Annotated in this window: 45 protein-coding genes and 2 tRNA genes (1 of these 47 running past the window's edge); 36 read left to right on the forward strand and 11 right to left on the reverse strand. The window is 68.7% G+C overall.

What is annotated here, in order from left to right:
- The first annotated feature begins 286 nt into the window (after positions 1-286).
- From dnaA to gnd, 3 genes are all read left to right on the forward strand, one after another.
- A complete protein-coding gene (gene dnaA / locus ACUP6Y_RS00005) occupies positions 287-1,786 on the forward strand; it encodes a chromosomal replication initiator protein DnaA (RefSeq protein ID WP_462556823.1) in 1,500 nt (499 codons plus the stop codon).
- A gap of 364 nt (positions 1,787-2,150) precedes the next feature.
- The gene (dnaN, locus tag ACUP6Y_RS00010) at positions 2,151-3,296 is read left to right on the forward strand and encodes a DNA polymerase III subunit beta (RefSeq protein WP_462553533.1); all 1,146 of its coding nucleotides are present in this window, start codon (positions 2,151-2,153) and stop codon (positions 3,294-3,296) included.
- 34 nt (positions 3,297-3,330) lie between these two features.
- Positions 3,331-4,239, forward strand: a complete 909-nt coding sequence (gene gnd / locus ACUP6Y_RS00015) for a phosphogluconate dehydrogenase (NAD(+)-dependent, decarboxylating) (protein WP_462553534.1) — start codon at positions 3,331-3,333, stop codon at positions 4,237-4,239.
- Positions 4,240-4,248: 9 nt separating this feature from the next.
- Here gnd and ACUP6Y_RS00020 read toward each other — a convergent pair whose 3' ends face one another.
- A complete protein-coding gene (locus ACUP6Y_RS00020) occupies positions 4,249-4,659 on the reverse strand; it encodes a DUF2752 domain-containing protein (protein ID WP_462553535.1) in 411 nt (136 codons plus the stop codon).
- On the reverse strand, positions 4,659-5,171 hold the full coding sequence (locus tag ACUP6Y_RS00025; RefSeq protein WP_462553536.1) for an NINE protein: 513 nt from the start codon (positions 5,169-5,171) through the stop codon (positions 4,659-4,661). Before ACUP6Y_RS00025 ends, ACUP6Y_RS00020 begins: the two co-directional genes overlap by 1 nt.
- 97 nt (positions 5,172-5,268) lie before the next feature.
- Between ACUP6Y_RS00025 and recF the strand changes: the two genes are divergently transcribed.
- From recF to ACUP6Y_RS00120, 19 genes are all read left to right on the forward strand, one after another.
- Positions 5,269-6,390 carry a DNA replication/repair protein RecF gene (gene recF, locus ACUP6Y_RS00030; RefSeq protein ID WP_462553537.1) on the forward strand — a complete coding sequence of 374 codons (1,122 nt, stop codon included), beginning with the start codon at positions 5,269-5,271 and terminating at the stop codon, positions 6,388-6,390.
- Complete coding sequence (locus ACUP6Y_RS00035) at positions 6,383-6,943, forward strand: DciA family protein (protein WP_462553538.1); 561 nt, start codon at positions 6,383-6,385, stop codon at positions 6,941-6,943. The genes recF and ACUP6Y_RS00035 overlap by 8 nt, the downstream gene beginning before the upstream one ends.
- A gap of 214 nt (positions 6,944-7,157) precedes the next feature.
- Positions 7,158-7,793, forward strand: coding sequence for a hypothetical protein (locus ACUP6Y_RS00040; protein WP_462553539.1), 636 nt, complete (start codon positions 7,158-7,160; stop codon positions 7,791-7,793).
- 143 nt (positions 7,794-7,936) lie between these two features.
- The gene (locus ACUP6Y_RS00045) at positions 7,937-13,498 is read left to right on the forward strand and encodes an SdrD B-like domain-containing protein (protein ID WP_462553540.1); all 5,562 of its coding nucleotides are present in this window, start codon (positions 7,937-7,939) and stop codon (positions 13,496-13,498) included.
- Positions 13,499-13,609: 111 nt separating this feature from the next.
- A complete protein-coding gene (locus tag ACUP6Y_RS00050) occupies positions 13,610-14,356 on the forward strand; it encodes a hypothetical protein (protein WP_462553541.1) in 747 nt (248 codons plus the stop codon).
- Between the two features lie 233 nt (positions 14,357-14,589).
- Complete coding sequence (gyrB, locus tag ACUP6Y_RS00055; RefSeq protein WP_462553542.1) at positions 14,590-16,704, forward strand: DNA topoisomerase (ATP-hydrolyzing) subunit B; 2,115 nt, start codon at positions 14,590-14,592, stop codon at positions 16,702-16,704.
- Between the two features lie 109 nt (positions 16,705-16,813).
- Entirely contained in the window at positions 16,814-19,513 is a 2,700-nt protein-coding gene (gene gyrA, locus ACUP6Y_RS00060; protein WP_462553543.1) for a DNA gyrase subunit A, read from the forward strand.
- On the forward strand, positions 19,513-20,034 hold the full coding sequence (locus ACUP6Y_RS00065) for a DUF3566 domain-containing protein (protein ID WP_462553545.1): 522 nt from the start codon (positions 19,513-19,515) through the stop codon (positions 20,032-20,034). The genes gyrA and ACUP6Y_RS00065 overlap by 1 nt, the downstream gene beginning before the upstream one ends.
- 142 nt (positions 20,035-20,176) lie before the next feature.
- Positions 20,177-20,250: transfer RNA gene (locus ACUP6Y_RS00070), tRNA-Ile, on the forward strand.
- Positions 20,251-20,308: 58 nt separating this feature from the next.
- A complete protein-coding gene (locus ACUP6Y_RS00075; protein WP_462553546.1) occupies positions 20,309-20,434 on the forward strand; it encodes a DLW-39 family protein in 126 nt (41 codons plus the stop codon).
- Between the two features lie 56 nt (positions 20,435-20,490).
- Positions 20,491-20,566 (forward strand) — tRNA-Ala (locus ACUP6Y_RS00080).
- Positions 20,567-20,743: 177 nt separating this feature from the next.
- Positions 20,744-23,521 carry a type I restriction endonuclease subunit R gene (locus tag ACUP6Y_RS00085; protein ID WP_462553547.1) on the forward strand — a complete coding sequence of 926 codons (2,778 nt, stop codon included), beginning with the start codon at positions 20,744-20,746 and terminating at the stop codon, positions 23,519-23,521.
- Positions 23,518-24,765 (forward strand): restriction endonuclease subunit S, encoded by a 1,248-nt coding sequence (locus ACUP6Y_RS00090; RefSeq protein ID WP_462553548.1) that lies wholly within the window; start codon positions 23,518-23,520, stop codon positions 24,763-24,765. The genes ACUP6Y_RS00085 and ACUP6Y_RS00090 overlap by 4 nt, the downstream gene beginning before the upstream one ends.
- Positions 24,762-25,796, forward strand: a complete 1,035-nt coding sequence (locus ACUP6Y_RS00095) for a restriction endonuclease (RefSeq protein ID WP_462553550.1) — start codon at positions 24,762-24,764, stop codon at positions 25,794-25,796. The genes ACUP6Y_RS00090 and ACUP6Y_RS00095 overlap by 4 nt, the downstream gene beginning before the upstream one ends.
- Positions 25,793-27,301 (forward strand): class I SAM-dependent DNA methyltransferase, encoded by a 1,509-nt coding sequence (locus ACUP6Y_RS00100; protein WP_462553552.1) that lies wholly within the window; start codon positions 25,793-25,795, stop codon positions 27,299-27,301. The genes ACUP6Y_RS00095 and ACUP6Y_RS00100 overlap by 4 nt, the downstream gene beginning before the upstream one ends.
- A complete protein-coding gene (locus tag ACUP6Y_RS00105; RefSeq protein ID WP_462553553.1) occupies positions 27,298-27,945 on the forward strand; it encodes a DUF7255 family protein in 648 nt (215 codons plus the stop codon). The genes ACUP6Y_RS00100 and ACUP6Y_RS00105 overlap by 4 nt, the downstream gene beginning before the upstream one ends.
- 201 nt (positions 27,946-28,146) lie before the next feature.
- Positions 28,147-30,810, forward strand: coding sequence for a MobF family relaxase (gene mobF / locus ACUP6Y_RS00110; protein WP_462553554.1), 2,664 nt, complete (start codon positions 28,147-28,149; stop codon positions 30,808-30,810).
- A gap of 96 nt (positions 30,811-30,906) precedes the next feature.
- Positions 30,907-31,119, forward strand: coding sequence for a hypothetical protein (locus tag ACUP6Y_RS00115; protein ID WP_462553556.1), 213 nt, complete (start codon positions 30,907-30,909; stop codon positions 31,117-31,119).
- Between the two features lies 1 nt (position 31,120).
- On the forward strand, positions 31,121-31,330 hold the full coding sequence (locus ACUP6Y_RS00120) for an excisionase family DNA-binding protein (protein WP_462553557.1): 210 nt from the start codon (positions 31,121-31,123) through the stop codon (positions 31,328-31,330).
- Positions 31,331-31,498: 168 nt separating this feature from the next.
- Here ACUP6Y_RS00120 and ACUP6Y_RS00125 read toward each other — a convergent pair whose 3' ends face one another.
- Positions 31,499-32,077 carry a hypothetical protein gene (locus ACUP6Y_RS00125; protein ID WP_462553558.1) on the reverse strand — a complete coding sequence of 193 codons (579 nt, stop codon included), beginning with the start codon at positions 32,075-32,077 and terminating at the stop codon, positions 31,499-31,501.
- 60 nt (positions 32,078-32,137) lie between these two features.
- Positions 32,138-32,506 carry a hypothetical protein gene (locus tag ACUP6Y_RS00130; protein ID WP_462553559.1) on the reverse strand — a complete coding sequence of 123 codons (369 nt, stop codon included), beginning with the start codon at positions 32,504-32,506 and terminating at the stop codon, positions 32,138-32,140.
- A 615-nt stretch (positions 32,507-33,121) separates the two neighbouring features.
- On the opposite strand from ACUP6Y_RS00130, the gene ACUP6Y_RS00135 reads away from it, so the two are divergent.
- Positions 33,122-33,520 carry a hypothetical protein gene (locus ACUP6Y_RS00135; protein WP_462553561.1) on the forward strand — a complete coding sequence of 133 codons (399 nt, stop codon included), beginning with the start codon at positions 33,122-33,124 and terminating at the stop codon, positions 33,518-33,520.
- Complete coding sequence (locus tag ACUP6Y_RS00140; RefSeq protein WP_462553562.1) at positions 33,517-34,185, forward strand: hypothetical protein; 669 nt, start codon at positions 33,517-33,519, stop codon at positions 34,183-34,185. Before ACUP6Y_RS00135 ends, ACUP6Y_RS00140 begins: the two co-directional genes overlap by 4 nt.
- Positions 34,186-34,476: 291 nt before the next feature.
- Here the strand turns inward: ACUP6Y_RS00140 and ACUP6Y_RS00145 are convergent, their stop codons facing one another.
- From ACUP6Y_RS00145 to ACUP6Y_RS00160, 4 genes are all read right to left on the reverse strand, one after another.
- The gene (locus ACUP6Y_RS00145; RefSeq protein WP_462553563.1) at positions 34,477-36,873 is read right to left on the reverse strand and encodes an AAA family ATPase; all 2,397 of its coding nucleotides are present in this window, start codon (positions 36,871-36,873) and stop codon (positions 34,477-34,479) included.
- Complete coding sequence (locus ACUP6Y_RS00150; RefSeq protein WP_462553564.1) at positions 36,866-37,414, reverse strand: hypothetical protein; 549 nt, start codon at positions 37,412-37,414, stop codon at positions 36,866-36,868. Before ACUP6Y_RS00150 ends, ACUP6Y_RS00145 begins: the two co-directional genes overlap by 8 nt.
- A gap of 5 nt (positions 37,415-37,419) precedes the next feature.
- Positions 37,420-39,123: an SIR2 family protein gene (locus ACUP6Y_RS00155; protein WP_462553565.1), complete on the reverse strand. Its 1,704-nt coding sequence runs from the start codon at positions 39,121-39,123 to the stop codon at positions 37,420-37,422.
- Positions 39,124-39,344: 221 nt separating this feature from the next.
- Positions 39,345-40,520 carry a tyrosine-type recombinase/integrase gene (locus tag ACUP6Y_RS00160; protein ID WP_462553567.1) on the reverse strand — a complete coding sequence of 392 codons (1,176 nt, stop codon included), beginning with the start codon at positions 40,518-40,520 and terminating at the stop codon, positions 39,345-39,347.
- Between the two features lie 91 nt (positions 40,521-40,611).
- Between ACUP6Y_RS00160 and ACUP6Y_RS00165 the strand changes: the two genes are divergently transcribed.
- The 6 genes from ACUP6Y_RS00165 (at position 40,612) to ACUP6Y_RS00190 (ending at position 45,951) form a co-directional block, all read left to right on the forward strand.
- A complete protein-coding gene (locus tag ACUP6Y_RS00165) occupies positions 40,612-40,941 on the forward strand; it encodes a hypothetical protein (RefSeq protein WP_462553568.1) in 330 nt (109 codons plus the stop codon).
- Between the two features lie 61 nt (positions 40,942-41,002).
- Positions 41,003-41,215 carry a hypothetical protein gene (locus ACUP6Y_RS00170; RefSeq protein ID WP_462553569.1) on the forward strand — a complete coding sequence of 71 codons (213 nt, stop codon included), beginning with the start codon at positions 41,003-41,005 and terminating at the stop codon, positions 41,213-41,215.
- A gap of 142 nt (positions 41,216-41,357) precedes the next feature.
- Positions 41,358-41,891, forward strand: a complete 534-nt coding sequence (locus ACUP6Y_RS00175; RefSeq protein ID WP_462553571.1) for a hypothetical protein — start codon at positions 41,358-41,360, stop codon at positions 41,889-41,891.
- A gap of 82 nt (positions 41,892-41,973) precedes the next feature.
- Positions 41,974-43,254 carry an ergothioneine biosynthesis protein EgtB gene (egtB, locus tag ACUP6Y_RS00180; RefSeq protein ID WP_462553572.1) on the forward strand — a complete coding sequence of 427 codons (1,281 nt, stop codon included), beginning with the start codon at positions 41,974-41,976 and terminating at the stop codon, positions 43,252-43,254.
- Complete coding sequence (egtD, locus tag ACUP6Y_RS00185; protein ID WP_462553574.1) at positions 43,251-44,219, forward strand: L-histidine N(alpha)-methyltransferase; 969 nt, start codon at positions 43,251-43,253, stop codon at positions 44,217-44,219. Before egtB ends, egtD begins: the two co-directional genes overlap by 4 nt.
- Before the next feature lie 109 nt (positions 44,220-44,328).
- Positions 44,329-45,951 carry an alpha/beta hydrolase gene (locus ACUP6Y_RS00190; protein WP_462553575.1) on the forward strand — a complete coding sequence of 541 codons (1,623 nt, stop codon included), beginning with the start codon at positions 44,329-44,331 and terminating at the stop codon, positions 45,949-45,951.
- Positions 45,952-46,002: 51 nt separating this feature from the next.
- Here the strand turns inward: ACUP6Y_RS00190 and ACUP6Y_RS00195 are convergent, their stop codons facing one another.
- Positions 46,003-48,006, reverse strand: coding sequence for an MFS transporter (locus ACUP6Y_RS00195; protein WP_462553577.1), 2,004 nt, complete (start codon positions 48,004-48,006; stop codon positions 46,003-46,005).
- A 177-nt stretch (positions 48,007-48,183) separates the two neighbouring features.
- Here ACUP6Y_RS00195 and ACUP6Y_RS00200 point away from each other — a divergent pair, with 177 nt between their 5' ends.
- From ACUP6Y_RS00200 to ACUP6Y_RS00215, 4 genes are read left to right on the forward strand one after another with little or no spacing between them, the layout of a single operon-like run.
- Complete coding sequence (locus ACUP6Y_RS00200; protein ID WP_462553579.1) at positions 48,184-49,824, forward strand: ABC transporter substrate-binding protein; 1,641 nt, start codon at positions 48,184-48,186, stop codon at positions 49,822-49,824.
- Positions 49,825-49,856: 32 nt separating this feature from the next.
- A complete protein-coding gene (locus ACUP6Y_RS00205; protein ID WP_462553581.1) occupies positions 49,857-50,903 on the forward strand; it encodes an ABC transporter permease in 1,047 nt (348 codons plus the stop codon).
- On the forward strand, positions 50,900-51,784 hold the full coding sequence (locus ACUP6Y_RS00210; protein ID WP_462553582.1) for an ABC transporter permease: 885 nt from the start codon (positions 50,900-50,902) through the stop codon (positions 51,782-51,784). The genes ACUP6Y_RS00205 and ACUP6Y_RS00210 overlap by 4 nt, the downstream gene beginning before the upstream one ends.
- A complete protein-coding gene (locus ACUP6Y_RS00215) occupies positions 51,781-53,397 on the forward strand; it encodes a dipeptide ABC transporter ATP-binding protein (RefSeq protein ID WP_462553584.1) in 1,617 nt (538 codons plus the stop codon). The genes ACUP6Y_RS00210 and ACUP6Y_RS00215 overlap by 4 nt, the downstream gene beginning before the upstream one ends.
- An 82-nt stretch (positions 53,398-53,479) precedes the next feature.
- Here the strand turns inward: ACUP6Y_RS00215 and ACUP6Y_RS00220 are convergent, their stop codons facing one another.
- The gene (locus ACUP6Y_RS00220; protein ID WP_462553586.1) at positions 53,480-54,571 is read right to left on the reverse strand and encodes a rhodanese-like domain-containing protein; all 1,092 of its coding nucleotides are present in this window, start codon (positions 54,569-54,571) and stop codon (positions 53,480-53,482) included.
- Positions 54,572-54,668: 97 nt separating this feature from the next.
- Between ACUP6Y_RS00220 and ACUP6Y_RS00225 the strand changes: the two genes are divergently transcribed.
- Together ACUP6Y_RS00225 and ACUP6Y_RS00230 are read left to right on the forward strand one after the other, a co-directional pair.
- Positions 54,669-56,060 (forward strand): NtaA/DmoA family FMN-dependent monooxygenase, encoded by a 1,392-nt coding sequence (locus ACUP6Y_RS00225; protein WP_462553588.1) that lies wholly within the window; start codon positions 54,669-54,671, stop codon positions 56,058-56,060.
- Positions 56,041-57,276 carry an acyl-CoA dehydrogenase family protein gene (locus tag ACUP6Y_RS00230; RefSeq protein WP_462553589.1) on the forward strand — a complete coding sequence of 412 codons (1,236 nt, stop codon included), beginning with the start codon at positions 56,041-56,043 and terminating at the stop codon, positions 57,274-57,276. Before ACUP6Y_RS00225 ends, ACUP6Y_RS00230 begins: the two co-directional genes overlap by 20 nt.
- 25 nt (positions 57,277-57,301) lie before the next feature.
- Here the strand turns inward: ACUP6Y_RS00230 and ACUP6Y_RS00235 are convergent, their stop codons facing one another.
- On the reverse strand, positions 57,302-57,671 hold the end of the coding sequence (locus tag ACUP6Y_RS00235) for an MFS transporter (RefSeq protein WP_462553590.1). 851 nt of this gene lie beyond the right edge of the window; the window shows 370 of its 1,221 coding nt (coding positions 852-1,221); its start codon lies beyond the right edge, outside the window; its stop codon occupies positions 57,302-57,304.

Raw genomic sequence — 57,671 nt, forward strand, 5'->3', positions numbered from 1 at the left:
CCTTCCATCTCGGGAAAGCGCCGCTGACCTGCGCAAACTGTCGTCAGAGGAGGGTCCGGACCGGCCTCGGTTCGGCATTGTCACCCCGATGATGCAAGAGTTCACAACCTGTGGACAAACCTGTGGAGCCAGCGTCGACAGCGACCCTTCCTGCTCCGCGGCAGACAGACGAGCGAGAGGGAGTGGCGTGACCGGCAGCCCGGATCAGCCCCAGGACGAGACCAGCACCCCCGCACCCGACGTCCCGCCCGTCGATCCGGCCACGGCCCGTCTCGTCCAGGAGTGGGTGACGGTCGTCAGCGAGCTGCAGACCCACCAGCGCGCCTGGCTCCAGGCCAGCCGCCCGGTCACCCTGCACGGCACCACCGCGATCGTCGCGGTTCCCGACGACTTCACCCGCAAGCGGCTCGAGGGCCGGCTGCGCGGCGAGCTCGAGGATGCGCTGACCGAGCGGTTCGGTCACGACGTCCAGCTCGCGGTCACCGTCGACGGCTCGCTGCGCCGTGAGCTCGGCGCGGAGCCGGCCGGCTCCGCGCCGTACGACGACGGCCCGGCGTACGACGCCCCCTCCTACGGCTCCTTCGAGCCGGCGCCCGCCTTCGAGCGGCCCCGCGAGGACGTCGCGCCCGTCGAGCCGCAGGATCGACAAGTCGCCATGTCGACAAATCGATCCATCGATTCATCTACTCAGCCTCCTGACCTCGGCACGATGCCCGGGCTCAGCGCCCCGCCCGCGACGCCGAGCGGCGAGTCCCGGCTCAACCCCAAGTACACCTTCGAGACCTTCGTCATCGGCTCGTCCAACCGCTTCCCCCACGCCGCCGCGGTCGCGGTGAGCGAGGCGCCGGGGCGCAGCTACAACCCGCTGCTGGTCTACGGCGAGTCCGGCCTCGGCAAGACCCATCTGCTGCACGCGATCGGCCACTACGTCCGCACGATCTACGCCGGCTCGAAGGTGCGCTACGTGTCGAGCGAGGAGTTCACCAACGAGTTCATCAACGCGATCCGCGACGACCGGCAGGACCGGTTCAAGCGCAAGTACCGCGACATCGACGTGCTCCTCATCGACGACATCCAGTTCCTGGAGGGCAAGACCCAGACCCAGGAGGAGTTCTTCCACACGTTCAACACGCTCCACAACGCCAACAAGCAGATCGTGCTCACCTCCGACCGCCCGCCCAAGCGGCTCGAGGCGCTCGAGGACCGGCTGCGCAACCGGTTCGAGTGGGGCCTGATCACCGACGTCCAGCCGCCCGACCTCGAGACCCGGATCGCGATCCTGCGCAAGAAGGCCGCGATGGACCGGCTCACCGCACCCTCCGACGTGCTCGAGTTCATCGCGAGCAAGATCCAGACCAACATCCGCGAGCTCGAGGGCGCGCTGATCCGGGTGACGGCCTTCGCCAACCTCAACCGGCAAGACGTCGACATGACGCTGGCCGAGATCGTCCTCAAGGACCTGATCCCCGAGGGCGGCGAGCCGGAGATCACCGCCTCGCTGATCATCGCGCAGACCGCGGCGTACTTCGGGCTCTCCATCGACGAGCTCACCGGCCCCAGCCGCGGCCGGCACCTGGTGATGGCCCGGCAGATCGCGATGTACCTGTGCCGCGAGCTCACCGGACTGTCCCTGCCGAAGATCGGCGCCCAGTTCGGCAACCGCGACCACACGACCGTGATGTACGCCGAGCGCAAGATCAACCAGCTCCTCGGCGAGCGGCGCGCCGTCTTCAACCAGGTCAGCGAGCTGACCAACCGGGTCAAGATGCAGGCCCGCCAGGGCTGAGAGCCCCGGAGGTCGAGACCACGCGCCTGTGGACAAGACCCGCGAAATTGTGAGAACTACACGGGGAGGATTCCGTGGAGGCACCTGCGCGGTCCTCCACACCGGCCGCCCGGTGCACATCGGCCCTGGTGATTCCCGATCTCCTCCACAGCCGTCATCCACCGGCCAGATGGCCGCTCATCTGCGGAAACGTCGGTTCTCCACAGTTTCCACCACCGCTATGACCACTCCCTGACTACATGCGGACCTCGATCGCCGGAACTCCTCCGGACCCCCGAGCTGTGGATCATTCCCTCGCCGTGCAGCGCTCAGGGGCCACGTGGCAGGATGCAACTCCCGACAACCATGTGAGAGGTACGACGACGTGAAGTTCCGTGTCGACCGCGACGTCCTCGCCGACGCCGTCGCCTGGGCTGCGCGCAGCCTGCCCGTCCGGCCCAGCGCGCCTGTGCTCGCGGGACTCCTCATCGAGGCCGGCAACGACGGGCTGGTGCTCTCGACGTTCGACTACGAGACCTCCGCTCGGGCCACCCTCGCGGCCGAGGTGAGCGACGAGGGCAAGGCGCTGGTCAGCGGCCGGCTGCTCGCCGACATCTGTCGCAGCCTCCCCAACAAGCCGGTCGACCTGGTCCTCGACGGCACCCGGGTCTCGTTGACCTGCGGCTCGTCCCGGTTCTCGCTGCAGACGCTGCCGGTCGAGGACTACCCGACGATCCCCGACATGCCGGCCGCGACCGGAACCGTCCCCAGCGAGGTCTTCGCGCACGCCGTCGCCCAGGCGGTCACCGCCGCGGGCCGCGACGACATGCTCCCGGTGCTGACCGGCGTTCGCCTCGAGATCGAGGGCGCGACCATCGCGCTGCTGGCGACCGACCGGTTCCGCCTCTCCCAGCGTGAGCTCACCTGGAACCCCGGCACCCCCGACGCCACGCTCGCCGCGCTGGTCCCGGCGAAGGTGCTCGGCGACACCGCGAAGTCGCTGACCGCCGGGCCCGAGGTGACCATCGCGCTGTCCGCATCCGGCTCGGGTGAGGGCATCATCGGCTTCGAGGGCACCGGCCCGGGCGGCGTACGGCGCACGACCACGCGTCTGCTCGACGGTGAGTTCCCCAAGGTCCGCAGCCTGTTCCCCAACGAGAAGCTGACCGTCGCGAAGATCGACCGGCAGGAGCTGATCGAGTCGGTCAAGCGGGTCTCGCTCGTCGCCGACCGCAACACCGCGGTCCAGCTCAGCTTCCGCGACGGCGCCCTCGTCCTCGACGCCGGCTCCGGCGACGACGCGCAGGCCTCGGAGTCGGTCGCCGCGCAGATCCAGGGCGAGGACCTGGTCACCGGCTTCAACCCGACCTTCCTGCTCGACGGCCTCACCGCCATCGACCAGCCCGTCGTCGAGCTGGCCTTCACCCAGCCCTCGAAGCCGGTCGTGATCAGCGGCACCGGCGACCAGGGCGAGGCCGAGGACGGCGGGTCGTTCCGCTACCTGCTGATGCCGCGCCGCCTGCTCAGCTGATCCAGCCGCACCGCCAATCGGAGGGAGAACCGCCGTGCAGATCGGACTCGTCGGACTCGGAAAGATGGGCGGCAACATGCGCACCCGGTTGCGCGACGCCGGCCACACCGTGGTCGGCTACGACCGCAACCCGGATCTCGCCGACGCGAGCAGTCTGGCCGCCATGGTCGAGGCGCTGCCCTCACCGAAGGTGGTCTGGGTGATGGTGCCGGCCGGAGAGCCGACCCGCTCGACCATCGCGGAGCTCAAGGAGCTGCTCGGCGCGGGCGACCTGGTCGTCGACGGCGGCAACTCCAAGTACACCGACGACGCGCTCAACGCCGCCTCCCTCGCCGAGAAGGGCATCGGCTTCGTCGACTGCGGCGTCTCCGGTGGCGTCTGGGGCCTGGCGAACGGCTACGCCCTGATGTACGGCGGCTCCGCCGAGGACATCGCGAAGGTCCAGCCCGCCTTCGACGCGCTCAAGCCCGAGGAGGGCGGGGCGGTCCACGCGGGGCCGACGCCGGGTGCGGGGCACTTCGCGAAGATGGTCCACAACGGCATCGAGTACGCCATGATGCAGGCCTACGCCGAGGGCTGGGAGCTGCTCGAGAAGGTCGACGTCGTCGAGAACGTGCCGGCGGTCTTCGAGTCCTGGCGACACGGGACGGTCATCCGGTCCTGGCTGCTCGACCTGCTCACCGAGGCGATCGAGGCCGACGAGCACCTCGAGGAGCTGCGCGGGTACGCCGACGACTCGGGCGAGGGACGCTGGACCGTCCAGGCCGCGATCGACAACGCCGTACCGATGCACGTCATCGCCTCCTCGCTGTTCGCCCGGTTCACCTCGCGGCAGGAGGACAGCCCGGCGATGAAGGCGATCGCGGCGATGCGCAACCAGTTCGGCGGGCACGCGGTCCACACCGAGCCGCCTCCGGGCGGCGAGGCCAACCCGACCTCCTGAGCGAACGGCTCACAGCGCCAGGACCAGCCGGACCGCGGCCCAGCCGAGCCAGGCGACGATCACCACGACCGACACCGGGTGCCTGACCAGCCGGTCCAGGGAAGGTGGAGGCGTACGACGCAGCCGTGCCCGGAGCACGACGACCGCCAACCCGAGCACGACCAGCGCCAGCAGCGGCCCGAACGGGTGGGCGTGCAGGGAGTCGTGCCACCAGCCGTGGGTGAGATAGGTCCACGAGCGGGTGAGGCCGCAGCCGGGGCAGGGCAGGCCGGTGAGCCGGCGGAACGGGCAGATCACCGGCCCGTCCTCGACGTGGTCGACCGGGAGCAGGGCGCTGACACCGAGCGCGACGACGCCGGCGGCCGCGACGAGCTCGGAGCCCGCCGGCCGCCGGGTCGCCGGCGCGTCGGTGGTGGACATCAGCGCAGCGGCCGGCCCTGGGCGTCGGGGACCTTGCGGAGCGTGATCAAGATGGCGTCGATGAGCGACCAGATGCCGAGGCCGCCGCAGGTGAGCAGCTTGGCGACGCCGAGGCCGGTGTAGCCGAGGTAGAACCGGTCGATGCCGAGGCCGCCGAGGAGCCAGGTGAAGATCAGCGTCATCACCCACTCCTTGTCGGAGAACAGCCCGGGCAGGTCCTTGGCGAGGATGTACTGCTGGCTGTCGACCGGGCGCACCGCCGTGTCGGCCTTGAGCTGGCCCGAGACCGCCATCTGCGCGAGCTGGCCGAACTCGATCGGGCCCTGCTCCTGGCCTAGGTAGTTGATGAAGAACGGGCCGGCCGACGGGGCGCCGTACCCGGGCTGGCCGCCGGGGCCGCCGGGGGCGCCGTACCCGTAGGCCGGGGGCTGCTGCGGAGGCTGCTGACCGTAGGGATCCGGGGCACCGTAGGGGTCGGGTGCGCCGTAGGGAGGGTTGGGTGGTTGCGTCATGCGGGTCAGCCTAGGGTTTGCGGACGCTGTCGGAACCCCCTCACGGGCCGGGTTCGGGGGAGAATCGTCACGTGAGCGGACGGAGGGAGGTGGCGGAGTGCATGTCGCGCGGCTGAGCCTGCACGACTTCCGGTCCTACGCCGACGTCGACGTCGAGCTGGAGCCGGGGGTCACGGCCTTCGTCGGAAGCAACGGCCAGGGCAAGACCAACCTGGTGGAGGCGGTCGACTATCTCTCCCGGCTCTCCTCGCACCGGGTCGCCACCGACGCCCCGCTGATCCGGGCCGGCACGGACCAGGCGGTCATCCGCGCCGCCGTGGTCCGCGAGGGCCGCACCGCCGTGCTCGAGGTCGAGCTCAACCCCGGCAAGGCCAACCGCGCGCGGATCAACCGCTCGCCGCTGCCGCGGGTGCGCGAGCTGGCCGGGATCGTGCGCACCGTGGTGTTCAGCCCCGAGGATCTCGCGCTCGTGAAGGGCGACCCGGGCGGCCGGCGCCGGTTCCTCGACGACCTGCTGGTGCTGCGCACCCCCCGCTACGCCGGCCTGATCTCCGACCACGAGCGGGTGCTCAAGCAGCGCAACACCCTCCTCAAGACGCTCTACGCCGCCCGCGGCTCCAGTCGCGACGCCGCACTGGCCACCCTCGCCGTCTGGGACGACCACCTGGTCGCGACCGGAACCGAGCTGCTCGGCGCCCGGCTCGCGCTCAGCGCCGACCTGGCGCCGTACGTCGGCAAGGCCTACGAGGCCGTGGCCCGCGGCGCCTCGCGCGACGACGCCCGGATCAGCTATGAGCCGACCGTCCCCGAGCCGACCCCCGAGGCGTTCCGGGCCGAGCTGGAGCGGCGCCAGGCCGACGAGATCGGCCGCGGCGTGACCCTCGTCGGACCGCACCGTGACGACCTGCTGCTCACCCTCGGCCCGGGCGACGACCAGCGGCTGCCGGTGCGCGGCTACGCCAGTCACGGCGAGTCGTGGTCGTTCGCGCTGGCGTTGCGGCTGGCGTCGTACGACCTGCTGCGAGCCGACGGCGACGACCCGATCCTGGTGCTCGACGACGTCTTCGCCGAGCTCGACGCCGAGCGTCGGGTGCAGCTGGCCGGGTTGGTGGCCGGGGCCGAGCAGGTGCTGGTCACCGCGGCGGTGCCGGCCGACGTGCCTCCCGAGCTGGCGGGCGTGACCTTCCACGTCGCGGCGGGGAAGGTGACCCGTGTCTGAGGAGCCCGAGGAGCAGCCCGAGGTGTACCGCCCCGACGGGCTCGACCTGGCGCGCGCGCAGATGCTCGGCACGGCCGGGTCCGGTACGACGCCCGCACGGCGCCTGCCGCGGGTCAACCCCGGGAAGGGCGGCGGGATCTTCCGGCGCCGCGGCAGCCGCAACGAGCCGCAGTTGAGCGGTGCCCACCCCGACGGACGCGACCCCCAGGGCCTCGGCAGCGAGATCGGCCGGCTGATCGACGGCCGCGGCTGGGGTCTCGACCTCCAGGTGCGGGGGGTCTTCGCGCGCTGGGCCGAGATCGTCGGGCCGGAGATCGGCGCCCACAGCACGCCGGAGTCGCTCGTCGACGGCACCCTCGTGGTGCGTACCGACTCCACCGCCTGGGCGACCCAGCTCAAGCTGCTCGCCGCGACCGTGGTGCGGCGGCTCAACGAGGAGCTGGGTGCGGGCACGGTCATCGTCGTGGAGGTGCTCGGGCCGCACGCCCCGAGCTGGAAGCACGGGCGGCGCAAGGCTCCCGGGAGCCGGGGCCCGCGCGACACGTATGGCTGACCCGGGTCGATCGCCGCTCGTCGTTGACCCCCAAAAGGGGGTCATTTCGACCCGGCGCGCCGTTCGGGCGACATCGAGGCCTCCGGCGATCCCTAGGTTCGGACCGACCCTTTCCGCGCACGGACGGACCGATCGACTCGTGGCTGCACACGCTCGGGGAGCGGGCGGGAGCAGTGATACCCGTCCGCGTCGCTATCGATGGCGGATCGCGGTGGTGGAGGACCATCTGCTGCAGCGGCTGCGCACCGAGGAGCTGGTCGACGCCCAGCCCGGGCTCGAGGTCGCCTGGAGCGGCGAGAGCCTGCCGGACCTGCTGGCCTGGCTCGGCGGGGCGCGGAAGCGGGACCGGCCGCACCTGGTGCTCCTCGACCTGCTCGTCGAGCGGGGCCCGAGCGTGCAGCCGGCCGACGTCCAGTACCTGGTCCGCTCCGGGGTCAAGATCCTGGTGCTCTCGGCGCTGTCCTCGCCCGAGCTGCTGCGCCGGGTGCTGCGGGCCGGGGTGGCCGGCGTCGTCGGGAAGCGGGATCAGGAGAGCGACGTGGTGGCCGCGATCTGGACGGTGCTGGGACGCGGGCAGTGGTTCACCGCGGAGCTGGCCCACGTCCTCGGCGACGGGGACGACCGGCCGCGGTTCAGCGACCAGGAGGAGCGCGCGCTGGTGCGCTACGCCTCCGGCTCGAGCATGGCCGCGGTGGCCGAGGAGCTCGGTGTGCAGGTGGGCACGGCGAAGAAGTACCTGAGCCGGGTGAAGGCCAAGTACGCCGCCGCGGGCCGCGAGGTCCGGACCCGGCTCGACCTCAACCGGGAGGCGCAGCGCGACGGCTACCTGGACCGCCCGGGCAGCCGTTGACCCCCAAAGGGGGGTCATTTGGTGACCCTCTTCGAAGTTCCACCTGAGCGGCGCCTGAGAGAGCCCTAGGTTCGCCTCGGTAGCGGCGTCGGCCCGGACCTCGACGCCCACCGACCAACTCGGATGGGGAAGAGGTTGCGATGATGGGTGGCAGGCGGACGAGCGCCTTCCTGGCGTTGACGACGGCCGCCGCGGGCCTGGCACTGGTGGCGACACCGACGCCGGCCGCGCAGGCGGCGACACCGGGCACCGTGAAGGTGCGCGTGGTCCAGGACTACAACGCCAACGGCGACTGGGACGACCCGTTCGTCGAGCCCGCGATGGCCGGCGTGACGGTGCGCGTCACCGACGCCGCCGGCAACGGACAGGACCTCACCACCGACGCCGACGGCCTGGTCGAGATCAGCGGGACGGGCAGCTACCGGATCGAGGCGATCAACCCCGACCCGGCGAAGTTCCAGTCCGCCTTCGGCCGCGAGAAGACCGGGACGGCCGAGACCCCCAGCGCCCGCTACCTCTCCTCGAACGACGAGTTCGTGACCGTCGCGGACAACAAGAGCGTCGACGTCACCATGGGCTTCTGGGACGTCGCGGAGTACTGCCAGTCGAACCCGCTCATCGTCAACGCCTGTCAGCTGGCGATCTTCAACCCGGGCGGCGGCCTGGCTGCCAACGACAACCTGGAGACGCTGTTCAGCGCCCCCTACCGCGGCAACGGCACCAACGTCGGCAAGACCGTCCTCGCCAAGAAGCCCGACACCGGCACCGTCTACGGCATCGGCTACCAGCGCGAGGACCGCCGGATCTTCTCGGCCGCCTACGCCAAGCGCGGCACGGCGTACGGCCCCGGGGGTCCGGGCGCGATCTACGTGACCCCGCGCGACGGCGGCGCCACGACGGTCTGGGGCACCGTGCCCAACGCCGGCACCCGTGCGCACGACTTCAGCACCGCCGCGCCCTGGCGCCAGGACTGGGACTTCGCGCCCGCCGTCGGCAAGGAGGCGCTCGGCGACCTCGACGTCTCCGAGGACGGCGACGACCTCCAGGTCATCAACCTCAACGAGAAGAAGCTCTACGTCTACGACGCCCGGGCCACGACCATGGGCGACCCGATCACGACCGTCGACCTGTCGGCCAACCCGGGCTGCGCGGCCGCCTCCGACTGGCGCCCCGGCGCCCTCGCGGAGCGCCACGGCACGTTGTACGTCGGCGGCGTCTGCTCGGCCGAGTCGACCCAGGACTTCGACGACCTGCGCGCGATCATCGTGACCTTCGACGCCGACACCTACGCGCCGACCGGCACGATCATGGACCAGAACCTCAACGCCCGTCGTACGGCGCAGGCGGTGCTGGCCTCGTACTGCGACCCGCGCGACAACGAGGGCGGCATCCAGAGCACGTCCTTCCGGCCCTGGAACGACCAGGGCATCACCTGCACGGTCAAGAACGGCACCCGGATCTCCGACCCGCAGGCCTGGATGGACGACATCGTCATCGAGAGCAACGGCGACCTGATCATGGCCTTCCGGGACCGCACCGGCGACCAGCAGATGGGCGCCAGCTCGCGCTACTTCCAAAACACCGACGGCACCGGCAACCTGGTCGGCACCGTCGACTACGTCGTGGCCGGCGACATCAACAAGGCCTGCCCGGTCGGCGGCGTCTACACCCTCGACATCAACGGCGCCTGCGGTGTGCCCGCCCCGACCCCGGGCGGCCTGTCCGGCGAGTTCTTCTCCGGTGACGGTGGCGTCCACCCCGAGGAGGCCTTCGGCGGCCTGGCCCTGGCCAACGGCGAGCGCGGCGTCGCGTCCAGCGCCATGGACCCCAGCGGCGGCATCTTCTCGCAGGGCTACTTCCGGATGGACCGGGCCACGGGCAAGGCGCTCACGGCCACCGGCAACACCGCCTCGACGGACCCCGACGAGGTCACCCGCGAGTACGACCAGATCTCGATGTTCGGCTTCCACGGCAGCAACGACGGCGGCAACCACATCACCGGCGCCGACCAGTTCAGCAAGGGCCAGGGCATGGCCGACATGGAGGTGCTCTGCGACCTCGCGCCGATCCAGATCGGCAACCGGGTCTGGAGCGACACCGACGGCGACGGCGTCCAGGACGCGGGTGAGGACGGCATCGCCGGCGTCACCGTGAACCTGTACGCCGCCGACGGCACCACGCTCGTCGCCACCACCGTCACCAACAGCCGGGGCGAGTACTACTTCGACTCGGTCAACGACGGCGTCGACTTCAACACCGACTACGTCATCCGGCTCGACAAGCCGGGCGACTACACCGGTTCCGGCAAGCTCAAGGGCCTCGGCCTCAGCGACGCCGACCAGGGCACCGGCGACAACCAGGACCGCCTCGACTCCGACGGCGTGACCGTCGCCGACTACCCGCAGGCCGCGATCACCACCGGCAACCGCGGCGACGTGGACCACACGATCGACTTCGGCTTCTCGCCGGCAGCGGTCTCGGTCGGCAACTACGTCTGGATCGACGCCGACGGCAACGGCCTGCAGGACGCGGGGGAGTCCGGCCTGGAGGGCGTCGTGCTCAAGCTGACCGGTCCGACCGGCCAGCCGGTCAACGACGTCAACGGCGAGCCGGTCGGTCCGGTGACCACCGACGCCAGCGGCCACTACCTGTTCCCGAACCTGCCGGTGCTCCCGGCCGGGCAGCACTACACGGTCACGATCGACCAGGTCGCGACGCCCGCCGAGGTGCTGGCGCCGTACCTGCCGACCACGGCCGGCGACGGCAGCAACCCGCTGGACTCCTCGACCTGGACCGCGGAGTCCACCGACCTGACCACCGCCGGTGCGAAGGACCTGACGCTCGACTTCGGGTTCATGCCGCGGCCGGTCTCGGTGGGCGACTTCGTGTGGGTCGACACCAACGGCGACGGCATCCAGGACCCGGGCGAGCCCGGCATCCCGGGCGTCGAGGTGAAGCTCTACGACACCGACGGGACGACCCTGATCGGCACGACCGTCACGGACGCGAACGGCTTCTACGTCTTCGCGGACCTGCCCACGATCGACGCCGGCGAGCACTACAAGGTCACGATCGACAACAGCCAGGACGCGCTCAAGCCCTACGTGCCGACGACGGCAGGAGCGAACGGCGGCGAGGGGGCCGACGACTCCTCGACGGGCGAGGCCCTGTCGAAGTCGCTGACCCAGCCGGCCGACCGCGACATGACCCTGGACTTCGGGTTCGTGCCGGCCAAGGTCTCGGTGGGCGACTACGTGTGGGTCGACACCGACCGCGACGGCATCCAGGGCGACCCCGCCGACGAGCCCGGCATCGAGGGCGTCGTGCTCACGATCGTCGGACCCGACGGCAACCCGGTGACCGACATCCACGGCGACGTCGTGGGTCCGGCGACCACCGACGCCGACGGTGCCTACTCGTTCGACGACCTCCCGGTCCTGCCGGCCGGTCAGCACTACACCGTCAAGATCGACCGGGACGCGACGTCGACGCGCAACGCGCTGGCGCCGTACGCGCCGACGACCGAGGGTCCCGACGGTGGATCCGGCGCGACCGACTCGTCCACCTGGAGCGCCGAGTCGACCGACCTGACCGCCGACGGTGCGCGCGACGCCACCTTGGACTTCGGCTTCGTGGTGGCCCGGGTCTCGGTGGGCGACTACGTGTGGGTCGACAGCGACAAGGACGGTCTGCAGGACGCCGGTGAGCCCGGCATCCCGGGGGTCGTGCTGGTGCTGACCGGTCCGGACGGCCACCCGGTCACCGACATCCACGGCAACGTGGTCGCTCCGGTGACCACCGGTCCCGACGGCAGCTACTCGTTCGACGACCTGCCGCCGCTGGTGGCCGGCCTGCACTACACGGTCAGCATCGACCGGGACGCGGCCTCGACCCAGACCGCGCTGGCGTCGTACACACCGACGACGGCCGGCGACGGCAGCGACCCGCTGGACTCCTCGACCTGGACGGCCGAGTCCGGCAACCTGACCGACGACGGCGACCGCGACCCGACGCTCGACTTCGGATTCGTGCCGTCCACCGTCACCGTGGGCGACCTCGTGTGGGTCGACAGCGACAAGGACGGTCTGCAGGACGCCGGTGAGCCCGGCATCCCGGGGGTCGTGCTGGTGCTGACCGGTCCGAACGGTCAGCCGGTCACCGACGTCAACGGCGACCCGGTGGGTCCGGTGACCACCGGTCCCGACGGCAGCTACTCGTTCACCGACCTGCCCACGCTGCCCGCGGGGGAGCACTACACCGTGTCGATCGACCGGGACGCGGCCTCGACCCAGACCGCGCTGGCGCCGTACACGCCGACGCAGGCGGGGGCCGGCACCGACGAGGGCAAGGACTCCTCGACCTGGACCGCCACCACCGGCGACCTGACCGAGGACGGCGACGAGGACCTGACGCTCGACTTCGGGTTCGTGCCGGCCAAGGTCTCGGTCGGCGACTACGTGTGGCGCGACACCGACAAGGACGGCGTCCAGGACGCGGGCGAGCCCGGCATCTCGGGCATCGTGCTGATCCTGGTCGGGCCCGACGGCAACCCGGTCACCGACGTCAACGGCGACCCGGTGGGTCCGGTCACCACGGACGGTGCCGGCCACTACGAGTTCACCGACCTGCCGGTCCTGCCGGCCGGTGAGCACTACACGGTGCAGATCGACCAGAGCGCCCCGTCCACCCAGACGGCACTGACCGGCCTGCAGCCGACGATGGCCGGCAAGGGCGGCAACAGCGGGCTGGACTCCTCCACCTGGAACGCCGAGTCCGGCGACCTCGTCCACGACGGCGACGCCGACCTGAGCCTCGACTTCGGCTTCGTGCCGATCGCGGGTCCGGCGATCACCACCCAGGCGACCCCGCTCGTCGAGGTGCCGGTGCGGGCCTCGGGCGCGATCGATCCGGTGCAGCTCACCGACACGGTCACGATCGCGGGGCTGGGTGCCGACGGCCAGGCCACGGCGTACCTCTACGGTCCGGTCGCCTCCGCCTCCTCCGCGATGTGCACCCCGGCCCACCTGGTCGGCCAGGTGAGCTTCGCGGTCGGCAACGGCACCACGACCTCGCCGGCGATCACCGTGACCAAGGCGGGCGTCTACACCTGGGTGGTCAAGGCCACCGACGTCACCGGCGTCGACGTCAGCCACGGCTGCGGCCTGGCGAACGAGACGACCACCGTGCAGCGCAAGGAGTACGGACCGGTCCGGATCGAGACCGGCGTCGGCCTCGACGACCTCCCGGCCCGGCTCGCGAAGGCCAAGACCCGCCTGACCATCAAGAAGGTCGGGATCAAGGCCTCCGTGGTGACCGTCGGGGTGAAGAAGGGCCAGATGGTGATCCCCGAGGGCTACGGCGCCGTGGGCTGGCTCAACCGGTCGGCCGCGATCGACGACGTCATCGGCACCACGATCGTCGCCGGGCACGTCTCCGACCACCACGACAAGGCGATGGCCTTCTGGAAGCTGCGCAATGCCAAGGTCGGCAAGATCGTGAAGATCAAGCAGGACGGCAAGGTCTACCGCTTCAAGATCACCAAGCGCGCGACGTACAGCCGGGCCAAGGGGATCCCCGCGTCGGTGTTCAGCACCGGCGGGGCGCACCGCCTGGTCCTGGTGACCTGCACCGACAAGCTGACGCGCCGCGACGGTCACTTCCACTACCGCAAGAACCTGGTGGTGACCGCTGTTCCGGTCGGATGACCTGAGCGGACCCGATGACCGGAGAACGTGACCGGGGACCCGTGGGGGGGGGGGGGGGGGGGGGGGGCCCCCCCCACCACGGCATCGGGCGCTCCACCTACCCTCGGGTCCGTGCCCGTGTCGACCCGTCGCTCGCTGCTCGTCGCCGCCGTGCTCACCCCGGTCCTCACGACCGTGGGATGCGGCGCCGACGCGAAGGACAAGAGGACGGAGCGGCCGCGCGCGCTGACCGGCGAGGAGGCACAGCTCCTGGCGGTGACCCGGTTCCGCCTCTACCAGGACCAGACGGTCCCGGTGCGGATGGACTTCCCCGGCGAGGAGAAGGCGACCATCGAGGCGACCCTGGACGTCCGGGCCGGCCGGGCGTGGGGGCGCACGCGGTGGGAGGGCAGCGAGCGGCTGATCGGCTGGAGCACGGCCATCGTGACCACCGCGCCGCCCGCGGCCGAGGGACAGCCCGCTCCGGACCAGGCCGCGTGGACCACCCGGGCGGTGACGACCGGCGTCGCCCAGGACATCTTCTTGCTGCTCGCCTTGAACCTCGGCTCCGACCGCCCGGAGAACCCCGCGCTGATCCAGCAGGGTTCGGCGCGCTTCCTGCGCCGCGACGAGGTCGACGGCACCGCGGTCTCGGTGTTCAGCGGGCCGCGGCCGGCCAGCGAGGGTGCCGACGCCACCGGGTCGCGGACCCGGTACTGGATCGACGACGAGGGGGGCCTGCTGCGCTTCGAGGCCTATCTCGGCGCCGCGGACGACAGCTTCGCCCGGCTCACCCGGGTCGCCTCCGTCCCGGCGGTTCCCGAGCTCGCCGAGCGGGTCGCCGAGGTGATCGCCGTCGCCGGGGCGCCCCGCGGCTGACGGACCCGCCCGTGGGGCCTCGAAACGGCGCTGTCGTCGTACTGCCCCCAGTCGGTGGCCTGCCAGGCGCTCCGATCGGCCTTTCTGGGCCGCCTGCGGCCGTATTTCACCCACAGTTGTCCCCAGACCGGGCCGCGACACGTGTCCCGAGGCTCTCAGAAGGCTAGAATGGGTTATCGGCCGGGAACGCGTCTCGGGACGCCTGACTCGGCCTTCGCCATGCCTTCAAGTGAATGAGGTCCCGCGTGTCCACTGACGACCAGTCCCCCGAGGTCGAGCCCCAGGTCCCCGCCGCGACGGGCGAGTACGACGCCTCGGCGATCCAGGTCCTCGAAGGCCTCGAGGCGGTCCGCAAGCGGCCCGGCATGTACATCGGCTCCACCGGCGAGCGCGGCCTGCACCACCTGATCTGGGAGATCGTCGACAACGCGGTCGACGAGGCGCTGGCCGGCTACTGCGACACGATCAAGATCACCCTCAACGCCGACGGCTCGATCAGCGTCGCCGACAACGGCCGCGGCATCCCCACCGACACCGCGCCCGGACAGGAGCTGCCGGCCGCCACCCTCGCCCTCACCGTGCTCCACGCGGGCGGCAAGTTCGGCGGCGGCGGCTACAAGGTCTCCGGTGGCCTCCACGGCGTCGGCTCGTCGGTCGTCAACGCGCTCTCCACCAGCCTGCGCCTGGAGATCAAGAACCGCGGCTACCTGTGGGAGCAGGACTTCTCGCTCGGCGTCCCCGACTTCGACCTGCGCCAGGTCCGGCCGCTGGCGGAGGACGAGAGCACCGGCACCACGGTCACCTGGTCGGCCTCGTCCGAGATCTTCGAGACGACCGACTACAACCTCGAGACGATCTCGGCCCGGTTCCGCGAGATGGCCTTCCTCAACAAGGGCCTGCGCATCGAGCTGCGCGACGCCCGCCCCAAGGCCGAGGAGATCGCCGACGCGGTCGAGGACGGAACGGTCGACGAGGCCGCCGGCGTGGCCGTGGCGGCGTCCGCGGTGCATGCGGTCGACGTCGACGGGCACAAGGCGCTGGAGCAGGTCTTCCAGTACGAGCGCGGCCTGGCCGACTACGTCGACTTCCTCAACCGCAGCAAGCAGACGATCAGCTCGATCATCGCCTTCGAGGACGAGACGCCGGTCGACGCCGGCAACCCGATGAGCCTCGAGCTCGCGATGCAGTGGCAGGCGTCGTCGTACAACGAGTCGGTCCACACCTTCGCCAACACGATCAACACCCCCGAGGGCGGCACCCACGAGGAGGGCTTCCGCGCGGCGCTCACCTCCCTGGTCAACCGGTGGGGCGAGGAGTGGGGCCTGATCAAGAAGAAGGAGGACCGGCTCACCGGCGACGACATCCGCGAGGGTCTCACCGCGATCATCAGCCTGAAGATCTCCGAGCCGCAGTTCGAGGGCCAGACCAAGGCCAAGCTCGGCAACACCGAGGCCAAGGGCTTCGTCCAGTCGACCGTCAACGACCAGCTCGGCGCCTGGCTGGAGCAGAACCCCAACGAGGGCAAGGAGATCATCCGCAAGGCGCAGGCCGCGGCGACCGCACGGATCGCGGCCCGCAAGGCCCGCGACCTGGCCCGCAACCGCAAGGGCCTGCTCGGCGGCGGCGGTCTCCCCGGCAAGCTGCGCGACTGCAGCTCGCGCAACCCGGAGGAGTGCGAGGTCTTCATCGTCGAGGGTGACTCGGCCGGCGGCTCGGCGGTGATGGGTCGCGAGAACCGGATCCAGGCGATCCTCCCGATCCGCGGCAAGATCCTCAACGTCGAGAAGGCCCGCATCGACAAGGTCCTGGCCAACCAGGAGGTCCAGGCGATCATCTCGGCCCTCGGCACCGGCGTGCACGAGGAGTTCGACATCGACAAGCTGCGCTACCACAAGATCGTGCTGATGGCCGACGCCGACGTCGACGGCCACCACATCAACACGCTGCTGCTGACCCTGCTGTTCCGGTTCATGCGCCCGCTCATCGAGGCCGGGCACGTCTACCTCGCGCAGCCGCCGCTGTACCGGATCAAGTGGAACAAGCCGCACGAGCACGAGTTCGTCTACTCCGACGCCGAGCGCGACGCGCTGATGCGCGACGGTCTCGAGCAGGGCAAGAAGCTGCCCAAGGACGCACCGATCCAGCGCTACAAAGGTCTGGGCGAGATGAACGCCGACGAGCTGTGGGACACCACGCTCGACCCCGACCAGCGGGTGCTGCTGCAGGTCACCCTCGAGGACGCGGCCCAGGCCGACGAGATCTTCTCGATCCTGATGGGCGAGGACGTCGAGCAGCGCCGCTCCTTCATCCAGCGCAACGCCAAGGACGTCAGGTTCCTCGACATCTGAGTCGGTGCTCGAGGAGGTCGCGCGGCGACCGTCTCGAGACCTCTGGCGATGTATCCGGATCTCTACCGATCTTCTTAGACAGACGTAGAATAACTCAGAGAGAGCAATCGTGACTGAGACGCAGAGCAACCCGGGCGACGGCTTCGGCGGCGGGCGGATCGAGCCCGTCGACCTGCAGGAGTCGATGAAGCGCTCCTACATCGACTACGCGATGGCGGTCATCGTCGGCCGCGCGCTGCCCGACGTGCGCGACGGGTTGAAGCCGGTCCACCGCCGCGTCCTCTACGCCATGTACGACGGCGGCTACCGCCCCGAGCGCGGCTTCAACAAGTGCGCCCGCGTCGTCGGCGACGTGATGGGTAACTACCACCCCCACGGCGACTCGGCGATCTACGACACCCTGGTCCGCCTCGCCCAGCCGTGGGTGATGCGCAACCCGCTGGTCAGCGGCCAGGGCAACTTCGGCTCGCCGGGCAACGACCCGGCCGCGGCCATGAGGTACACCGAGTGCCGGATGGCGCCGCTGGCCATGGAGATGGTCCGGGACATCGACGAGGACACCGTCGACATGACCCCGAACTACGACGGCAAGACCGAGGAGCCGACGATCCTGCCGGCCCGGTTCCCCAACCTGCTGGTCAACGGCTCGGCCGGCATCGCGGTCGGCATGGCGACCAACATCCCGCCCCACAACCTGCGCGAGGTCGCCCAGGGCGCCACCTGGGCGCTCGAGCACCCCGACGCCACCCGCGAGGAGCTGCAGGACGCCCTCATCGAGCGGATCAAGGGCCCCGACTTCCCCAACGGCGCGCTCATCGTGGGCCGCGAGGGCATCGAGCAGGCCTACCGCACCGGCCGCGGCTCGGTCACCCAGCGCGCGATCATCGAGGTCGACGAGGACAAGTCCGGTCGCACCGTCCTGGTGATCACCGACCTGCCCTACATGGTCAACCCCGACAACCTGCTCGTGAAGATCGCCGAGCTCGCCGACGCCGGCAAGGTGCAGGGCATCAGCGACGTCCGCAACGAGACCTCCTCGCGGGTGGGCCAGCGCATCGTCATCGTGCTCAAGCGCGACGCCGTCGCCCGGGTGGTCCTCAACAACCTGCTCAAGCACACCGAGCTGCAGACCAACTTCTCGGCCAACATGCTGGCCCTGGTCGACGGCGTACCGCGGACGCTGAGCATCGACCAGTTCATCAGCAACTGGGTCGAGCACCAGGTCGACGTGATCCGCCGTCGTACCGAGTTCCGGCTGCGGAAGGCCGAGGAGCGGGCCCACATCCTGCGCGGTCTCGTCAAGGCGCTCGACATGCTCGACGAGGTGATCGCGCTCATCCGGCGCTCGCCCGACGTCGCCGAGGCGCGGCAGGGCCTGATGGAGCTGCTCGACGTCGACGAGCTCCAGGCCGACGCGATCCTCGAGATGCAGCTGCGCCGGCTGGCCGCCCTGCAGCGCCAGAAGATCATCGACGACCTCGCCGCGATCGAGCTCGAGATCGCCGACCTCAAGGACATCCTCGCCAATGTCGCGCGCCAGCGGCAGATCGTCATCGACGAGCTCGGCGAGATCGTCGAGAAGTACGGCGACGACCGGCGTACCCAGATCATCGCGGCCGCCGGCGACATGTCCATGGAGGACCTGATCCCCGACGACGACCAGGTCGTCTCGATCACCCGCGGCGGCTACGCCAAGCGCACCCGGGCCGACCAGTACCGCACCCAGAAGCGCGGTGGGAAGGGCGTGCGCGGCGCCTCGCTGCGCGGCGACGACGTGGTCGACCACTTCATCTCGACCACCTCCCACCACTGGCTGCTGTTCTTCACCACCGCCGGTCGGGTCTACCGCACCAAGGTCTACAACCTGCCCGAGGCCTCCCGCGACGCGAAGGGCGGCCACGTCGCCGGCCTGCTGTCGTTCCAGCCCGACGAGTCGATCGCCCAGGTGCTGGCGATCCGCGACTACGAGCAGGCGCCGTACCTCGTCCTCGCGACGAAGAAGGGCCTGGTCAAGAAGACCCGCCTCGGCGACTACAACAGCCCCCGCCAGGCCGGCGTCATCGCGATCAACTTCCGCGACGACGACGACGAGCTGATCGGCGCCGAGCTGGTCAGTGGCGACGACGACATCCTGCTGGTCTCGCGCAAGGGCCAGTCGATCCGCTTCCACGCGGACGACGACCAGCTGCGGCCGATGGGCCGGGCGACGTCCGGCGTCACAGGCATGAAGTTCAAGATCGCGAACGACGCGGTGCTGTCGATGACGGCGATCCGCGCCGCGGACGCGGCCCACGAGGACAGCGACGAGAACATCCAGTACGTCTTCACCATCACCGACGGCGGGTACGCCAAGCGCACCCGGATCGCCGAGTACAAGTCCCAGGGTCGCGGCGGCACCGGCATCAAGGCGATGGCGCTCGCCAACGAGGAACGCGGCTCGCTGGTCGGTGCCTTCATCGTCGTGGACGGCGACGAGGTCCTGTCCATCACCCAGTCCGGCCAGGTCGTGCGCAGCCCCATCAACGAGGACTTCCGGCCCACCGGGCGCTCCACCCAGGGCGTGACCTTCGTGAAGCTCAAGAACAGCGACTCGGTCGCCGTCGTCACCCGCTCCGTCGAGGCGAAGGACACCGACGAGGAGGGCGACGAGGAGGGCGCTGCCGGCGGTGGCGAGGCCGTCGGTGAGGGATCGGCGGAATCGCCGGTTCAGGATCCGGATGCCACAATCGAGGGATCCGACAGCGCCCCGGACGTCGAGGAGGCCGGCCACGGCCGTCACGAGACGCCCGGGGAAGAGAGTGAGAGCTGATGACCGAGCGCGTCGAGGACACCGTGGTCCGGCCGGCGGCCGCCGCAGGCCGCCCTGCCGGCGCCCCCTCGGCGCCCTCCGCGTCCGGGCCCGTCCCGCCGGCTGTGCCGGGCGCCGTACCTGGTCCGGGGGCGGCGGTCCGCGGCCGCACCCCCCGCCGCGCCCGCCTGCGCCTGACCCGGGTCGACCCCTGGTCGGTCATGAAGACGTCGTTCCTGCTGTCCATCGCCTTCGCCGTCGTCACCGTGGTCTCGGTGGCGATGGTGTGGCAGGTCCTCGGCGCCGCCGGCGTCTGGGACTCGATCAACTCCACGATCCAGGAGGGCATCGGCGGCGAGGACGTCGCCTCCTTCCGGATCGAGGACTATGTCGGCACCAGCCGCGTCCTCGGCTTCACCATGCTCGTGGCCGCCATCGACGTCGTCCTCATCACCGCCGCGGCCACCCTCGTCGCCTTCCTCTACAACATGTCCGCCGCCCTCCTCGGCGGCGTCGAGATCACCCTCGCCGAGGACGCCTGAGCCGACGGAGTTCGTCGAGTAGGCCGGCCGCTGGGCGAGGGCGTACAGACGCCGCCCCGTTTTGTCGCCCGCTCGCCCGCTCCGGTAGTGTCTGTCCTCGGCTTGCTGCCGCGGGGCTTCCACCCAGAGCAGCGAGTCACCCGGGCCTATAGCTCAGACGGTTAGAGCACCACACTGATAATGTGGGGGTCAGAGGTTCAAGTCCTCTTAGGCCCACGGAAAGCCCCGGCCGCGCACCCCGCGGACCGGGGCTTCTTCGAAGGAGGAGCGGTTCATGAAGAAGATTCTTCTCGCGATCTTCGGGCTCGTCGGCGTCATCCTCGCCGGCAAGAAGCTCCAGGAGAGCAAGGCCGAGCAGGCCCTGTGGGCCGAGGCCACCGACACGCTTCCCAAGAACTGAATCCACCCGGACGTCGAGGAGGTCGCGCAGCGACCGTCACGAGACGCCCGGGAAGAGGGGCCTTGGCGCAATTGGTAGCGCACCTGCTTTGCAAGCAGGGGGTTGCGAGTTCGAGTCTCGTAGGCTCCACCAGAGAAACCGCAGGTCAGCCTGCGGTTTCTTTCATTTCAAGAGTGCTCTGGTTCGGTTCGAGATTTGGCGCTAGGGGGACTGTAGGGGGAAAGGAATCCAGCGAGCCTGTCGAGAGGATCCAGCGATCCGTCGCCAAACCGCTGTCTCGCCGTCGACCTCTCGATAGCCTGCTGGATCATGAGCCCCTCGGATGAAGCACATCGGCTCGCCGCTGAGCAGCGCGCTCGCGTGCTCATCGATCAGCAGCTCGAGGCTGCCGGCTGGGTGGTCCAGGACAAGAAGGACCTCAATCTCTTCGCCGGCCACGGCGTCGCCGTCCGGGAGGTCGTGATGAAGCCCGGTCACGGCCGGGTCGATTACCTGCTCTACGTCGACAAGGCCGTCGTCGGTGTGATCGAGGCCAAGCCTCAGGGAACGCCACTATCGGGGGTGGAGTGGCAGTCGGCGATGTATGCCGAAGGCCTACCGGCCGACGTACGCCTCAAGGCGCTCACCACCGACGGCCGACTTCCGTTCGTCTTCGAGGCGTCCGGTGGCGAGACCCACTTCACCAACGGCTTTGATCCCGAGCCGCGAGCCCGGGCGATCTTCAACTTCCCGAAACCCGGAACACTCGCCCGAACCATCCGAGCAGCCAACGACGACCCCGACACCGCGACATGGCGCGGGAGGATTCGCAACCTTCCCGAGTTGGACATCGCTCCACTGCGGCCCGCACAGATCACCGCGATCAACGGCATCGAGAAGAGCCTCGCCGAGCAGCGCTTCGACCGCAGCCTCGTTCAGATGGCCACGGGCGCTGGCAAGACCTATACCGCCGTTACCCAGTCCTACCGGCTGCTGAAGTGGGGCGGCTTCAACCGGATCCTGTTCTTGGTCGACCGCAACAACCTCGCCGAGCAGACGCTCGCGGAGTTCCAGAACTACCGCACGCCTGACGATGGCCGCCGATTCACCGAGCTCTACAACGTCGCCAAGCTCAACCGAGGCGGCATGCCTGACTCCACCAAGGTCGCGATCTCCACGATTCAGCGGGTGTTCAAGGTCCTGAAGAACGAAGAGGTCCCCGAGGGCGACGACCAAGGGATCGACGACTTCGTCCCCGAGGCTCCCGTCGAGGTCGGCTACAGCCCAGAACTCCCACCGGAGGCCTTCGACCTGGTCATCGTCGATGAGGCTCACCGCAGCATCTACGGCGTGTGGCGCCGCGTGCTGGAGTACTTCGACGCCCACGTCGTCGGCCTCACGGCGACACCGGGCAAGCAGACCTTCGGCTTCTTTCGGCAGAACCTCGTCTCGGAATACACCTACCCTCAGTCGGTCGCCGACGGCGTCAACGTCGACTTCGACGTCTACCGGATCAAGACCGAGATCAGCGAGCAGGGGTCGGTGATCGAGGCCGGCACTATCGTGCCCAAGGTCGACCGCCGTACTCGTGCCGAGCGGCTCGAGGAGCTCGACGAGGACCTGGAGTACACCGGCAAGCAGCTCGACCGAGCGGTCACCGCGAAGTCCCAGATTCGGTTGGTCCTGGAGACGTTCCGCGACCGGCTGTTCATCGAGATCTTCCCCGGCCGCTTTACGGTGCCCAAGACACTCATCTTCGCCAAGGACGACGCACACGCCGAGGAGATCGTCACCACCGTCCGCGAGGTCTTCGGCAAGGGGAACGACTTTGCCGCGAAGATCACCTACAACGCCCGAGACCCCAAGGGCCAGCTCCAGGCCTTCCGCACCAGCCCGACCCTTCGCATTGCGGTAACCGTCGACATGATTGCCACAGGCACGGACGTGAAGCCGCTGGAATGCGTGTTCTTCATGCGCGACGTCCGCTCGGCGCAGTACTTCGAGCAGATGAAGGGTCGCGGCGCCCGCACCATCGACAAAGCCACCTTCCAGGGCGTCACCCCGGACGCGGAGAACAAGACCCGTTTCGTCCTCGTCGACGCAGTCGGCGTCACCGAGCACGAGTACGTCGAGCCGCCACTCAACCGCGACAAGTCGATCAGCCTCAAGCAGCTCCTCGACAAGGCCGCCACCCTCAACCTGACCGAGGCTGAGACCGCAACTCTCGCCTCACGCCTGTCCGCTTTGGAAGCTCAGCTCGCCCCGGAAGAGCGCACCGAGCTCGACGGCGTTGCCGGCCAGCCGCTCCGCACCATCGTCCGCGCGCTGGTCGACGCCGTCGACCCCGACAAGCAGGCCAAGTTGATCGAGCGAAACCCGTCGATCGATCCTGTCGAGATCATCCAGGACCTGCTGGATGCGGCCATTGAGCCGATCGCGGCAAACCCCGACCTCCGCACTCGGATTATCGAGCTGCGCCGAGCACACGACCGAGTCATCGACGAGGTCAGCTCCGACACCCTGGTCGATGCGTACGGCGTGGTCGACACAGACCGAGCCAAGGCCACCATCGAGTCGTGGAAGGCCTACCTCGAGGAGCATCGCGCCGAGATCACCGCCATTCAAGTGATTCAGGAGTCGAAGGAACGCCGTATCGCCTTCCCGGATATCCAGGAGCTCGCAGATCGCATCTCTCGGCCGCCCTACAACTGGACGCCCGACTTCATCTGGGACGCCTACGTCGCACTCGGGGCGAACTACCGAGGGAGTAACGGGACTCGAACCCGTCACTCCCTCACCGACCTCGTCTCGCTGCTGCGCTTCACCGTTGGCGTTGACGATGAGCTCGTCCCCTACGCTGATCGAGTTCAGGAGAGGTACGTCGCCTGGCTCACCCAGCAGGGACAGGCGGGCGTTACGTTCACCGAGACGGAGAGGTGGTGGCTCGACCGCATGGTCGCCGTCATCGCAGCCTCCGCGGGCATTTCAGTCGACGACCTCGACGAAGCTCCGTTCACCGAACGTGGTGGTGTCGACGGTGTACTGCGAGACCTTGGTGACCAGGCTGGCGAGCTCATCGATGCACTCAATCGGGAGCTCACCGCGTGACTCTTCCCGAAGGCTGGCAGGAGGCTTCGCTTGGCGAGGTGTGCCGGATTGCGTCAGGCGCGACTCCGAAGACGGGAGTTCCCGAGTACTGGGGTGGTGAGATCCGCTGGATCACGCCGAATGACCTATCGAAGGACCGATCACAGACGTTGACCGCAGGTGAACGCTCGCTGAGCCAGGCTGGCTACGAATCGTGTAGCGCGCGATTGTTCCCTGCCGGATCGGTGATCGTCAGCTCGCGCGCACCTGTGGGCTACGTTGCCATCGCCGGCACCGAAATGTGTACCAATCAAGGGTGCAAGACGGCCGTTCCGCCCGACACGATCGACTCGAAGTATCTTTATTGGTATCTGGTAGCTGCGAGGCCCGACCTTGAAGCTCGGGCGAGTGGGACGACCTTCAAAGAGATCTCGTCCAAGCGGTTCGCCGATACTCGGCTGCGGTGGCCAGATCTCCGCGAGCAGCGCCGTATCGTCGCCATCGTCGAAGACCACCTCTCCCGCCTCGACGCCGCTGAGGCAGGAATTCGCACCTCAGCGAGACGACTCGGAAAGTTGCGGGAGGTCGCGCTTGCCGCCGCAATCGCGGAGGCCAAGGTGACCGAGGGCGTGACGATCCACCGCTTGGGTGACCTGGCGAGGATTGGTAGCGGGATGACGCCACTTCGCGGAAACAAGGCGTTCTACGAAGGTGGAACGATTCCTTGGATTACCAGCGGTGACCTGCATCAGGGACGTATCACAAACGCGAAGAACTTCGTCACCGAACAGGCATTGGAGCAGACCACGCTGAAGGTAGTCCCCGCGGGCTCGCTACTCATTGCGATGTACGGCGAGGGAAAGACTCGCGGAACCGCCGCAGAGCTCGCCATTGACGCCACCACGAATCAGGCGTGCGCCTCTGTGACGCTTCACGACCCCACACTTCGACCTTGGGTTCGCCTCGTTCTCGACGGCAACTACGCTGGTCTTCGCCGGTTGGCAGCGGGCGGTGTCCAGCCCAATCTCAATCTCACCCTGGTGAAGGCGATCGAGATCCCGGTTCCACCCGCCGCAGAGCGTGAAGAGCTCGCACGCCGTGTCGCGGAGGTCGACGTCTCCGCGGCGAAGCTCGAGGAGGAGTTGGGAAAGGCCGCGCACCGGGGCGCGGTTCTCCGACGCTCACTCCTGACTGCCGCTTTCCTGGGGCGCCTGCCTGGCGTGATGAGTGAACTCTCTAAAGTCGAGGAGATGATCGACGCATGAGCACCACCATGTGGGGCATCCACAACGACGCGCTCGGAGCCGAGTTGGTCGAGAGGGGCTTCATCTCCATCGGTTGGGAGGCTATTCCGGACCTCCACACCATCGGCGATGACCGCGAACGGCTCAAGGACCTGGTCCGTCGGACGTTCCCGGCCATCAAGCCCGGAGCCGTTCCCGTCTGGACTGGAGTCCTATACCGGTTCGGCTTCGAAATGAAGGTGGGCGACCTGGTCATCGCCCCCTACAAGCCGGACAGCACACTGAACTTCGGCGTCATCGAGGGCGACTACGAGTACGACGCTCAGGTTTCGCGACACCCGCACCGGCGGAAGGTCAGGTGGCTCAAGACGGGAGTCGCGCGTGGGCTGTTCCCGCAGGCAGCCCTCTACGAGATCGGCTCGGCCGTGACCCTGTTCAGGGTGCGCAAGCACGCGGACATCTTTCGACAATTCCTCGACGCGGCGTCTGACGAATCCTTCGAGGCTGCGGTGCCCCAGGTGGTCGTTCCGTCTGACGAAACCGCGGCTGCGGTTGAGGACGAGCCGAACGCCGACCGGATCGAGCAGCACACACGCGACTTCATCGTGAAGGTGCTCCACAAGGAGATCAGCGATGAGCAGTTCGAGCACTTCACCGCGGACCTGCTCCGGGCGATGGGCTACCAGGCGCGGGTCACCCAGTTCAGCGCCGACGGCGGCGTGGACGTACTCGCGCACAAGGACCCGCTCGGGCTGGAGCCCCCACTGATCAAGGTGCAGTGCAAGCACACCACGGCAAGCCGGGGCCGTCCCGACGTGCAGCAACTGATCGGCACGCTCTCCGCCGGCGAGGTCGGGTTGTTCGTGACGCTCGGGACCTTCAGCAAGGATGCGGTCGACCTCGAACGAGAGCGTCAGAACCTCCGTCTCTTCGGCGGGGCCGACATCACCCGCCTCACGCTGGAGCACTACCACCAGCTGCCAGCGCGCTGGCGTGAGTTGATGCCGCTGCGCCCGCTGCTCGTGGTCGACCGCGCTCCGGAGTCGCAGTGAGCGGCATCGACAGTCGCCGCTTGGTCGACAAACTTTGGTCGTACTGCAACGTCCTGCGCGACGACGGCGTTGGCGTCATCGAGTACACCGAACAGTTGACGTACCTGTTGTTCCTCAAGATGGCGCACGAACGAGCGACCCGAAAGTTGAAGCCGCAGCAGATCGTGCCCGAGGAGTACTCGTGGCAGAAGCTGCTCGACGCCGAAGGCACGCAACTCGAGTTCGAGTACACCCGCATCCTCGTCGGTCTCGCGCAGCAGCCCGGGACGCTCGGCACGATTTTCCGCAAGGCACAGAATCGGATCCAAGACCCGGCCAAGCTTAAGCGGCTCATCGTCGATCTCATCGACCAGGAGCAGTGGTCGGCCTCCGGAACCGACATCAAGGGCGATGCCTACGAACAGCTGCTGTCCAAGGGCGCTTCCGACAAGGGCTCGGGAGCCGGGCAGTACTTCACTCCGCGAGATTTGATCCACGCGATCGTCGACGTCATCCAGCCGACGCCGGATGACACTGTCGTCGACCCGGCCTGTGGCACCGGTGGCTTCCTCCTCGTCGCCCACGAGTACGCCTCCAAGGACGCTGAGCACCTCACACCGACCCAGCGCGATAACCTCCGTGACCGGTTCGCCAACGGTTATGAGCTCGTCGACGGCACGGCTCGCCTTGCTGCGATGAACCTCTTGTTGCATGGGATCGGCTCCGCCGACGGTGAGTCGCTCATCGACGTTCGGGACGCACTCATCGCTGACCCGGGCAGGCGTTGGTCGGTCGTCCTCTCCAACCCGCCGTTCGGCCGGAAGTCGTCGCTGACCATGGTCGGCGCCGATGGTCGTGAGGTGCGTGAGGACACCGAGATCGAGCGGCAGGACTTCGTCGTCACGACATCCAACAAGCAGCTCAACTTCCTGCAACACATCATGACGATCCTGGACATCAACGGCCGTGCGGCCGTTGTCCTCCCCGACAACGTGCTCTTCGAGGGCGGCGCCGGCGAGACGCTGCGCCGCAAGCTCCTGGCCGACTTCGACCTGCACACCATGCTGCGGCTTCCGACCGGCATCTTCTACGCCCAAGGCGTGAAAGCCAACGTGCTGTTCTTCGACAAGAAGCCGGCGTCGGAGGAGCCGTGGACGAAGAAGCTGTGGGTCTACGACCTGCGGACCAATCAGCACTTCACGCTGAAACAGAACCCACTGCGGCGCCACCACCTCGACGAGTTCGTCGAGTGGTACCTTCCGAGCAAGGTGCGGGACGAGCGGGTCGAGAGCGGCGAGGACGGCCGCTGGCGGTCCTTCGGCTACGACGAGCTGATCGCACGTGACAAGGTCAATCTCGACATCACCTGGCTTCGCGATGAGTCGCTCGAGAACATGGACAACCTTCCAGCGCCCGAGGTGATTGCCCGGGAGATTGTCGAGGACCTGACGGCCGCACTTGCCGAGTTCGAAGCCGTGACAGCTGCCCTGGAGGCCGCAACGCCAGCAGCTCAGGATGACCGATGACGCGGACGGGCGCTCGTGCCACAGCGCTCTCCGAGTTGCTGGAAGCGGGCGGCCTCATAGCCGCTGAGCGACCGCCGAGGCCGAGGATCAACGAAGTTCCCGACGTCGCGAGAGTCCGGATCAACGAGGTCTATCGGGCTCTGAATGGGAACCCAGACATGCTGCATCAAGCACGGCCCGGCGCGTTCGATCTTTGTGTTTCCACCAACGATGGCCCCCTCATCGTCGAGCTTGACGAGGAGCAACACTTCAACCGGTACCGCGCAACGACGCTGTCATTTCCCTGGGCCGAAGGCCTCCCGTGGGTGAGTGCCTATCGCGACTATTCGCATGTTCATGAGGCCGACCTCGCACGGAAGTTCATCTCGGGCGGGCGCTGGACCAACGCATCCGCACCCCGCTTCTTCGGCACAGCATCCGCGCCGGGAGACTTCATCGGTGTGGGGTCGCCGCGGTGGCGCCAACGTGCCTTCTACGACGCTGTGAAAGACCTTCTTCCAGGTATTCGGTTGGCTCGCATCGCGGTCTTCGATGTCCTTGATGGCCGTCCGGTTGAGGCCATCCTTCGCTCGAAGGACCACTCTGCCGCATGGGCAATCCGGCGGCTCGTCGAATCACGCACCCACTCCTGGCCCACTCCCTGAGCCTCTGAAAGGGTCCGTCCGGCGCGCTCATCCAAGCCGTCGATCGGATCGTCATTGACGTCCGTTGACGAAGCCTGAATAGACCAAGGTCGACGCCCTCCCCAGCCCTCTCAAAGCAGCGGCACGCATGCTACGAAGTTCCGTAGAAGGTCCGTCCCCCCGGGGACGGACCAGCGTCATTTCAGGGGCCTTTGACGAGACGTGACGGGCGGTGACGGCCACATCATGCACGGTGGAGTGAAGTTCTACCGCGGGTCCGCAGCCGCCGCGCGCTCCTACGTCGAGGCCGACCACTCCCGCGCCGACGACTACTACCTCGCCGACGGCACCGGCGTCGCCGAGCATTACTCGGTCGTCGTCGGCGACGATGGCGTGCGCACCGAACGATGCGGCGACCTCGACGGCGCCAGCTACGAGCGCTGGGTCGCCGGGTACGACCTCGCCACCGGCCAGGCGAAGGGTCGACTGCGCGACGACGACCACGCGCTCCGCTTCGTCGAGGTCGTCGTCAACGGACCCAAGACCTGGTCGCTCGCCGCCGCGCTCCATCCCGACATCGCCGACGCCTACGAGGACGCGCAGACGCGCGCCGCCGGCGAGGTCATCAGCTGGGTCGCACAGCACGCGACGACGCGCATCGGACCACGCGGTCGACAGGTCCAAGTGCCGGTTGAGAAGATCGATGCCGCGCTCGTCCGGCATTACACCTCCCGCGCCGGCGACCCGCACCGACACCTCCACCTCCAGATCAACGCCCGCGTGTTCGCGCGCGGCGCGTGGCGCGGCCTCCACTCCGTCGGCGTCGTCGACTCCATCGAGGCGCTCAACGGCATCGGCCACGCCGCCGTCATGTGCGACCCGCAGTTCCGTGCCGCACTCGCCGCCCGCGGCTACACCCTCGACGACGCCGGCGAGATCAACGAGCTCACGCCGTACGCCGGACGGTTCAGCCAGCGCGCCTCGCAGATCGGCCGCAACGTCGACCGTTACGAAGCCGAGTGGCGCGCCGACAACCCCGGGCACGAGCCGGGACCGAAGCTGCGCCGCTCGTGGGACCGACGCGCCTGGGCCGACGCCCGCCCCGACAAGGTCGCACCCGCCGACGGCGCCGACCTCGTCCGGCGCTGGAACGACGAACTCCACGACCTCGGCTTCCGACCTCCCAATGAACCATCCGTCGCGAAGGCGGCGACGATCGGCCAAGTACGACGCGACGCCGTCGCCGAACTCATCGTCACCCGACTCGGTTCCAAGCGATCGTCCTGGAACGCCGCCGACCTCCGCGGCGAGGCTGAGAAGGTCATCGCTTCCATCGGACTCGTCGCCGAGCGACCCGCACGCGTCGAGCTCGCTGGGGACATCACCGCTAGAGCTGTCAGCACCTGCCGCACCCTGCGCGACCGAACCGACGTCCCCGACCACATCCGCAACCTCACCTCCGACCACGTCCTCGCCGTCGAGGCCGACCTCATCGACGCCATCGCCGCCCGCGCACTGCAACCGGTCGAGCCCGTCACCGTCCGCGGGGGGCAGCTCGACGCCGCACAACGCGACGTCGTCGGCGCACTCGCCGGCCGCGCCGGCACACTCGTCATCGAAGGAGCCGCCGGCACCGGCAAGACCACAACCCTCGCCGCCGCGCACCGCGCGCTCGAGCTCCAGGACCGTCGCCTCGTCGTCGTCACCCCCACCCTCAAGGCTGCCCAAGCCGCACAGCAACAGGTCGGCGCCGACGCCTTCTCAGCCGCGAAACTGATCCACCAACACGGCTTCCGGTGGGACGAGGACGGCCGCTGGTCACGCGTCGACGCCGCGCCCGACGCACGAGCGCGGCTGCTCCCCGGCGACGTACTCCTCGTCGACGAGGCCGGCATGCTCGACCAGGACACCGCCCGCGCGCTCTTCGCGATCGCCGACCACGCCGGTGTCACCATCGCGCTTCTCGGCGACCGCCACCAGCTCCCCGCCGTCGGCCGCGGCGGTGTCCTCGACCTCGCCGTCCGATGGGCGCCGCCCGAGGCGCACTTCGAGCTCGAGTCCGTCCACCGCTTCAGCGACGAGACGTACGCCGACCTCAGCCTCCTGATGCGCACCGGGGAACACCCCGCCGCCGTGTTCGACGCCCTCCTCGAACGCGGGCAGATCGTCGTGCACGCCAGCGTCGTCGAACGCACCGCCGCCGTCGCCGACACCGGTGCCCGCGGCGACGAACTGATCATCGCCGACACCCGTGAACAGGTCGCGGACATCAACGCCGCCATCCGCGACAGGCGACAGCCCGACGGCGAGCACGTCGGTGAGCCCGTCACCCGGCGCGGCGAACGGATCGGACTCGGCGACCGCGTCGCCACCCGGCGCAACGACCGCGACCTCGGCGTCGCCAACCGCGACGTCTGGACCGTCGCCGGCATCGGTGACGACGGCGGCCTGTTCGTCGTCGGTCACGGCGGACAACGAACGCTGCCTCGCGATTACGTCAGCGACCACGTCGAGCTCGCCTTCGCCACCACCGCCTTCGGCGCCCAGGGCCAGACCGTCGACTTCGCCCACCTCGTCGTCGGCGAGCACACCGGTGCCGCCGCGGCGTACGTCGCCATGACCCGCGGCCGCCACAACAACGTCGCCCACCTCGTCGCCGACACCCTCGACGACGCACGCCGGCAGTGGATCGAGGTCTTCGGCCGCGACCGCGCCGACCTCGGCCCTGGCCACGCCGCGACCCGAGTCGACGAGGACATCGACCGCTATGGCACCCGTCTCCCCGACGAATCCTGGACCCCAGCGCCGAGGCCGCTCGGGCGCGACCGATCCGAGATTCGGCCGACAACAGGTGCTCAGCAACGTGTCCGGGGCGTCGGTCGCTGACATCGCTGCTCGGACCTGATCGCTGCGAACCGCCTATCGCACATAGGTGACTGGAGCGGCCGACGTCGGTCGCTCGTCAACCCAAGGGAGTCATCGATGAGCATCAAGCCGCTGGGCGTCCCCGACGAGTGGTACGACAACCACATCCTCATGTTCGAGGAGTTCTGCGCCTTCATCCGTACGCCGCAGCGCACCGTCCGCGAATGGCGTCGCCTCAGGCGCGGTCCACGCTGGTGGCGCTTCAACGGCAACGGACGTCTCTACACGACCGTCGCCGAGCTGCGCCGCTTCCTCAAGGCAGGGGAGTGAGATGACCGCCGCTGCGGGGTCCGCGGAGGAGCGTCCGCGCTGGCTGAGCATCACGGGCGCTGCCGTCTGGGTGAGCTTGTCCGCCAAGACCATCCGTCGCAAGATCGCCGCCGGTGAGCTGCGCGCCTACCGCTGCGGCAAGACGATCCGCATCAAGACCGACGACTTGGAAGCGATGATGCGGCCCGTGCCGTCGGCCAAGGACTGGTGAGCCGCGACCTGTCACGGGATCAGAACTCGTGCCTGAGTTCGCTACAGAGGCCGGCGGAAACGCTGTGCGGCGCCAGGTTTCTGTCGATGTGCCATAAAACTGGTGGTCCGAGCGCGTCGACGTCAGGGAACGGCCCGCTCCCCGGGAGATGGGTGCGGCCGTACGAGCTTAATCTCGGAGATGGGCGAGCCGATCGCGCACCCGAAGGTAGGCAGCCTCACCATCTCGCTCGGGTGCCGCGACGCGTACGACGCCGTTGAACCCCATCGCGGGGGTTGCAAGGTCGCGGAGCGCGTCGTTGTAGGCCCGCTGACGCTGACGTCCACCTGCGCCGAAGCCCACGGCCGGCTTGCCCGGTCGGTAGCGGTCGGCCTTGAACGACCAGATGCGGCAGAGCTCGCGGTACTCACCGATATCGAACCCAAGGTCGACGTCCGGGGGGTAGAGACCCAGCGTTGCCAGGCGCCAGGTGGTGAAGTGCTGGTGCTCGTCAATCTCGATGAACGTCCCTGAGTCCGGGTGCAGGAAGTCCCCCGGCAACGAGGTGAGTCGCTTGGCCGATTGCTCCGCGGCGATGCCGTCGAGAGAAGTGAAGATCTGAGACATCGGCTCGATCGCGGAGGCCGCTTCGGGAGGCAGACCGAAGTGGCCTCGCTGATTGATCCACGGGACGCGGGCCCGGACCAACCGGATACCGTCCTCGGCAGCCGCGGCCAAGAACGCGTTCTCGGTGTCGCCTCGAGCCATGGTGCGACTCTAGAAGCCGGGCCCGACTCGAGCCGTCGGTTTGGTAGCCGGGGGCACGCATCAGTTCTGATAGGTCAGAACGATCGGTTTGGTGGTCACGCTCACCTCAGGCAGCTCGGCCAGCACGGCGCAGACAACCGACGAGCGCTTGACGTTGAGATCGTCCGACGACACCAGTTCGGCGTTGGTCAGGCGGCCTCGCCCGACCAATCGCTTCCACGCCGCCTCGAACATCCAAGCTGGCACGAGCTGGGGGCCCATGGCGGCAGCCCGAGTCTTCTCGGTCTCGACGCTCAGTCCAGCCTCGGAGATCGCGACGATGCGGTTCGGCCGGTGATCCCCCAACGTGTGTACGACCTGCCCCGCGGAGAGGTGCGTCTGGAGCAGGTCGAAGAGCTCAGGGCTGAAGTCTCCCGCGTTCGAGGTCATGCTATCGATCGTGCCAGACCTCGCCCGCCCGGATGCGAGCCGAAACGCGGCGGTCTGGCGCACCGAATTCTTGCTCACGTCGCCGGTCGGCGTGTGAGCGATGAGAAGCTGACGTGATCACCCCCGGGCTGACCGCCTGACACCTCATCGAGGAGCACGCAGCGCCCACCACTACGAGGACTTGACCCTGCCCACCGACGGCACCATAGATATCCATCTCGCCGAGACCTCCGGCTGTAGCGCAACGTGCTCGAGCGCAGGAAAGACGATGCGGGTCCTTTGTTGAGAAGCAGTTGAACTCGGAGCCGGGCTTCGACAGCTCGACCCTCCCTACGGTGGCTGCCAGCCCTCCATCGGGCACTTGGCTACAGGCAGGTCCGGGTGTGGATCGGCGAGGTCCTGGCCGCTATCGAGGAAGCAGCCGCTTGAGACAAGCAGGTGACTTCGAGACCTGCCGCTCCCGTGTACGACGACGAATCTCGGCGATAGTCGGACAAGTCGGTCGATGATTGGATCGCGGCGGATCGACGCGTTCGTGAAGACTCAGTCGGCATTTGCGGCTAAATCGACCGAAGGTGGTGACGCGGACGCAGGCGGTGCCGGAGGATTGGGTTCATGGATCAGGGCGACTACGAGGCCTTTTACAGGCATGTCCGTGTAGCACTTCAGGTCGCGGGCCGCGGTGATCTCGACGTCCGGATCGTCGAGGCTCAACGATTGAATGACTCCCGGGGGTCAAGCGAGGATGTTGAGTCGTACCTGTTGGCTCTGCGCCAGGAGATGATTCTGGAGAGCGCTGGGGCAGCGCGCCGAACCATGGAGGTTTACCGCAACTTCCAGTCGCCGACCGGGACCGGGGTCACCGGCATCGTTGTAGACATACAGGATCAAGACCGCGCCTCTTTCGGCGATATTCGGACAGTTGAGTTGGTTGGATCTACTGCTCTGGACGAGCTCGTCGGCGAACTGGAGGAACTACTAAGCCGCGTCCGCGAGGATCGGGCAAGCGGATGAACTTGACCCTTACCGAAGCCAAGGCAGCGGCCGATAAGATTTTTGCGAAGTATGCCGCAGCAGTTCCATCGACCAGCGTCATCGCGCCGTCGCTTACGTCTGGGAAGATGTACGAGGCTTGGATCCTCTCCCTGGTACTTCAGCGGCTCGAGGTGGACGAGGGATTCACAGTCCACTTGATCGGCAGCTCGAAAGTTCACCTAAAGTCATCGCCTGGGCCGATCAACCCGAGCTACCCTCACTTCGAGCTGCGAAAGAACGGCGTGTCGGTATTCGAGGTTTGGACGGACGTCGAGTTCGCAACTTTCAGTTACTCGAAGACCTACTCTTCTGGTACCCCAACGGCCGCCCATCGCCACGAGCTTGACGTGGTAGTCGTCCCAACAGGAACTACTGGTTACCCGGGGCATGACGTGATCGCCCTAGCCGTCGAATGCAAGAACAGCGACTTTAGTAAAGCGATGGCTCGGGCTGCCCTCGGCGTGCGGCGCGAACTGAGCCTGCTGTCTCACCCCAAGGCGACGAATTTTGCAATCTGGCCCGCGCACGAGGTCCCTGCCGATCCTCCCTCTGTCCTCATCGTGTATTCGACCCACCCTGGCGTGGCCCAATACAACGCAGCCGGTGCAATCTTCGGTGTGCAGTTTGTCGAGGAGCCGATGTGATCCTTCGGTCGACGCAAGACTGCCTCGGCGTTCTGCGCCGGACCACGGCATGCGGCTTCATCCCGTATAAGCCGCCACTTGCAGTCGGGCAGACCTCAGGTGCAGATCCCGCCTTCCGGCGGGCGATCGAGGCGGATAGACGCACGTGACAGCGCGAGCAGCCGGCGGTAGAAGCCTGAGATCCGTGCGTTCGTTAGGAGTTGGGCCGATCATTACGAGGAGGGTGCTGGCCGCTCCGCGACGGGTGGCCGCGCGAATCATCGCTGTTCAAACGTGTCGAGATACTCGCGTTCAGCCGGTAATGGTCTGATCCTCGACATATGCGCGGTGTCGAATTCCGCTGTCCTCGTCATTGGCGCGATCGCCTAGTTCGACGGTTATCAGAGTGTCACCCGGGTACGCGGGGCTCAGTTCGAGGGTGAGGTAGTCGAACAGTTCTCGTTCGTGAACTGCAATAATGACCTGACGTTTGAGCTGCTTGGACAGTGTTCGGATTAGTGCGGCGAATTGCGCAACGTGAACCTCGTCCATCGCCTGAACGGGATCGTCGAAGACAAGACACCGCATGCGTGGCTCCACCGCAAGGTGGAGTGCGATGAACAAGGAGAGCGCGGCAGTGTTCAAGTTTCCTGCCGACAGCATCATCTGCGGCGGGCCGCCGGGCTCGCCGTTCCGGAGCCTCGTCTCCAAGGAAACTTCAAGCGTCGTCTTGGTGGCTGACGGGATGCCGAACGCAGGAATGAATTCCTCACTGGGAGCCAGGCGCATGAACAGGTCAGCCCACACGTTGTTGAGCGACTCAGTGAAAACGCGTTGCACGATGGTGGTGCGTGCCGCGGATGCTGCGTCATGGACTTGGCGTGCGACCCGTTGGCGCCGCTTCGCTTCCGTCACACGAGACTCCCACTTGGCCTTTCGCTCAACGCCTTCGGCTACTACCGCCGTAAGGCGCTCGTACTCGACCTTGGCCGCGTTCAGCCTCCTCGCCCCTTCATCAAGATTGCGGCGAGCTACCTCGTGAAGTTGAAACGCTTCGATCGCGGTGGCCGACAGCTCCGACAGGCGTCGGCAGGTCTGCAGGGCCGACTCCTCGAGGTCGACGGCGGTATCGAGACCGGCAGCGAACCGGGTCAACTCGGCGTCAATGTATGCATACTCGCGGTCGGCGGTCACGAGTTCCTCGACGAGGCTTCGAGCGTCCCGCTCGGCGGCGTCAACCGCATCGCCTTCGTGAATGATCGGATCGAGCTCATCGAGTTCCCGGTCGAGAGATTCCAGCAGCGTGCGTCGGCTCTCAAGGGCACTTAGCCCTTCGGCGTCGAGCAGTTGCGCTGCGACCAGATTTCGAGCCTGTACATGCTGGTCGACCTCCTGAGCGAGCTCGTCGCGTCGGCGGCGCAGTGTCGTGAGCGCGGCGCCTTGTTCTGCAAGGCGAGCGAGTTTGTTGTCGAGATGGTCGGCTAAGTGGCCGATCCGGAGCTCGGCGTAGTCGCGGTCGCACACTGGGCACATGTCGTCCGTGATGACTTCACGGAGCGTCGCCAGACCCTCCACGAGGGTTGAGGCTTCGGCCTGTGCGGTAGCCAGCTGCTCGACCGTACTCGCGAGGTCACGTTGGTGCGACGCAAGTAGCTGTTCGGTCGCGGTCTGTTCGCGACGCAGTTGGTCCTGATGTTGAAGGACCGAGGACGTCTTGGTCAACTCGCCTGCAAGGCCTTCCCGCCAGCCGTTCGACAGATCGATGCCCGCCGAAGAAGCAGCGTCGACCCACCGGAGCACGGAAGGTTGTCTGCGCTCCCGCCACGCTGCCTTCGCCGCGGCCGCCTCTTCCAAGGCGGTTCTCGCATCGAAAACGCGTTGGCTTGTTGGCCTCTCAGCTACGGCTTCGATTCGTCCACGCAGCGCGGCGAGCTCACGGTCAACCTCTAGGGCATGGGGGAGAACAGGCTCCGGCACGCGGGCACCGTTCTCTGCCATCTCCAGCAACTGGTCGACATTTGCCCCAGCGACATCGATTCCTGTCACCGTCAGTAGTCGGGCAACTTCGGCTGTGGCTTGTTCGAGCTCTCGCCCGGCGTTCTCGCGCGCCGCTGAGGCTTGCTTGAGTTCGGCACTCGCGCGCTTCGCGGTGTTGTCGGCCTCGGCCAGGTTGGTTGCGAGGTTCTTCAAGAGCCGAAGGTCCGTCGCGTCATGAAGTCCGCTGCGCAACGCGTCGAGGTGCTCAAGTCCGAGGAGTTCGTTCACGAAACGGGCTAGAAGCGACTCTTGTTTGCCGTCGCGCAACTGATACAGCTCCAGCAGGCGCCCGAGGGACGCCTGGTCGAGATAGCAGCGCTCGTTGAAGAACCGCGCCAGCTCACGGTTCAGCGCAGGCTCCCCGCCCACGCGGCTCCCCCCCACCGTCATCCGGTCCATGAGAGAAGGACGCAACGTTTCCGCGACATCTACTTGAACAGTCGCAAATTCCTGGCCCGTGAACGGCAGATGAGCCGTGTAGCGGTCATCTTGGCGAGCCATCGATCCAACGCGTCCCGTCAGCGCCATCTCGAGCGCGGAGAGGATACTGGTTTTTCCGGTGCCGTTTGGGCCGTGGATGAGGACGATAGGGGCATCTAACGGAATCGTCCGAGTGCCCTCGATCCGTCGAAAGTCACTGACGGCGAGGCTCTTCAATGGCCATTCAGTCATCGATGTCCTCGCCTTCGGGGACCACCGCGTCCACATAATCGCGCAAAACGGTTCGGACTCGCTCAGGCCCACCCACGGCAGCGTCTACAAAACGCATGTGCTCAGCCGTTGCATCCGGCCCGAGCGCGGCGACGACCTCGCCGAGTGGATCGCCTCCGGTGTCCATCACGGACGGCAGCCGGATCGGCAAAAGGACAGCGGCAGCGCGCTCCACCTGCTGGGCCGTCGGGTCTTCGGTGTCGAGAATCAGGACTCGTGCGCTGCGTTCGAGGTCGGACTTGTCAGATGCCGCCATCGGCCCCAAGACGATGACGGTCACGGGCCGCGGCGATTGGGCCATGTCCAGCGTCCTGGCTAGCACTCCGACCAGGCGCAGCAGGCGACGGGCCGGCATCGACGATGAGGCAACCACCACCAGGTCGTGGGAAGAGCCGGTGCCGCGGGCTGCGGCCTCGAACTCGAACTCAACGCCCGCAACAGTCAACGGCTTCGCTAGGCGGATGAAGTCTGCTTTCTCGAGAACCTCCAGGACAGTCTCCACGCCCGTCACTTGAACCCTCCCGCCATCTTGAACGCCGCATACAGATCATCGGCTGAGGCCGCATCATCGAGGAGCTCTTCGATGCTGAACCGTCCGATCCCGATGCTGCCGCTGCGGCCGTACGCTGAACGCGGGGAACGGGTAGACCGAGGCACTTGACGGTCTGCGTGGATCACGACCACGGCGGCGTCCTCATCGAATTCGTGAGACAATTCCAATGTCAGCGACTCGCGCGTATCGCGGACGACGAAGACCTTCTGCTCGCTAGCACCTGTCTTGACGCGGAACGATCCAGTCATGGGTTCAGGTGCCGCCACCCAATCAGACGTGTGATGCCCGCGGCTGAGCAGCGACATCGCGATCGCGAACCGACCGAGTGACGCTGCCGGGAAGTCCGGGCTCTGGACTGCTCGCGCGAGCGGAGAGACAGTCAACGGCATGTACGTGCGATCCCCGTTCGCGGCCCGACCGACACGAAGCATCGACAGCGTTGCGGTGACCGCGCTGATCAGGACGTCGAGGAACGTGCTCGGGTTCTCGCCTACAAGCGAACCAAAGGTCGTGCGCGCCATCCGAAGGTCGACCTTCAAACGGGCGACGTCCGCCTCCGAGAGTCCGGGGGTGGGGACATGTTCGGTCAGCGCGGCCAGCTTCTCGGTGAGAGTCCACAGCACCAGCGCCAAGAGGGTCGGCTTGGCCCAGGAGCCGAGGACGGCAGAGGAGACGATGTCGTCCTCGTTGTCATCGAAGTCGTCGCCGTAGATGAACTGCAAAGCCATCTCGTGACGCGGTTGCAGGGTCTGCTCGCTCAGAACTAGCGCTGGGGGTTGGGACGGCCAGTGGCGACCCAGGTCCTGGGCGGATGCGGCGAACATCGTGTGCATGTTCGCGTCCTGCAGCGAAAGGCCGATGACCAGCGTGTTGCGTTCACCGAGCAATGCCTGAAGCTTGTTTCGCATGTACGCGTTCGCCGGCTGCACCGACCAGCCGGAGATCTGCTTCTCCTGAGCGATCAGCATCGGTCGGTACTTCGCCTGGTTCTCGACCGCTCGGATGGCGCATCCGTGGAACTTGATCAAATCGCTGCGTCCATTTGGTTTACGGAAGTCCTCAGAGTCGACTACGACCCTCAGCACCTGGTCGGCGTCTGGGCAAAGTTCGTGGACCGCCTTCTCGACCAGACCGTCCCAGTTGGAAGTAGCTGCCGAGTCGACGACACCTTCGAGCATCAGGATTCCGATGCAGAGGTGCTCCACATCAGGTTCGATGTCACGGTTGCCGTAGGTGTTCGGCACGTCCAAGCCTGTCCACATTAGGTAGTCGGGCTCTTCGTTTGCGACTCGAACGCCCAGAACCTGGGAGTAGTTGTTGACCAGGGACCTCACGAGGTCGCCTTCGACCGGCCATTCTGCAACCGGCACCGTGAGGTCCAACGCCGCTTTCGTTTCGTACGAAAGCGACGAGAGCGCCAGCACCTTGGTGAGTGCTGCGTGGAACCGACAGTCCGGATCCGTGGGATCGATCTTCGAGCGGAGCAGCTCCACCGCTGCCCGTACGAGGTCCGGCACCGGCGGCATCCGGTCTCGCGAGATGCCCGACCCCAACCACAGGACGTACTGACCGGTCGCGAATGCGTCCGCAAACTCTGTGAACCGGCTCTCGAACCCGGCGAGAACCTCAGAAGTCGTGTCGGCGGGCGGCGGGTTCACTCGGACATGCTGCCATGTGGGGAAGTCGCCCGCGGCACAAACAGCATCAAGTCCGCGCGGTTGCGGAGTACCGGGACGTGGTCCGATCCTGCGCTAAATTGGGCTACTAGAGACTCCCGGTAGGGCGTACGGATAGTTCGCTGTAGTCCAGTATCAGCCCTGACGCGCCATGTCCGTTCGTGCCATCCGGGGGACCCGCTTGGTGCAGGAATCACCGAGGGTCAGTCCCTGCGTGACTCGCGCCAAGCGTCGTACGACTGGCCGATCTTCTCGGCGAGCAGCCGGTCTCGGTCGAGGGTGGCGTGCTGGTATATCGCCATCGCCGCCTGGGAGGCGTGGCCAGCGCGGGCCTGGAGCTCGGCAGCCGTCGCACCATGCTGTCCGGCCATGGTCAGCGCGGTGTGACGCAGGTGGTGGATCGTGAGGTCGGGGCGGCCAGCCTTCTCGCGAGCGGGCCGGTAGCGGTCCATCAAGTAACGGGCGCTCATGTGGTCGGTGCGGTCGCCGGGGAACAGGAGGCCCTTCGACCCCGGCGCGGCGTGCTCGAGGAGGTGCTGCTGCAGCATGGGCATGAAGGGCGGGGGGACGTGCACGACCCGGATGCCGCTCCGGGTCTTCGGCGTACTGATGAAGCGGCCGCAGTCGGGGCATGCTCCGCGTACTGACGGGTCCGCGTCCTTGTCGACCTTGCGGGTTACGCTGATCCGACCGCTGAGTCCGTCGACGTCGGAGCGTCGGAGCTCCATCAGCTCGCCCTCGCGCAGGCCGACGAAGGCGGCGAGCACGATGAACAGCTTGAGCCGCTCCGGCATCTCGTTGACGATCGTCGTGATCTCGTCGAAGGTCGCGGGGATGACCAGCTGCCGCACCGGCGCGTTGCCGGCGCCGCGGATCTTCGGAGGCACGCGGTCGATCAGCTCCTCCTCCTGGGCCGCCTGGAGGATCGAGCGCAGCAGCCGGTAGGCCGCCGCGTTGGACGACTCCGTCTTCGGGTCGAGGGTGCGGCGCCAGGCCTTGATCTCCGAGAGGGTCACGTCCCGCAACGGCATCGCACCGAAGTACGGGAGGATCCGGCTCTCCAGCAGTGCGCGGTAGCCACGCATCGTGGCGGGCCGCAGGCCGCGCTCGACGACGTACTGCTCGGCGAACGCCCCGACCGTGCTCCTGGCCTGCTCACGCTCCCGGCGGGCCTCGGCTGCCTTGCGGTACTTCGGCGGGCTCCACTCGTCCCGGTCGATCAGAGACCGCTCGCTGGCCAGCCACATCTCCGCATCCATCTTGGTCCGGAAGTTCCGCGAGTGACGGGATCCGTCCGGCATCGCGTACCTGGCCCGGTAGGACGGACCGGTCGCGCCATCGCGTCGCTCGAGCTCGCCGAAGCCTCGCCGTCGTGTCATTGCAGGTACCTCCCGAGAGCGCCGGTGGAACGACCGTTCTAGTTAACCCCCTGCCTTGGCAGCAGCACAATGGGGCGATTAGGGGGAAACGATGTCCGTTCTGGTCCTCGACTGTACCTCTCTGACCTGCAGATTCACGCTCAGATCGGCAGAATGCGGGTGCTTCGAGGCAGTTTGCAAGCAGGGGGTTACGGGTTTGGGGTTTGAATCCTCTGGCCTCCACCACAAGAGTCCCAAGTCGTCGCCCGACCCCGTAGCCGGCGGCGACGGCGGCGACGGCGCCGTAGTCGTTGACCTGGTAGATGACGTCGTCGCTGCGCCGGTTCAGCGCGGCGATCAGTCGAGCCGCGCCTGGTCAACGCGGGTCGGGCTCGACGGCCTGGGCAACGAGGACGGCGCAGACCCGGAATCCGAGCTGTGACGCGGATTCTGTCGGACCCACCCGTCATGCTGCGGCTTCCCGAGAGAAAAGGAGATCCAGCATGCCGAACTACTGCGTGAACAAGGTCGCCCAGGCCAACGGCGACCACGAGGTCCATGACGTGACAGCCAATGGCTCGTGCTTGCCGAGCCCAGTGAATCGACAGGACCTCGGCTTCCACGCCGGCTGCGCTGCCGCTGTCCAGCGCGCGCGGAGCTACTACGCGCAGGTCGACGGCTGCCGTTGGTGCGCGCCGACCTGCCACACCAGCTGACGGTTCGGGGGAGTCCCGTTGGTGTCGCCGCCGGCCTGAGCGCCCGCGGTTTCGCCGAGATCAGTGCTGCGGTTCCCTTGGATCCGGGCCGTGTGGGTCTGCCGACTAGCTACTCCGGCGCCGAGCTGCCAGGCTGCGCCGCGTGGACGGCTACGTGCGTCATGTGAAGGCGAGCGTCTCGCCTGAGCAGGTGGTCGAGCTGGAGGCCGCCGACCATCTGGCAGAGAGGCTGCGGGCGCACATCGTGGCGACCAGCCCTGAGATCGCTGCGTTGCATGTCCATGGCGCGAAGAGCAAGGCGATCCAGGACCATTTCGCAACGCTGCTCCGCACAGACCTCGGTTTCCGGGAGGAGGTGGTGTTGAGTCCGCAGACCGGGCTGGTCACCCAGGCTCGACCGGACTTCTTCTTCGAACTCACCGAAGGCCGCGGCATCATCGCCGAGGTCGAGCGTGGCGGTACGACGACGAACAACCACGACCTCAAGGACCGGTGGAAAGCGCACGTGGCGCCCGACGCGCACCACCTGTTCCTGATCGTGCCGTACAACAACTGGAAGCAGGACGGGTCCCCGCGTGAGCGGCCGTTTCAGATCGTCTCTCGTCGGCTCGGCGCCTTCTTCGACGATCCTCGGCGCGAGATCGATGTGCTGAGCGTCCACGTCTTCGCGTACTGACGGCGGCCGATGCCGGTGAACAGACGTTGACGCCTGCCCCGCACCTCTGGCGAGTGTCGGTGCCCCGACCTACTGTCGAGCCATGACCACAACCCAGTGGACAGCGGACACCCTCCTGACCCGGTACGACGAGGTCAGGGCCCACACCGAGCGCCTCGCCGCGCCGCTGAGTCCGGAGGACCAGACGGTGCAGTCGATGCCGGACGTGTCGCCGACGAAATGGCATCGGGCGCATGTGACGTGGTTCTTCGAGACGTTCGTGCTGGCGGAGAACGAGCGCGGGTTCGCGCCGTTCCAGGACCAGTACTGGTTCCTGTTCAACAGCTACTACGAGGCGGTGGGGCCGCGCTACAACCGGGCCGAACGCGGGGTCATCTCCAGGCCGGGGGCTCATGATGTCGGGCTCTATCGCAGCAACGTCGACCAGAGGTTCCGCGACCTGATCGACCAGACCGACCAGGGCACGCTCGACAAGCTGGCGGGCACGATCGAGCTGGGGTTCCACCACGAGCAGCAGCACCAGGAGCTGCTGCTCATGGACATCAAGCACGTGCTCTCGCTCAACCCCCTCCGCCCGACGTACGCCGGCACCCCAGCCACCCCGACCACCCCGGACCCGATGGGCTGGCTAGACGTCGAGGGCGGTCTGGTCGAGATCGGCCACGACAGCAACGGCTTCTCGTTCGACAACGAGCTGCCACGACACCTGGTCCACCTCGAGCCGTTCCGGCTCGCCGACCGGCTGGTGACCAACGGGGAGTGGCTGGAGTTCATGGCCGACGGGGGCTATCGGCGCCCGGAGCTGTGGCTGTCGGACGGGTGGGCGCGGGTCAAGGCCGAGGAGTGGCGGGCGCCGTTCTACTGGACCGAGGTGGACGGGGTGTGGTTCGAGCACACCCTGCACGGCACGTTCCCGGTGGACCTCGGACTGCCGGTGAGCCACGTCAGTCACTACGAGGCGGATGCGTACGCGACGTGGGCGGGCAAGCGGCTGCCCACGGAGGCGGAGTGGGAGCACGCGGTGCGCAGCCAGGGCGATGATGACGCGAGAGCCAACCTCGCCGACACCGAGACCTGGCATCCGCGGGCGGCGGGCAGCAGCACCGACAGGCTGCGTCAGGTGTACGGCGACTGCTGGGAGTGGACGTCGTCGGCGTACCTGCCCTATCCCGGCTTCCACCCGGCGGCGGGTGCGATCGGCGAGTACAACGGCAAGTTCATGTCCAACCAGATGGTGTTGCGCGGAGGGTGCGCACTGACGCCGCCGGGCCATGCGCGGGCCAGCTACCGCAACTTCTTCCCGCCGGGGGCGCGGTGGGCGCTGAGCGGACTGCGCCTCGCCGACGGGGGTGTGCCGGGATGAGCCAGGAGGTACGGGTGCTGCTGGAGCCGGACTGGGCGAGCGGCAGCTTGGCCGCTGACATACGACGCGGCCTGAGCAGCTATCCGCGCACCCTCCCGCCCCGGTGGCTGTACGACGACCGTGGGTCCGCGCTCTTCGACGAGATCACCCGGCTGCCGGAGTACTACCCCTTCGCCGCGGAGCGCGCCATCCTGGAGGCCCATGCCGACGAGATCGTCGCGGCCAGCGGCGCGACGTCGCTGGTCGAGCTGGGCAGCGGGACGAGCGAGAAGACCCGGCTGCTGCTGGACGCCTTCACGAAGGCCGGCCAGCTCGACAGGTTCGCGCCGGTGGACGTGTCCGAGGCGACGCTGCGCGACGCCGCCGAGCAGATCGCCACCCGCTACCCGGGCCTCGAGGTCACCGCGGTGGTCGCCGACTTCACCCTCCACCTCGCCCAGCTGCCGGCCGGGGGCCGGCGGATGGTGGCCTTCCTCGGCGGCACCATCGGCAACCTCTACCGCGAGGAGCGGGCCGCCTTCCTCGGGGCGCTGGCCGACGTGCTCGAGCCGGGCGACTCGCTGCTGCTCGGCACCGACCTGGTCAAGAGCGCCGACCGGCTGATCGCGGCGTACGACGACAGCCAGGGCGTCACCGAGGAGTTCATCCGCAACAGCCTGGTCGTGGTCAACCGCGAGCTCGGCGCGGACTTCGATCCCGGCGCGTTCTCCTACGTCCCGTTCTGGGATCCTCACATGGAGCGGATGGACCTGCGGTTGCGGGCGGAGGTGCCGCAGCGGGTGCGCATCCCGGGCGCCGACGTGGTGCTCGACTTGGCGATGGGGGAGGAGATCCGGATCGAGATCTCGACCAAGTTCCGGGTCAGCCGGATCGCGGCCGAGCTCGAGGCGGCCGGACTCGGCGTCGCGCGGGTGTGGACCGACGAGGCGGGCGACTTCGCGCTCACGCTCGCGGTCAAGGCCTGACCCGGCCGCAAATCCTCCGCGCGTCGGGGTGGACGTGACGGAAGGGACGAGGCAAGGTCGGTTCTACGCCGGAAGATCCCGGACACCTCAATCTCGGAAGGTTGTTGAAGTGAAGAGAGCACTGACGATCGTCGCGTCGGTTGCGACGGCAACGGCACTGCTGGTGCCCGGGGGGAGCAGCAGCGCTGCACCGCAGGCTCCCCAGGTCGCCGCGAAGGCACCGTCGTACACGCCACCCGCCCCTGTCTGGGGCGCCTGCACCAACCAGCGTCTGATCGACGCGGGCGCCGAGTGCGCGATGCTCGAGGTACCCCTCGACTACGCCAAGCCCAAGGCCAAGAAGATCCAGATCGCGGTCAGCCGGATCCTGCACACGGACCCCGACTACAAGGGCATGATCGCGGCCAACCCGGGCGGTCCCGGCGGCTCCGGCCTCGGCATGGCCCGGCTCGGTGCCGCGATCCCGAACGGCGTCGGCGCCAAGTACGACTGGTACGGCTTCGACCCGCGCGGGGTCGGCAGCAGCACGCCGTCGCTGAGCTGCAACCCGGCCTATCAGGGCCAGGACTACGACCGGCCCAACTACGTGCCGACCAAGAAGAAGGACCGGAAGTGGTGGCAGCGCGTCACCCGGAAGTACGCCAAGGCGTGCTCGAAGGCCGACGCCAAGCGGCTGCTCAAGCACATGCACACCACCGACGTCGCCCAGGACCTCGACAGCCTGCGCAAGGCGGTCGGCGCGCCGAAGCTGAACTACTACGGCTTCTCCTACGGCACCTACCTCGGCCAGGTCTACGCGACGATGTTCCCGAAGAAGGTCGGCCGGTTCGTGTGGGACGGCGTCCTCAACGCCGACCGGGCGTTCTACGAGTCGAACATCGACCAGAACATCCAGTTCGACAAGAACATCCGCACCTACTTCAAGTGGCTGGCGCAGAACGACGCCCGCTACGGCCTCGGCACCAGCGGCAAGAAGATCCGCAAGGGCTACTACAAGCTGCTCGAGCGGCTCGACAAGCAGCCCGCCGCCGACGGCAAGCTCGGTCCCGACGAGCTGGGCGACGTGCTGCTCAGCGCCGGCTACTACGTCTACGACTGGGACCTGATCGGCCAGGCGTACGCCACGTTCGTCAAGACCGGCGACGGTGCGGACCTGATCGACATGTACGCCGGCCCCGGTGACGACAACGGCTTCGCCGTCTACAACGCCGTGCAATGCACCGACGCGATGTGGCCGAACTGGAAGAAGACCGAGGCAGACGCCTGGCGGGTCCACAAGAAGCACCCGTTCCTGACCTGGGGCAACACCTGGTACAACGCGCCCTGCCTGAACTGGCCGGCCCCGTCGCGCAAGGCGTTCGACGTCAGCGGCAAGAAGGTAAAGTCGCCGATCCTGATGATCGCCGAGACCAACGACGCCGCCACGGTGTTCTCCGGCGCGGTCGCGACCCGGAAGGCGTTCCCGACCTCGTTCCTCATCGAGGGCAAGGGCGGGACGACGCACTCCGGCTCGCTGTCCGGCATCGCCTGCACCGACGACCTGATCGCCAGCTACCTCGACACGGGAGTGCTGCCGAAGCGCAAGAAGCACAAGCGCAGTGACCTGAAGTGCCCGCCGGTCGCGCCGGAGTTCCTGCCGGCCGCCCGGGGCACCGGTCCGCTGACGGTCAACGACCGGATGCCGGCCGACGTACGCCGGCTGCTGCTGGAGGCGCAGGCCTCCGGCCGCTGAGCACCAACCCCGCGAACGGGCGTCGGCCACCGGCCGGCGCCCGTTCGTCGTCTATCGCGACGGCAGTCCGAGGGTGTGCAGGAACTCGCGCAGCCGGTGCCGGCCGACCAGGCTGTCCGGACCGCGCAGCCGGTCCAGGATCCGGTCCGACCAGGCGCCGGCCGGGCCGTAGCGCGCGTTGTAGGCCGCCAGGCTGTGGTCGTAGTCGACGACGGCGGCGTCCGCCGTACCGACCTGGTAGGTCTCGCGGTGGAGTACGGCGGCCTGGGGCAGGCGCGGCTTCACGCCGGCCTGCTCCGCGGGATCGGGGACGCCGAGTGCCATGCCGAACACCGGGACGGTGTGCGGGGGCAGGTCGAGCTCGGCGGCGACCTCGAGCGGGTGGTTGCGGATCGCGCCGACGAACACCGAGCCCAGGCCCAGCGACTCGGCGGCGACGACGGCGTTCTGGGCGGCCAGGGCGGCGTCGATCACCGCGAGCAGGGTGACCTCGAGGTAGCCGGTCGCCTCCAGGGCCACGTCGTGCCGCTCGCCGAGGCGCCGGTGCCGGCCGAGATCGGCCAGCCAGACCAGCAGCACCGGGGCGCTCCGGATGAACTCCTGGTCGCCGGCCAGCCCCGCCAGCCGGTCCTTGCGGTCCGGATCGGCGACCACGATCACGCTCCAGGCCTGGAGATTCGACGACGTGGGCGCCGACTGGGCCGCCGCCACGATCGTCACCAGCTGCTCGTCGGTCACCGGGTCGGGCAGGAACTGGCGCACCGAGCGGTGGGCGAGCTGGAGGGAGAGGATCTCGTTCGCGGCGAGGGCCAGGCCGGGGGCGCCGTACCGGGCGGCGGCGAGCTCGGCGGTGGTCGAGGTCATGGGGGTCCTTCCGATGGGCCGTCCGACCGGGCGTCGGGACGGGAGGAGTGGGAGCAGCGCGGCGGCGGCGAGCAGCGACGCGAGGCCGCAGCCGACCAGGAAGCGGGCGTCGCCGAGGGCGACGGCCAGCGGCGGTGACGCGGCCCGCGACAGTGCGATGAACGCGGTGAGGGCCCCGAGGATGCTGGCGAAGCGCAGTGCGCCGAACCGGTCGGCGACAAGGGAGGGCCGGGCGATGGTGGACACGCCGATGCCGGCTCCCACCGTGGCGACGCAGACCACGAGCAGGGCCGCGGAGTGCGCGACGAGCGGCATCGCCAGCATGCCGAGGCCCTGCAGCGCGAAGGCGGCGACGGTGAGCGCGGTCATGCCGAGCAGCCGCACCAGGGCCGGCAGGGCCAGGCGGACGATCAGCATGAGCGCACCGATCGCCAACGGCACCGTCGAGGCGAAGGCCGTCGAGTGGCCGACGTCGCGCAGCCACGACACGAGCTGGATCTGGAACGCCGCCGTGGCGCCGGCCTGGACCACGAAGGCCACGCACAGCAGCCAGAACCCACGCGAGCGCAGGGCAGTGCCGACGCCGGTGCCGGTCCGCTCGGGCAGCACCGCGAGGTGCATCCGCCGCCCGGGCACGGCGAGCAGGTGGGTCGGGACGGCGAGCAGCCCCACGACCACCCCGAAGAGCAGCACCGTGCCGCGCCAGCCGAGCAGCGGCTCCAGCCAGCCGGCGAGCGGGTAGTAGAGGAAGGTGACCGCGCCGGCGAGCATGGTCACGGCGAGGATGGCGCGGTCGCGGTGCCGCGGGTCGGTGGCGACGACGAGCACCGAGAACGCCGCCTCGTAGGTCGACGTCGCCAGCGCGATCCCGATGCCGACGAACGCGGCGTACAGCGTCCACAGCGAGTCTGCCTGCGACCAGGCGACGACCGAGACCGCGCCGACGGCGGAGCCGGCGGTCATCACGAGGCGCCCGCCCCAGGCGTCGAGGAGCCGTCCGATGGGGAGTGCCACCACGGCGCCGACGAGGACCGAGACGGTGGCGGCGCCGGTGACGGCGGTGCGGGAGATGGCCAGGTCCTCGGCCATCGGGATGATCAGCACCGGGAAGGCGTTGATCATCGCGCCGTAGGTGACGGCGCTGGTGAGCGCCAAGGCCGCGACCAGGCGCCGCCAGTCGAGGTCCGACACCCGTACTCCTTCCGCCCCGGCAGGCCCTGCCTGCCTGTCCGCCATGCGGATCCGTTGACCGCACTCCGAGATTCGGCACGACCCTATCCTCTGTATCTCGATAAGATCACTGGACTTACATGAGGTAGTGGTCGGATCCACCGACCGCCCCCCGGAAGACAAGGACAACCCCTTCCCATGCGCCCACTGCGTTCCCGTCTCCTGCTGAAGTCAGCAGCCCTCGCCACCACCGCCACGCTGTTGCTGGCCGCGTGCGGTGGCGGCTCGACCTCCGGCAACGGCGGCGACGCCGGCGAACCCGTCTACGGCGGAACCCTGACCGTCTACGACCCGGTGCAGTACGCCGCCTGGAACCCGACCAACTCGCTGTGGTCCAACACCCAGGTCACGCCGACGCTGGCCGAGCGGCTGATCTGGCAGGACCCGAAGACCGGTGAGTTCAAGCCCTGGCTCGCCGAGTCCTGGGAGGTCAGCGACGACCACCTGAGCTACACCTTCCACCTGCGCCCGGGCGTCACCTTCTCCAACGGCGACCCGCTCGACGGCGAGACCGTCGCCCTCAACTTCGATCAGCATGGCAAGGGCGACGCCGCGAAGGGGATCCCCGTCGACCCGTGGTGGGACAACTACGTCGGCACCGACGTACCCGACCCGCAGACGGTGGTCGTGAAGTTCTCCGAGCCCAACGCCGCCCAGCTGCAGGTGTTCTCCAACTACCGGGCCGCCTCGATCCTCGGCAAGCCCTACCTCGCCCTCGACTTCCAAGGCCAGGGCAAGCTCGAGAACTGGGTCGGCACCGGCCCGTTCACCGTGGACTCCGTCGACGGCACCACCGGCGTGACCCTGGTCCGCCGCGACGACTACGACTGGGCGCCCGAGGGCTCCGACCACGACGGCAAGGCCTACCTGGAGAAGATCGTCTTCAAGGTGGTCCCCGAGGCCGGCACCCGGGTGGGCGCGCTCGCCAGCGGCGAGGCGCAGATCGCCCGCAACATCGCGCCGTACGACGAGGAGACGGTCACCGCGCAAGGCGGCGTCATCGAGGCGTTCCCCGTCCAGGGCGAGACCAACGACCTCACCATCCAGCTCGACGCGAAGGCGCCGACCCAGGACAAGTCCGTGCGGCTGGCGCTGATCGCGGCGACCGACCGCGAGGAGATCAACGAGACCGTCCTCTCGCCGTCCTACCCGGTCCCGACCAGCGCGCTCACCGAGGGCACGCCGCTGCGCGGTGACGCCAGCAAGTACCTCGGCTACGACCTCGACAAGGCCAAGCAGCTCCTCGACGAGGCCGGCTGGGTCGAGGGCGACGACGGGATCCGCGAGAAGGACGGTCAGCGGCTGCACTTCGAGTCGTGGGTCGCGCCGTACTACCAGGTGTCGCAGTCGGTGCTCGAGCTGCTGCAGTCGCAGTGGAAGAAGGCGGGCATCGAGCTGAACATCAACGCCGTCTCGCAGACCGAGTACGAGTCGCTGCGCGTCGCCCGCGGTGACAAGTGGACCTTGGAGCAGGGCCAGCAGTCCACCGCCGAGCCGGGCGTGCTCTACGCGTCGTACGGCGCCAAGCGGTCCAACGCGACCCACAACCCGACCCCGGACACGGTGCTCGAGGGCCTGCTCGAGGCCCAGTCGCAGGAGTTCGACCCGACCAAGCGCGCGGCGCTCATCCAGCAGATCGAGGACCGCATCTTCAGCGAGGGCTACTCCGACCCGCTGTACGACGAGACCCAGGTCTTCGGCCTCGCGCCGAGCGTCCAGGGGTTCAAGACCGAGTCCACCGCACGCTCGTGGTGGTACGACACCTGGCTGTCGGAGTGACGGCCGTGACGACGAGGGAGCGCTGAAGAGAAATGCGCCGCTACGTTGCGAAGCGGGTGGGTCAGGCGGTGCTGGTCCTCTGGGCCGCCTGGACCCTCGCCTTCATCCTGCTCAGTGCGCTGCCCGGTGACTCGGTCAGCAACCGGATCAGCGACCCCGAGGCCAACATCTCCCCGGAGGGCGCCAAGCTGCTCCTGGAGTACTACGGCCTGGACCGGCCGCTGTGGCAGCAGTACCTGCACAGCCTGTGGAGCGTGCTCCACGGCGACTTCGGGTACTCGCTGACCAACGCGACCGCCGTGGAGTCGCTGATCGGCCAGGCACTCCCGGCCACGATCAAGCTCACCACGCTCGGCCTGGTCTTCGGCGTGGTCTTCGCCAGTCTCGTGGCGATCACCATCAACTACGCGCCGTGGGCCTGGCTGCGCAACCTGGCCGGCTCGATCCCGGCCCTGTTCGCCTCGGTGCCGACCTTCGTGGTCGGCATCGTGGCCCTGCAGTACCTGTCCTTCCGGTTCCACCTGATCCCGTCGGTCGACGACGGCTCGCTGCGGGCGCTGATCGCGCCCGCAGCAACGCTGGGGATCCTGGTCGCGGCGCCGATCGCGCAGGTGCTGGCCACCTCGATCCGCAAGACCAGGAACCAGCCGTTCGTCCACGTGCTGCACGCCAAGGGCGCCGGCGAGGGCTTCATCTTCCGCAAGGACGTGCTGCGCAACTCCTCGCTGCCCGTGCTCACCCTCCTCGGCCTGGCCTTCGGCGAGCTGATCGCCGGGTCGGTGGTGACCGAGTCGGTCTACGCCCGCAACGGCATCGGGATGATCACCGTCAACGCGGTCAACACCCAGGACCTGCCGGTCGTGCAGGGAGTCGTGCTGCTCTCGACGCTGATCTACGTCTCGATCAACCTGGTGGTCGACCTGGCCTACCCGTTCATCGACCCGCGGATCCTGATCGACACCAAGCCGGCGACGCGCAAGGCCCGGCTGCCGCGGGGCCGGCGGGTCGCCGTACCCGTGGGCGTGGAGGCGCCCGAGCCGGCCCGGCGCCGGCTCCCTGCCGAGGTGGCCATGCCATGACGATCACCCTCGACCCGACCACCACGACCCAGGCCGACACGGCCGAGCAGGACCGGGTCACGGCGTCGTACGTCCTGCGCTGGGCCGCCCGGCACTGGAGCCTGCTGCTGGCCTCGATCGTGGTGCTCACCGTGATCGCGTGGGCACTGGTCCCCGATCTGTTCACCCACTACGACCCGGTGGCGGTCGACCCGCGCAACAAGCTCCAGCCGCCCTCGGGGGCGCACTGGTTCGGCACCGACCACCTCGGTCGCGACGTCTACGCACGCGTCGTCCACGGCTCCCGGGCATCGCTGACCGGGTCGCTCATCGCGGTCGGCGTCGGCGCGGTCGTCGGCTCGCTGATCGGCGCCGTCGCCGGCTGGTTCGGCGGCTTCGTCGACAACCTGGTGGGACGCGCGATCGACGTGTTCCTCGCGATCCCGGGCTTCCTGTTCGCCATCTGCATCGTGGTGCTGCTCGGCTTCGGCATCGTCCAGGCGGCGATCGCGGTGGGCCTGACCCTGACCGCGACCTTCACCCGGCTGATCCGGGCCGAGGTGCTCAAGGCGCGCACCAGCAACTACGTCGAGGCGGCCACCACGAGTGGCACGACGACCTTCGACATCCTGCGCCGCCATGTCATCCCGAACTCGCTGGCGCCGACGCTGGCGCTGGTCACGGTGCAGTTCGGCATCGCGATCATCTGGATCGCCTCGCTGAACTTCCTGGGCCTCGGGACCCAGCCGCCCGAGCCGGAGTGGGGCCTGCTCGTGTCGGAGGGACGGCGCTACATCGCGACCCGTGGCTGGCTCACGCTCTACCCGGGCCTCGTGGTCGTCGCGGTGGTGCTGGCGACCAACCACATCTCGCACCACCTGACCAAGGGAGACCAGTCATGAGTGCCCTGCTGCGCGTCGAGGGACTCGAGGTCGCCTACGAGATCGGCGGCCGCGCGAAGACCGTCGTCCACGGCGTCGACCTCGAACTGGCGGCGGGCGAGGTACTTGCCCTGGTGGGGGAGTCGGGCTCCGGCAAGACCACGACGGGACAGGCGATCCTGGGCCTGCTCCCGACGAACGGGCGGGTGACGGGCGGGCGGATCCACTTCCGCGACCAGGTCCTCACCGACCTGTCGCCGGCGGGCTGGCGCGACGTGCGGGGCCGCGCCATCGCGCTGATCCCCCAGGACCCGACGGTCTCGCTCGACCCGGTCCGCCGGGTGGGCCACCAGGTCGACGACGTGCTGCGGCTGCACACCCCGCTCGACGCGGCGGCCCGCCTGGCACGGGTCCACGAGCTCTTCGAGCTGGTCGGCTTCACCGACGTCGAGCGGCGCTACCGGCAGTACCCGCACGAGCTGTCGGGCGGCATGCGCCAGCGCGTGCTGATCGCCGCCGCGGTGGCCGCGGAGCCCGATCTCATCATCGCCGACGAGCCGACCTCCGGCCTGGACGCGACCGTGCAGAAGCAGGTCCTCGACCTGATCGACGACCTGCGCGCGCGGCTCGGGACGGCCGTCGTCCTGGTCACCCACGATCTCGGCGTCGCCGCCGATCGCTCCGACCACATCGGGGTGATGCAGGACGGCCGGCTGGTCGAGGTGCGCCCGACCAGGGAGATGATCGCGGACCCGCGGCACGAGTACACCCGCCGCCTGCTCGGCGCCGTGACCTCCCGGCTGGAGCGCACCCGCGAGCGGGTCGCGCCGGCGGCCGAGCGGGACGTCGTCGTACGGGTCGAGGGCCTGCGCAAGGAGTACGACGGCTTCGTGGCCGTCGACGACTCGTCGTTCGACGTACGTCGCGGCGAGACCTTCTCGATCGTCGGCGAGTCCGGCTCGGGCAAGTCGACGACGGCGCGGGTGCTGACCGGGCTCACCCCCGCGACCTCCGGCCGGGTCGAGATCCTCGGCACCGACGTGACCGGGCTCAGCCCGCGCCGGTTCCGGCCGCTGCGCAAGGACATCCAGATCGTCTACCAGAACCCGTACTCGTCGTTCGATCCCCGCTTCGGGGTCTATGACGTCGTCGACGAGCCGCTGCGCGCGGCGATCGGCTCCGGTGGCCCGCGCTGGGGCCGGGGTGGGCGGCGGCCGCACGAGGAGCAGGTCGTCGCCGCGCTGGAGGCGGCCGCGCTGCCGGCCGACTTCGTGAACCGGCACCCCCGCGAGCTCTCCGGCGGTCAGCGGCAGCGGGTCGCGATCGCCCGGGCCCTGGTCTGCGAGCCGCAGGTCGTCGTACTGGACGAGCCGATCTCGGCGCTGGACGTCTCGGTGGCCGCGCAGATCCTGGAGCTGCTCGCCCAGCTGCAGGCCGAGCGGGACCTGACCTACGTCTTCATCTCCCACGACCTCGCCGTGGTCCGCGCCATCTCCGACCACGTCGCGGTCATGCAGGAGGGCCGGATCGTCGAGGCCGGGGCGATCGGCGACGTCTTCGACCGGCCACGGCACGCCTACACCCGGGACCTGCTGGCCGCGATCGCCGGCCGGGATCTGCTGGCGGTGCCCTGACCCGGCTCAAGCTGGCCTGCAAGAAGACGCCGACCCGGCTCAAAAGTGACACTTTTGCGCCGGGTCGGCGCCGTTCCGGGAGTCAGTTCGCGCCGGGTCGGGGGAAGGGGTGGAGCAGCAGGGCGATCTCGAAGCCGCGGCGCTGGAGCCAGTGCGCGACGACCGCCGCCCGGGCGCCCAGCAGGTCGTCGATCAGCACCACCCGGGCGCCGCGGACCGCGATCGTGCGGTAGGCGACGCCGAGGAGCTGGCCGCCCTCGGCCGAGATCGAGCCGGGCAGGTGCGCGGCGGCGAACTCCTCGGGGGTGCGCACGTCGAGCAGGTACGTCGTCCGGTCCGGGTCGGCCGCCCAGGCCTCGGCGGTCGCGACGTCGATGCGCGGGAACCGGTCGTCGGCCGAGATCGCCGCGACCCGGGCGGGGGTGGTGTCGAGCGTCGCGTCGCTCGCGGCCGGGTAGGTGGCGGTGGCGCCGGTCTCGAGCTCGCCGCCGGCGTCGGTCCAGGCCCGGGTGCCGTCGTACAGGAAGGAGACGGGGTTCGCGACGCCCGCGTCGATCAGGGTCTGGGCGCCGAGGATGGCGCGGGCCAGCCCGGCGCAGGAGACGACGACCCGGGTGCTCGGGTCCGGTACGACGTCAGCGAACCGGAGCAGCAGCTCGGCACCCGGTACGCCGACCGCGCCGGGGACGTGGCCGGCGGCGAACTCCGGCAGGGTGCGGGTGTCGATCACCAGCACGTCCTCGCCCGCGGCGCGCAGCTCGGCGAGCTCGGCCACCGTCGTCACCGGGGTGCCCTGCTGCTCGCTGACGGCGAGGGTGAAGTCGTTGCCGGGTACGTCGAAGGTCGGCAGCCGCTCGCCGGACGCCAGCCAGGCGGGGATGCCGCCCTCGACGGCGACCACGTGGGTCCAGCCGCGCCCGCGCAGCTCCGCGGCGAGGCGCGCGGCGACGCCACTGCCGTCGTCGATCAGCGCGGTGCGGACGACGCGCCGCGGCACGAACCGGCCGATGGTGTCGAGCAGCTCCTCGGCCGGCAGGTTCGTGGTGAACAGCGGCGAGGCGTAGCCGACGGCGGCCCGGTCGCGGACGTCGATCACGGCCAGCTCGTCGCCGTCGGCCAGCCAGGCGTGCAGGGTCGCGACGTCGATGCTGCCGGTGGAGGTGGTGGTCGTCATGGGATTCCTTCCCGCAAAGAGTTGTTAGTGAATCTAATTAGTCCACATGAGGAGACGAAAACACACTTAAATCAACAAGGTAACTAGTATTTGAGCCATGGCTCTGCCTTCCACCCGGCACCTGGTGCTCGCCGCCTCGATCACCGGCGCCGGCACCTCGCCACACGCCGCCACCTGGCCCGGCACCCGCCCGTACCGGTTCGCCGAGTGGGAGCACTACCGCCACGCCGCCGAGGTCGCGCGCCGCGGGATCCTGGACGCGGTCTTCGTCTCCGACATGCCGGCCCACACCGGGCACCGTGAGCGGGGCGCCGGGCAGGTGCTCGACCCGATCGCGTCCTTCTCGGCGATCGCCGCGGCGGTGCCCGACATCGGGTTCGTGCTCACCGCGTCGACGTCGTACAACTCGCCGTACAACCTGGCCCGGCGCATCGCCACCCTGGAGCTGATCTCCGGCGGGCGCACGATCCTCAACCTGGTCACCAACTTCAACCCGGCCGTCGCCGCCAACTTCGGCAACGCCGCCCTGCTGCCCCGAGCCGAGCGGTACCGTCGCGCCGACGAGTTCGTCGACGTCCTCGAGCAGCTCTGGGACAGCTGGCGGCTGCCCGAGGCGCCCGGCGCGGACGGGCTGCTGTGGGAGGAGGGGACCGGCAACCCGATCGACCACGACGGCGAGTTCTTCCACGTCGCCGGACCGCTCAACGTCCCGGCCGGTCCTCAGGGACGACCGGTGCTGTCGCAGGCCGGCGCCTCGGGCCCGGGACTCGACTTCGCGGCGGCGCACGCCGAGATGGTCTACGCCGCGACGCTGAGCAAGGAGCTCGCCGTCCGGTTCCGCGCCGACCTGGAGTCTCGCGTGCGCGCGGTGGGCCGTGATCCCGCCGACGTCCGCGTCGTCCCCGGCGTCAACATCATCCTCGGCGACACCGAGGCCGACGCGCGGCGGCGGCACGAGGCCTGCTTCGGCGCGGCCGACGAGGACCAGCTGATCGAGCACTTCCTGGCGTCCCAGCGCGACTGGTCCCAGCCCGGCCTGCCGACACGCGTCGACTACGACGCGCCGCTCGACCCGGCCTGGCTCGAGCCGGACCCCGACCAGAACAAGCCGATCGGGTTCAGCCGGGCGCTCCAGGAGCTGGTCGCGGCCGAGGGCCTCACGCCGCGCCAGGTGGTGCGCCGGTACGGCGAGCCGGGCGGCCACCGGCTGCTCGTCGGCACCCCCCGCCAGGTCGCCGACGCCCTGATCGACTGGTGGGCCGACGGCGTCGTCGACGGCTATGTCGCCCACTTCCCGGTGCTGCCCGAGGACCTCGAGCGCTTCGTCGACGAGGTGGTGCCGCTGCTGCAGGCGGACGGCGCCTTCCCGCGCAGCTACGCCGACTCCGGCCGCACCATGCGCGAGCGTCTCGGGCTGCCGGACCCCCGCACGTCCCCGATCACCCAACCCACGACCACGGAGGAACCGCATGTCGCTCACGGACACTGAGCTGCTCGAGAAGTACCAGCCGGTCTTCGACAAGATCCGCGCCACCTCGATCGAGCGCGAGGAGAACGACCGCCTCGCGCTCGAGGAGGCGGGCTGGCTCAAGGAGGCCGGCTACACCGCGCTGCGGGTGCCGACGGAGTGCGGCGGCGACGGCGCCAGCCTGCGCCAGCACTTCCTGCTCACCATCGAGCTCGCGGCCGCGGAGTCGAACCTCCCGCACGCGCTGCGGATCCACTTCCGCACCACCGAGGACCACTGGCAGACCCGCGACGAGGCCCGCTCACAGGCGTGGCTCGAGCGGATCGCCGGCGGCGCCGTCGTCGGCACCGCGGTCAGCGAGCGCACCGGCGAGTTCCGCAAGCCGTCGACGACGCTGACCCGCCGTGACGGCGCACTGCTGCTCAACGGCACCAAGTACTACAGCAGCGGCGCACTGTACGCCGACTACCTCACCGTCTCGGCCGCCGAGGAGAACGGCGACCTGCTCAGCGTCGTCGTCCGCGCGGACGCGCCCGGGGTCGAGCGGATCGACGACTGGGCCGGCTTCGGCCAGCGCGCCAGCGCCAGTGGTACGACGATCTTCACCGACGCCCCGGTGGACGGGGAGGAGTGGATCTTCCCGCCGGTCGGGGGCAGTGGCACCCGGCTCGCGCATCTCCAGCTGACCCACCTGGCCACGGCTGCCGGGATCGTGCGCCGCGCCGTCGACGACGTCGCCGCGTTCGTCCGCGCCCGGCAGCGCACCTACCCGCACGCCAGCGCCACGGTCGCCGCCCAGGACCCGCTGGTGCAGCAGGTGATCGGCAAGGCGGACGCGGTCGCCCACGCGCTGCGCTCGATCGTGCTGGAGGCCGCCGCCGCGCTGGACCGGGCCCAGGACGCCCGTTTCGCCTTCCGTACGGCGGCCCCGGGCGACCGGGTGCCGGAGGCTGAGGACGCAGTGGTCGCGCTGGAGCTGGCCGCGGAGCTGGCGGCGTACCGCGCCCAGAGCGTGGTCTTCGACCTGGCCATCGCGACCGCCTCGGAGATCTTCGAGGTCGGCGGCTCCTCGGCGCTGGACCGCAAGCACCACCTGGACCGGCACTGGCGCAACCTGCGTACTGTGGCCAGCCACAATCCGATCATCTACCGCGAGCGCCAGCTCGGCGACTACGTGCTCAACGGCACCCCGCCGGCGTCGGTCTCCAGCGAGGACACGGCCGGCAAGGCCTCCTGAGCCGGTCCCCGAGGCCGCCTGCTTCTCAGGAGCAGGCGGGCTCGGGCACCGCGTCCAGTGAGTGCGCGTCGGGCGCGGCCCGGCGGGCCCCGATCAGCGGGACCAGGGCGAGGGCCGCCAGCACGCAGGCGGTGCCCATCACGACCAGGAACCGCCAGTCCGAGAGCCAGGTCGCGACCAGCGGCGCGCCCGCGCGGGACACGGCCATCGGCACGGTCATCACCGACAGGATGCTCGCGAACGTGGTCACCCCGAAGATGTCGGCGACGATCGAGGGCCGGGCGACGACGCTGATGCCGTAGCCCAGCCCGAAGAACGCGATGCACATCAAGGTGAGCGGGATCGAGGTCCCCACCAGCGGCAAGATGAGCATGCCGACGCCCTGGACGCCGAAG

The sequence above is a fragment of the Nocardioides sp. S5-5 genome, from assembly GCF_054954065.1.

Excerpts from the sequence above, each read along its gene's own strand:
- ACUP6Y_RS00020 (WP_462553535.1), bottom strand. The coding sequence starts at position 4,659 with ATGTCCACCACCGACGCGCCGGCGACCCGGCGGCCGGCGGGCTCCGAG.
- ACUP6Y_RS00025 (WP_462553536.1), bottom strand. The coding sequence starts at position 5,171 with ATGACGCAACCACCCAACCCTCCCTACGGCGCACCCGACCCCTACGGT.
- ACUP6Y_RS00045 (WP_462553540.1), top strand. The coding sequence starts at position 7,937 with ATGGGTGGCAGGCGGACGAGCGCCTTCCTGGCGTTGACGACGGCCGCC.
- gyrB (WP_462553542.1), top strand. The coding sequence starts at position 14,590 with ATGAGGTCCCGCGTGTCCACTGACGACCAGTCCCCCGAGGTCGAGCCC.
- ACUP6Y_RS00065 (WP_462553545.1), top strand. The coding sequence starts at position 19,513 with ATGACCGAGCGCGTCGAGGACACCGTGGTCCGGCCGGCGGCCGCCGCA.
- ACUP6Y_RS00075 (WP_462553546.1), top strand. The coding sequence starts at position 20,309 with ATGAAGAAGATTCTTCTCGCGATCTTCGGGCTCGTCGGCGTCATCCTC.
- ACUP6Y_RS00085 (WP_462553547.1), top strand. The coding sequence starts at position 20,744 with ATGAGCCCCTCGGATGAAGCACATCGGCTCGCCGCTGAGCAGCGCGCT.
- ACUP6Y_RS00095 (WP_462553550.1), top strand. The coding sequence starts at position 24,762 with ATGAGCACCACCATGTGGGGCATCCACAACGACGCGCTCGGAGCCGAG.
- ACUP6Y_RS00105 (WP_462553553.1), top strand. The coding sequence starts at position 27,298 with ATGACGCGGACGGGCGCTCGTGCCACAGCGCTCTCCGAGTTGCTGGAA.
- ACUP6Y_RS00115 (WP_462553556.1), top strand. The coding sequence starts at position 30,907 with ATGAGCATCAAGCCGCTGGGCGTCCCCGACGAGTGGTACGACAACCAC.
- ACUP6Y_RS00120 (WP_462553557.1), top strand. The coding sequence starts at position 31,121 with ATGACCGCCGCTGCGGGGTCCGCGGAGGAGCGTCCGCGCTGGCTGAGC.
- ACUP6Y_RS00125 (WP_462553558.1), bottom strand. The coding sequence starts at position 32,077 with ATGGCTCGAGGCGACACCGAGAACGCGTTCTTGGCCGCGGCTGCCGAG.
- ACUP6Y_RS00130 (WP_462553559.1), bottom strand. The coding sequence starts at position 32,506 with ATGACCTCGAACGCGGGAGACTTCAGCCCTGAGCTCTTCGACCTGCTC.
- ACUP6Y_RS00135 (WP_462553561.1), top strand. The coding sequence starts at position 33,122 with ATGGATCAGGGCGACTACGAGGCCTTTTACAGGCATGTCCGTGTAGCA.
- ACUP6Y_RS00140 (WP_462553562.1), top strand. The coding sequence starts at position 33,517 with ATGAACTTGACCCTTACCGAAGCCAAGGCAGCGGCCGATAAGATTTTT.
- ACUP6Y_RS00145 (WP_462553563.1), bottom strand. The coding sequence starts at position 36,873 with ATGACTGAATGGCCATTGAAGAGCCTCGCCGTCAGTGACTTTCGACGG.
- ACUP6Y_RS00160 (WP_462553567.1), bottom strand. The coding sequence starts at position 40,520 with ATGACACGACGGCGAGGCTTCGGCGAGCTCGAGCGACGCGATGGCGCG.
- ACUP6Y_RS00165 (WP_462553568.1), top strand. The coding sequence starts at position 40,612 with ATGTCCGTTCTGGTCCTCGACTGTACCTCTCTGACCTGCAGATTCACG.
- ACUP6Y_RS00170 (WP_462553569.1), top strand. The coding sequence starts at position 41,003 with ATGCCGAACTACTGCGTGAACAAGGTCGCCCAGGCCAACGGCGACCAC.
- egtB (WP_462553572.1), top strand. The coding sequence starts at position 41,974 with ATGACCACAACCCAGTGGACAGCGGACACCCTCCTGACCCGGTACGAC.
- egtD (WP_462553574.1), top strand. The coding sequence starts at position 43,251 with ATGAGCCAGGAGGTACGGGTGCTGCTGGAGCCGGACTGGGCGAGCGGC.
- ACUP6Y_RS00200 (WP_462553579.1), top strand. The coding sequence starts at position 48,184 with ATGCGCCCACTGCGTTCCCGTCTCCTGCTGAAGTCAGCAGCCCTCGCC.
- ACUP6Y_RS00205 (WP_462553581.1), top strand. The coding sequence starts at position 49,857 with ATGCGCCGCTACGTTGCGAAGCGGGTGGGTCAGGCGGTGCTGGTCCTC.
- ACUP6Y_RS00210 (WP_462553582.1), top strand. The coding sequence starts at position 50,900 with ATGACGATCACCCTCGACCCGACCACCACGACCCAGGCCGACACGGCC.
- ACUP6Y_RS00215 (WP_462553584.1), top strand. The coding sequence starts at position 51,781 with ATGAGTGCCCTGCTGCGCGTCGAGGGACTCGAGGTCGCCTACGAGATC.
- ACUP6Y_RS00220 (WP_462553586.1), bottom strand. The coding sequence starts at position 54,571 with ATGACGACCACCACCTCCACCGGCAGCATCGACGTCGCGACCCTGCAC.
- ACUP6Y_RS00225 (WP_462553588.1), top strand. The coding sequence starts at position 54,669 with ATGGCTCTGCCTTCCACCCGGCACCTGGTGCTCGCCGCCTCGATCACC.
- ACUP6Y_RS00230 (WP_462553589.1), top strand. The coding sequence starts at position 56,041 with ATGTCGCTCACGGACACTGAGCTGCTCGAGAAGTACCAGCCGGTCTTC.